Origin of the sequence: Erythrobacter sp. BLCC-B19 (assembly GCF_028621955.1) — a bacterium.
Lineage (GTDB): Bacteria > Pseudomonadota > Alphaproteobacteria > Sphingomonadales > Sphingomonadaceae > Erythrobacter.
This window is the reverse complement of the sequence record NZ_CP117516.1, coordinates 57114-114784: the sequence shown is the minus strand read 5'-3', so window position 1 is coordinate 114784 and position 57671 is coordinate 57114. Positions and strand designations below refer to the sequence as shown.

Sequence of the window (57671 nt, the reverse complement as noted above, 5' to 3'; positions counted from 1 at the left end):
GCTGGCGCGCGATCCGGCCTGCGCGGCGTGGGGCGAGGGGCTGCAACCGGCGCTCGAAATCTGGGCGCCGGTGCAGTCTGTGCCCGAACCGGGGCGGATCATCGCCGCCTTCGGCAAGCGTGACGCGGGCCATGATGCGGGTCTGCCGGTGGCGCGGTTCCACTACCGGGCGGGCGTGCATCCGGCTCCCGTGCCGATCGAAGGCGCGCTGGTGACAGCCGGCCTGTTCGATCAGCACGCGATCCTCGAAGGCGCGCTGGAGGTTGAAGTGGGCGACATCCTCGGCTTCGGCGTGTCGCACCCCTGCACCACCTTTGATCGCTGGCGTGCGATTGTCCTCGTCGATGAAGCGCGGCAGGTCACCGGCCATGTCACCACGCTTTTCTAGCCTGACGCGGATCCTGCGCCGGGCAGGCTCGACCGTGCTCGTCCTGCTGGGCGTGTCGATCGTCACCTTCGTCATCGCCCAGATGGTGCCCAATGACACCGCGCGCCTGATCGCGGGCGATCTCGCGTCCGATGCCCGGGTTGCAGAGGTTCGCGCAGAGCTCGGTCTCGATCGCCCGCTGCCGGTGCAGTACCTGTCTTACATGGCCCGGCTCGCGAACGGCGACCTGGGGCTTTCGATCCGCTCGGGCCGACCGGTGGCCGAGGAACTGGCCGAGGCACTGCCGGCGACCGTGGAGCTGGCGGCAGTCGCCTTCGCGATGATCCTCGTGGCGGGCCTGGTGCTGGGGTCGCTTTCCGCGCTCACGGCAGGACGCTGGCTGGATTACCTCATCCGCCTCTTGTCGACCCTCGCGATCTCGGCACCGACCTTCTGGATCGGGCTCGTGCTGCTGGCGGTCTTCTTTGGCAGCCTCGATTGGCTGCCATCTGGCGGCAGGCTTGGGCCGGAACTGATGCCGCCGCCTGCGGTCACCGGTCTCTACCTCGTCGACGGCGCGCTAGCGGGTGAGTGGCAGGTGGTGGGCGACGCTTTGGCGCATCTGTTGCTGCCGGCCATCACGCTTGCGCTTGCGGCCAGCGGGGCAGCCGCGCGCCTTGTGCGGGCATCGTTGCTCGAGGTCTTGCAGGAAGACTATGTCCGCCGCGCGCGGGCCTCGGGCCTGTCGGAATGGACGATCCTGACCCGCTATGCCCTGCCCAACGCGCTGGTGCCGTTTCTGACGACCTCCGCGATCCTGCTCGCCGATCTTCTGGGAGGCGCGGTGGTGACCGAGGCGATCTTCAGCTGGCCGGGGCTGGGGAGCTATACGCTCGAGGCGGTGGCCGGGCTCGACTTCCCCGCGATCATGGGTTTCACGCTGCTGGCCGCCGTGTTCTATTCGGCCGCGAACCTTGCGGTCGACCTGCTTTACGGCGTGCTCGATCCGAGGCTGCGACCGGCATGATCGCACTGTGGCGAAAGGCATCGCGCGATGTCGCGGGTGTCATCGGTTTGGCGCTGGTGGGGCTGCTGGTCGTCTTCGCGCTTCTTGGCCCGCTCGCGGCGAGCCATGCGCCCGACGCGATCGATCTGGCGCGCAGGCTCCAGCCGCCCTCCGCCGGGCACTGGATGGGCACGGACGAGCTTGGGCGCGACCTGTTTTCCCGACTGGCCTACGGCGCCTGGCCCTCGCTGATGGCGGCGCTGCTGGTGGTGGGCACGACAGTGACGCTCGGCACGCTGGCGGGGACGCTTTCTGCCTTGGCGGGCGGCTGGATCGATGCGGCGCTGATGCGGCTGATCGACGTGCTGCTGGCTGTGCCCGCACTGGTGCTTGCCATGGCGCTGGCGGCGGCGCTCGGGCCCAGCCTGGTCAATGCCCTGATCGCGCTGGTGATCGTGCGCTTGCCGGTGTTCGTGCGGCTCGCCCGCGCCCAGGCGCTGCTGCTGCGCGACCGCGGCTTTACAGAAGCCGCGCGGCTTGCCGGGGCAGGGCGCTGGCATATCATGCGCCATCACCTGCTCCCCAATCTGGCCGGGATCATGGTGGTGCAGGGATTGATGGATGTCGCCGCCGTGATCCTTGGCGCTGCGGCCCTCGGCTTCATCGGCCTCGGCGCCCAGCCGCCAAGCCCCGAATGGGGCGGGCTTGTCGCCTCGGGGCGGCATTTCATGGCGGACGCATGGTGGCTCGGCCTGTTTCCCGGCCTTGCGCTGGTGCTGGCTGCGGCGGGCTTCAACCTGCTGGGCGATGCGGTGCGCGATATCCTCGATCCGCGGCAGGAGCGTACGCCGTGACCCCCTTGGCGATCACCGGCCTGTCGATCCTGCGACGCTCCGACCGCCGCGTGCTGATCGAGAGCCTCGACTGCACCGTCAATCCTGGCGAGATCGTGGGACTGGTCGGACAGTCAGGCAGCGGCAAATCGCTGACTGCGCTGGCGGCGACCGGGTTGCTTCCCGATGGGCTCGAGCAGGTCGCGGGCACGATCGAAGTGATGGGCACCGCGATTGCCGGGCTGGGGGTGAAGGCTCTGCGCGATTTGCGTCGTCACAACATATCGCTGATCTTTCAGGACCCGATGACCGCGCTCAGCCCGACCCGCAGCATCGGGGCGCAGATGCGCGATGTGCTGGCGGTTGCCGGCGTGCCGCGCTCCGAGCGCTTGGCACGCGCGGCCGCCCTGCTTGGCGACATGGATCTGCCCGATCCGCCCGCGCTGATGCGCCGTTTCCCCCACCAGCTGTCGGGCGGGCAGCGCCAGCGCGTGCTGATCGCGATGGCATTTGCCGGATCGCCTGCCGTCGTGCTCGCGGACGAGGTGACGACGGCGCTCGATGTCTCGGTCAGGGCGCAGGTGCTGAGCCTGCTGGTGGACCGTGCGCGCCGGACCGGATCGGGGCTGCTGTTGATCACCCACGATCTGGGCGCAGCGCGCAGTTGCTGCGACCGGGTGCTGGTCATGTCCGCGGGCCGGGTCGTGGAGAGCGGGCCGACCGACGCGGTCTTCGCACGGCCAGCTTCGGCGGAAGCGCGCCAGCTTCTCGCCTCGCTACCCGAGCGCGCCTTGCCGCGTCAGCTGCTGCCGGTCGCGGGGGACGAACCATGAGCGCGCTGGTTGCCGCCCATGACCTGCGCTGGCGACCGCGCGGCGCAGCGCGTCCCGTGCTCGACGGCGTATCGCTTGCCATCGCGCCGGGCGAGTTCGTCGGCATTCTCGGCGGATCGGGCTGCGGCAAGACGTCCGCCTCGCGCGTGATCGCGGGGTTGCAGCGTGCGGACAGCGGTCAGATCCTGTGGCGCGGTGCAAACGCCGCGCCCCCAAGGGGCGCAATTGCCTTTGTATTTCAGGACCCCTTCGCCTCGCTCAATCCGCGCAAGCCCCTGTGGTGGACTCTCACCGAGACCGCCGCGCTTGCCGCGCCGCTGTCCGCGACCGAACGGCGCGCGCTGGCGGAGCGGCTCCTGGGGCAGGTCGGCCTTTCCCCCGATTTCGCCGCCCGCTTCCCGCACCAATTGTCTGGCGGCCAGCGCCAGCGCATCGCCATCGGCCGCGCTCTGGCGACCGAGCCTGATCTGCTGATCCTCGACGAGCCGACCTCGGCGCTCGATCTCGCGGTGCAGGCGCGCATCCTCAACCTGCTGCTCGAACTTCAGGCGAGCCGGCCAATCGCGATGCTGATGGTGTCGCACGATATCGCCGTCATCCGGCACATGGCGCACCGGGTGCTGGTGATGGATGCGGGCCGGATCGTCGAGGAAGGGCCGCCTGCCGATGTGCTTGCCGCCCCGCAGTCGGGCGCAGCGCGGCGGCTGGTCGCCAATTCTCTCTTCGTCGACAACTGAGACCCTGCCATGCACATCTTTACCGCCGCGATCGCGACCGAGACCAACTCCTTTTCGCCGATCCCCACCAACGAGGCAAACTTCGCTGACGATTTCTACCCGGCCGGCACTCTGCCCGAACGGCCGATGATGTTTGCGGCGCCGATGCAGGTGGTGCGCCGCCATGCGGCCGAGAGGGGCTGGACCGTTATCGAAGGCCTGGCCACCAGCGCGCAGCCGTCCGGCCTGATCCGGCGTGCGACGTGGGAGAGCTACCGCGACCGGATCCTGGCCGATCTTGAAGCGGCGGGGCCGGTCGACATGGTGCTTCTGGGCCTCCACGGCGCGATGATGGCCGATGGCTACCCCGATTGCGAAGGCGATCTGCTGGGCCGCTTGCGCGCGATCGTTGGCGCAAAGACGGTGATCGGCGGGCTGCTCGACCCGCATTGCCACCTGACCCCCGCGATGATCGCGGCGGCCGATGTGCTGATCGCCTACAAGCACTACCCGCATCTCGACGCCTTCGATCGCGCCGAAGAGCTGTGGACCCTATGCGAGGGCGCTGCGACAGGGCGGCATCGACCTGTGATGGCCGTGGCGGATTGCCGGATGATCAGTCTCTATTACACCCCTGTGGAGCCAGTCAGCGGTTTCGTGGCGGCCATGTCAGCGGCCGAGCAGGAGCCGGGGGTGCTCTCGGTCTCGCTCATTCATGGTTTCCCATGGGGCGATCTGCCCGAGATGGGGACGAAGATGCTGGTGATCGCCGATGGCGAGGCCGCATTGGCCCAATCGCTGGCGGATCGCCTTGCGGCGGATGTTCAGGCGATGAAGGGACGGACGATGACGCCGCTCATCCCGATCGACGAGGCCGTCGCGCTGGCTGGTGCGCATCAAGTCGCGCCGCTGGTGCTCGCGGACTTTGCGGACAATTGCGGAGCGGGCGCGCCCAGCGATGCGACATGGCTGCTGGGCGCGCTGATCCGCGCCGATGTGCCCGATGTCGGGATTGCCTTCCTCCACGATCCCCAGGCGATCGACCTGTGCAAGGCAGCCGGCGTGGGGGCGCGGATGCCGCTCCGTCTTGGCGGCAAGACCAGTCGCTTCTCCGGCCCGCCGCTCGATCTCGACATCGAGGTGATGCACATCGCAGAGAATGCCCGCCACGATTTCGGCATCGGACATTTTGACGCAGGCACCGTGGTGGTGGTGCGGACCGGGCGCAATGTCGACATCGTCATGTCATCGAACCGCATCCAGTGCATCACGCCCGGCGCGTTCTCCGACTTCGGCATCGACCCGCGCGCCAAGCGCGTTCTGGTGCCCAAGTCGATGCAGCACTTCTACATCATGTTCTCGCAGCTTGGCGGGCCGGTGCGCTATGTGGAGTCGCCCGGCGTGGCGAGTATGGATCTGGTGAACCTCCCCTATACCCGCGTCGACCGGACGATCTGGCCCTTCACTGCTGCGGCCAGCCTTTGAGATAGGCCTCGCGCAGCACATCGAAGGCCTGCTTGCGGCGTCCGGTCTCGTCGATCACGCCCTTGCGGTTGTAGCCATCCTGAATGCCGGGATAGGGCCGCAGGGGCGAGCGGAAATCCTGCAGCACCCAGGGCGAGACGCCGTCGATGCCCTCGTGACCGGCGAGCATTTCCAGCTGCCTGCGATAGACCTCGGCCTGATATTCCTCGGTGAACATCCGGCCTGCGCCGCCGTCCAGACCCGCCCTGGCGTCGGCACCGAACTCGCTGACGACGAAGGGCTTGCCGGCGGGCGGCACGAAGCGGACTTCGGGCATCAGCGCAAGGATCGCCTCGGCGAGGCGCTGCTCGTCCGCGGGCACCATGCGGGCGAGGAAGCTGGCGTAGTACCACCCGAAATACTCGTTGAGCGCGGCGACATCGAGCACCTCGGCCAGCGGATCGTCGATCCTGAACACGGGTGCTTTCGCCGCTGCGGCGAGGGCATCGGGGGTGACCGGCGCGCCGCTTGCCTTCTCGAACCACGCAGCGAGCTTCTGGCGCTGGTCGGTGGGCAGGGCAGGGTCCTGAAGCAGCCGGGCGACCAGCGTGCGCGCCAGCATCGGGGCTGACTTGGCGCTGTCGACCAGCAGCGCGGCGGTGATCAGGCGCGACGGATCGCGCCCGCGCACTTCGCCCGCAATTTCGCGCAAGAAGGCAAGGCGGGCGGGGGTGTTGGGGGTTTCGTTGGCGATCGACCACAGGATGATCGAGGCACGGTTGCGATCACGCTCGACCAACGCGCGGGCCTGCCGGCGGACATTTTCGAGCACCTGAGGGTTGTCGAAGGCCACCGCCCAGTAGACCGGCAATTCGCTCCAGACGAGCAGGCCCTGTCGGTCCGCCTCGCGGGCAACGGCTTCGTCGTGCGGGTAGTGCGCGAGGCGCACGAAATTGGCCCCCAGCGCCTTGACCTCGCCGATCAGCTGGCGCGCGTCGTCCTCGCCCACCGCACGGCCCGGGTGGCGGGTGGTGACAGCGTGGGTGCTGATACCGCGCAGCACGATCCGCTCGCCATTGAGGACAATGTCGCCGCCGCGCGCCTCGATGGTGCGCAGGCCGATCATGTCCTCGGCCGCTTCGCCTCCTGCGATCGCGATCCGCAGGCGGTGGAGCGCCGGCTGCTGCGGTGACCACAATCCGGCGCGGGTGCGCCATACCAGTCGCGCCTTGCCGTCGGCGCCGATCGTCGCCGTCGCCGTCTCCCCCCGATCCGGCAGGCTGACGGTGACCGTCCGACCCGCCGCCTCGGGCGCGGCTTCGATCTCGGCCACCACCTCGCGCCGCTTCAGATCGGCGAGGCGCACCGACCAGGTCACCAGCCGCGGTTCGGGCAATTCCAGCAGTCGGACAGCACCGGTGATCCCGCCGTAATTGTGCCAGTCCGAAAAGCGGGTCGGCACCGTGAGCGCGTCGAGCCGGTTGTCGACCTTGAGCACCAGCGCGTTGCTGCCCGGTTTCAGATGCTGCGTCAGATCGACCGCGAAGGGTGTGAAGCCGCCTTCATGCCGGGCGACGAGGGTGCCGTTGATGTAGACATCGGTGCGGTAATTGGCCGCGCCTACGTGGAGGATCCGCCGCAGCCCGTCGCTCGTCGTCGGCAGATCGAACCGCTTCAGATACCACACCGCGCCCTCGTAGAGATCGAGCCTCGGGTTCTGCCGCACCCAATCGGCTGGAACTTGCAGGGTCTGTGCGGGATCAAACACAAATTCGGCGAAGGCGAGGCCGCCGGGTGCGGGGCGCGCGCGGAAAACCTCGACACCGCCGAGGCCCGTGAACGACGGACGGTCGCCTGCCGACAGCGGATCGACAATAACCTCCCAAGGTCCCGACAGGTCGATATGTCTGCGCCCGGCAGGGTTCTGGTAGAGCGGTTCCGGTTCGCTCGCCTGCCATTGCGGCACTGCCGATTGTCCGGGGGATTGCGCCGCGGCGGGGGCGGCCGACAGGGCGAGGGCCAGAACGGCCAGGGCGCGAAAGATCATGATGCTCAACCGTGCAAGGGGAAGGGGAGGTGCCAGAAGGTGAGAAGACCGCCCAGCAGCAGCGCGGCGCCTCCGGTCAGCGCGACGTGCACGCGGGCCAGCATGCGACCCGGCTTGCGGATGGCCAGCACAAAGAGGGCAAGGCCGAGCACCAGCAGCGCCGCGGTGATCACGCCGCCGATGGTGAAGGCGGTGGTGTCGCCCTGCTGCATGGCGGCGGCGATGGCGTCGGGGCCGCCAAGGGCGAAGACCGTCGCCGGAAGCCCGCCGGCAACCAGCGCGGTCAGCGGCGCCAGCCAGCGCGCTGCCCCGCGCGCCCAGATCGCGGCGAGCAACCCGGATAGCGCGACCAGCAGGGAGGCTGCGGCGATCTTCATCTGGACCGCCGGGTCCGACAATCCCGAGACCTTGCGGGCAACCGCGACACGTTCGGCCAGGGTATCGCCGCGGAAAAGCCAGCGTGTCGGCGCGCGGCCGGGCGCGGCCTGTTCCTCGTAGAGACCGGGCGCGATGCGGGTGACCGGCTTGCCGTTGATCGCGATACCGTCCGCCGTGCGCGTCACTTCGGTGACGGCGCCGAGGAAGAACAGCACTTCGGCGGTGCTGTGCGGGCGGCGTTCGGTCCAATAGCGCCCCTCGATCCCGGGGTCGCTGCCGCCGATGCCGGAGGCGCGCTGCGGCGGGCCGGCAAATGCGGCGAGAAAGCTGTCGCGGATTTCGCCATAGCCGAGGGGCGGGGCAGATGCCGTCCAGGCGACGAACAGCCCGAGCCGCTGCTCCGGCACGATCACCAGCGTCGATGCGACGCCCGACAGGCCCCCTGCATGTTCCCACGTGGGCTGGCTGCCCCATTGGCTGAGGAACCAGAAGGCGCCGATGCTGTCGAGACCCGGCCCGTTCCCGGCGAGCGGGGCGGTCGCCAAGCGCCGCAGCTCGGGCGGGAGCGGGGTGCCGCCCTCTCCCAGCATTGCGAGCATGTAGCGCGCCATGTCGGGCGCGGTCGTCTCGATCGATCCGGTCGGCGCGAAGAAAGGCGCGTTGAAGTTGCGCGGGATCTCGCTCCCGCCCGGGGCGAAGGGCACGACCAGCCCGGGTGTCGGCTTGCCGCTGAGGTTGAGGCGGGTCGCGCCCATCCCCAGCGGACGCAGCAGGCGTTCGGAGAGCAGGTCGTCATAGCGCCTGCCCGTGGCATCCTCGATCGCCATTGCCACCAATGGCGCGCTGATATTGGCATAAACCGACGCGGTCCCGGCGGGGCGCACCTGTGCGGGCAGGATCGCGCGGATATCCGCGCCGGTGGCGGGCACGGACATGCGGCCAAGATCGAAATAGCCGAAGCCGCGCTCCTCGAAACCGGCGGAATGGGTCAGCAGGTGACGCAGCAGGATCGGCTTGCCCCCCATCGCGGGCAGCTTCACCCGCTTGAGCACGGCATTGGCCGGGGTGTCGAGCGACGGCATCGCGCCGGTGCGCACCAGATCGAGCAGCAGCAGTCCGGCGAAGGTCTTGGAAACCGAAGCGATCTGGAAATGATCGCGCGCCGGATCGATCCCGCGGGCCGCGCCGGGCGCGGGCTTGCCGTAACCGCGGATCGCGACCACCTGTCCATCCTTGACGATCGCGACCGTCGCGGCAGAGGCGCCGCCCGCCTCGACACCCTTGCCGACAAGGGCGTCTGCCCAATCTTCATAGGAATTCGCCGCGGCAGGTGCCGATGCCAGCAGCGCGGCGAGGGCGAGCAGCAACCTAACCACGGGCGGGCACCGGCAGATAGGCATCGAGCAAGGTATCGGCCGGGTCGATCGTAGTCCCGGTCTCCGCCGAGCGGTAGAGCGCCATGATCAGGCGCACCACATCGAGCCCGTCATGGAAATTCTCCGAAGGCATGATCCCGTGCCGGAAGGTGTGCACCATGTGGCGGTTCTCCAATGTGTAGCCGTAGATCCCGGCCTCGTCCGGCACGATCGGCATCTCGCCCTGTTCGGCGTTCTGCTTCTCGACCAGATCCTCACCCTGCGCCCCGGCGATATTGCGCGACAGGAAGAGCTTGAGCCCGGTTTCGAGCGATGACCAGCGCATCGCATATTCGGGCCCCATCAGCTCGATATCGAGCCTGAGACCAGCGCCGACATAGGCCCAGCTGGTGGTCGCCTCGACGATCAGTTCATGCCCCGCCTCGTCTTCGAGCCGCAGCAGCCCGCGGGCGAAATCCTCGGCAATCGGGCGGGAGGGATCGAAGCCTGCCATCTGCCGCGCCAGTCCTTCCGCCGCGCCGGGCCTGCCGAACTTGAGGTGTCCGATGCTCCCGCTGACCGACGTCACCCGCAGGCTGTCGCGGGGCGCGCCCGGAGCGGTGAGGAGATGGCGGCCGACCTCGACCGAGTGGCACATCATGTCCGACATCACGCCCCCGCCCTGGCGCTTGCCGTCCCAGAACCACGGCTCGTGCGGGCCGGAATGCTCCTCGGCCGCGCGGGCGAGGTAGGGGCGGCCCGAACCGGGAACGGCGCGGCCCCAGATGATCGCCTTGCCCCGCTCGACAGCCGTGGAGAACAGCTGGTTTTCGAGATAGCCGTGGAGCAGCCCTGCGCTCTCGGTCAGGCGCAGCACCTCGCGTGCCTCGGCGAGCGTGCGGGCAAGCGGCTTTTCGCAGGCCACGGCGGCGAGGCGGCTGCGGGGATGCAGCGCTGCGTGGGCGAGGGCGGTGAATGTGGCGATGCGCGTGTCGTTGGGATTGAGCACCCAGACCGCATCGACCTCGCCCTCGATCACCATGCTTTCGATATCGGGATAGGCGCGGCACGGCCCGAGGCCCATCGCATTGGCGCGCTCGGCAAAGGCTTCCCGCCGGGCGGGCGTCGGGCTGGTGACGCCGACGATCACCGCATCGCGCACCCCTTCAAAGGAGGTCAGGTGGAAATGGGCGATAAAGCCCGATCCGATGAAGCCGATCCGCAATGGGCGGCCAGCGGCGGCGGGGGTGGTCATGCAGGTTTCTCCGGAAGAAGCGCGAACTGCCGTTCGAGGTGCGCGGTTACATCGGCGGGCAGCGGATCGAAGCGTTCGCGCGGTTCGTTGCCGACAAAGCCGATGGCCGTGATGCCGGCGGGTGTGGTGTAGTAGGCGGCCAGCGCCAGCACGCGCAGGCGGTCCTCGGCAGCAGCATCCGCCTTGCCATCCGCCAGCGGCAGGATCAGGGCGCGGTCCGCTTGCTGGTCGGGGTAGGGGGCCGAAAGCCATTCGTCGAAGAATTCGTCGAGGCCAGCCTCGCCCGCGGAGGGCAGCGACCCGCTGCGTGGCAGCAGGGTGTCGAGCCGCTGCGCCAGCCATGCCTTCTGCCGGTCGGTCAGCAAACGAGGCCAGGGGCCTGGCGCGGGCTCGAGCAAGGCAGGATCCTTGCCGTAACCCGCAGCCGCCTTGGCTGGCGGAGACGAAAGGCCGGCCCCCAGATAGGCGCGCAGGCCCGCCCCGCCGCCGATCGCGCCAGCCACCACCGCGGTCCAGCCCAGCACGCTGCGACGATCGAGGTTCATGCCTCACCCCGCTTCAGGCTCTCGGCCAGATGAGCCGCACCGCGCCAGGCGAGCGCCATGATCGTCAGCGTCGGGTTCTTGCACGGCATTGAGGGGAACAGCCCGGCATCGGCGACATAGAGGTTGGGGGTGGTGTGCAACCGCCCCCAGCGGTCGACCGGGCCGTCACCCGCTCGCTCGGCCATGCGCAAGGTGCCGGCTTCGTGGATCACATGGCCGCCCGGACGCATCACCTCGGCAATCGGGCGGTCGAGATCGGTAAGGATGTTCGCGCCCATGTCCTTGAACACATCCGCGAGCGTCCCGCGCATGAAGGCCATCTGCGCCAGCTCCTCCGCGCCCCACTGCCAGTGGAAGCGCAGCACCGGCAGGCCGAAGCGGTCCTTGACCTCGGGATCGAGCTCGCAGCGGCTGTTGGCGTTGGGGATCATCTCGCCGCGGCCCGATAGATAGACGATCGAACCATAGAGCCGCCGCATCTCGGCGTGGAGCGCATCGCCCGTGCCCGGCTTGGCGAGCGCGGCGATGGCGGTCATGTCGTCGAATTCGGGCAGGCGGCGGCCGCCCCAGAATTCGATATGGCACCCCCGCGCGAAGCCCAGCGCGCCGGCGCGCTGCTCGTCGGTCAGCCACCATGGCGAATAGACGTGGAACAGGGTCACGCCCTCGTCATGGAAGGCGGGCAGGTTTTCGAGCTGCGGTACCTGCGCTGCCACCGAGACGCTCGGCGTATCCATCAGGTTGCGCCCGACCTGTCCCTGCTCGTTGCCGAGCCCATCGGGAAAGGCGGAAGAGCGCGACTGGAGCAGGATTCGCGCGCTTTCGCAGGAGCTGGCGGCGATGATGACTGCGCGCGCCTTTATCTCGTGAACGGAACCGTCGGCCCGGTCGATGAAGTGCACGCCGGTCGCCTTGCCGCTGCTGTCGACCGGAACCTCGAAGACATGCGCGCCGGTGCGAATGGCGAGGTGCCCGGTGTCACGCGCGGGCGGGATGAGAACGGTGGTCGACTGGAAGTTGGCGCCGATCGCGCAGCCGCGCATACAGTCGGTGGCATAGAGGCATTGCGGGCGGTCGCCGTGCGGCTGCGTCAGGATCGCCATGTGCGCAGGCACCACCGGGATGCCGTGGCGGCGGCCCATCACCATGCCCATCCATTGCTCGAAGGCGCGCGGACGGGGCGGCGGGAGGAGGATGCCGTCCGGGCTGTCGGGCGAATTGGCAATGCCCTCGGCCGCGCCGAACACGCCGATCAGCCGCTCGACCTTGTCGTACCAGGGGGCAAGCTCGTCATAGCCGAAGGGCCAGTCGGCGCCGAGCCCGTCGAGGCTCTTTCCGCGGAAATCGTCCGGGCCGAAACGCAGGCTCATGCGGCCCCAGTGATTGGTTCGCCCGCCCAGCATCCGCGCGCGCCACCAGCGGAAGGCGCTGCCATCGGCGACGGTATAGGGCTCGCCCGGCACCTCCCAGCCGCCGCCAGCGGTGGCATCGTAATAGCCGAATTCCTTGTCAGGCGTCGCAGCGCCATGGAGCGGCGCTTCGCCCGGCATCTGGAACATCGGGGTCTCGGTCATCGGGTCGTAGTCACGCCCGCTCTCCAGCATGAGGACATCGAGACCCTCCTGCGCCAGCGCATAGGCGGCCATGCCGCCGCCCGCGCCCGAGCCGACGACGATCACATCGGGATGGGTCGCGGCCTTGCTCATTGTGCCGGCAACTCGCGCACGCGAATGTTGCGAAAGCGGATGCGTCCGCCGGCATCGCCATGGTCCTGCAGCACGATCGGCAGTCTTACGGCATGGGGCTGCCACGGGCCGACCGCAGCAAAGGCCGTCGGGCCGAGGAAAGCCTGATCGTCCTGCAGCATGACGCCGTTGAGGGCCACGCTCGCGCGCGGGGGTGCGATCAGCGCGCCGTCATCGGCAAAGCGCGCGGCGCGGTAACGGATCGTCAGGCACTGCCATTCACCCGGCGGGCGCGAGGCATTGGCACGCGGCGGCACCTGCCCGTAGAGCGCGCCCATCTGCCCGTCGGGGTAGGTCGGGTTGCGATGGCTGTCGAGGATCTGCACCTCGTAGCGCTGCTGGAAAAAGATCCCGCTGTTGCCGCGCCGCTGGAACACGCCGACCGGCGGGGCGGGCATCTGGAATTCGAGCGAAAGCTCGACATCGCCGAAGCTTTCGCGGGTGGCGATGCGGTTGGCGGTATGGCCCGAGGGGACAAGTTCGCCGCCGTCGCGCGACCAGAGGGCGAGCTTTTCACCCGTCCAGTCCGATGCCTTGAGCTTGCGGCCCCTTGCCTTCTGGCACTCCGAGGGTGCGACCAAGGGCGGCTGCGGCCGGGCAAGGTCGTGGATCCGCCACGGGCTTCCCGGCAGGCGCGGCGCATCGAGCAGGGCTTCGCGCCAGAAGGGCTCCTGCCAGCCTTCCTCGATCCCGGGATTCTCGTCGATCAATTGCCGGATCGCCGGGTCGCGCGCGCGCAGTTCATCGGTGAGCGAGCGCCCTGCATCACCGCTTCCCGATGCAGCCGTTGCGGCCAAACCGGCACAAGCCGTCAAGAATATGGCTCGGAGCGAGCTTGCCAATGCCATTCCAATCTGAAAGATATATGCCAATCGGAAATATCTTTGGCTTATTGGGCCGAGTCTAGCAAGGACGGAAAATGCACGCGATCCGCAAACCCTATCTCCTGTTCCTGGGCGACGTCGGCTCCGACATCTTCGCCAAGACGGCGCACGGGCTGAAGGATTGGTGCCCGGATGATTGCGTCGCCCAGTGGCGTCTGCCCGACTGTTCGGTCGATCTCGGGCTTCAGGAGCTTGCACCCCAGGCTGCGGCTGCTGCCGGTGCGCGTTCGCTCGTTATCGCTGTGGCACCGATCGGGGGCGCCCTGCCTCCGCACTGGATTCCGGCCATCCTTGCCGGAATCGAGGCTGGGCTCGACATTGTCTCCGGCATGCACGGCACGCTCGCCGCAGTTCCCGCCATTGCCGAGGCCGCGCGGCGCAAGGGCGTGGCGCTGCATGACGTGCGCCAGGCGCCCGCCGGTATTCCCATCGGCACCGGGCGCAAACGCACGGGCCGCCGGTTGCTCACGATCGGCACGGATTGCGCGCTCGGCAAGAAGTACACTGCGCTTGCCATAGCTCGGGAAATGCAGCGGCAAGGGATCAGCGCGACGTTCCGCGCCACCGGTCAAACCGGCATCCTGATCGCGGGTGGCGGCATTCCGATCGATGCCGTGATCTCCGATTTCGTGGCCGGCGCGGCAGAGATCCTGAGCCCCGATGCTCCGACCGATCACTGGGACGTGATCGAGGGGCAGGGATCGCTGTTTCACCCTGCCTATGCTGCTGTCACGCTCGGGCTGATCCACGGCAGCCAGCCCGATGCGATGATCCTGTGCCACGAGCCGGGCCGCGAACGGATCAACGGCTATCCCGATTTCCCCGTCCCTGCGCTGACCGCCGCCATCCGGCATTTCGAGAATTGTGCGCAGTTGACCAACCCGGCCGCACGCGTGGTCGGCGTCAGCCTCAACACGTCGCGCCTTTCGCCGGAACAGCGCGCCGAAGCGATTCGGGCGGCGATGGACGAGACCGGCCTTCCGGCCTTCGACCCCGTCGCGACGTCGATCGCCGATCTGGTCCGCAGCTTTGCCGGAACGCTCGATCATGCAGCTTGAGATCGCCCGCCGGGACTGGCTGCTGAAAGAGCCTTTCACGATTTCCCGGGGCACGATGACCACCGCCGACGCGGTGATCGTGACCTTGCGCGAAGGCGATGTTGTCGGACGGGGTGAGGCCTATGGCATCATCTATGAGGGCGAGACGCCTGACAGTATCGTCGCGCAAATCGAAAGCGTGCGCCCGGCGATCGAAGCCGGTGTGGATCGCATCGCGCTGCTCGATCTGCTGCCGATCGGCGGCGCGCGCTGCGCGGTGGATTGCGCGTTGTGGGATCTGGAAGCCAAGCGCAGCGCTCAGCCCGCCTGGCAAATGGCCGGGATCGGCGCTCTGCGCGATGTCGAAACCGCCTTTACCATCGGGATGCGATCCATCGAAGATGTCCGCGCGACCGCGGCGCGCTTTGCCGACTTCCCGCTGCTGAAGCTCAAGGTAGGGCGCGAAAATCCGCTCGCCACAATTGCGGCGGCGCGAGCGGGAGCGCCATCGAGCCGCTTCATCGTCGATCCCAATCAGAGCTGGTCTGCGGCCGATGTCATCGCAATGGCCGACCAGCTAGCGGAGCTTGGGGTGGTTCTGCTCGAACAACCGGTTCCGGTCGACGATGACGGCGGGCTGCGCGGGTTTCGGGGGCCAGTCGCCATCTGCGCGGACGAGCTGGTGCATGACCGCAGCGATCTGGCGAAGGCCGAAGGCAAGTATAGCCACATCAACATCAAGCTCGACAAGGCCGGCGGCCTGACCGAGGCTCTGGCACTCGCCAGCGCGGCTTTGGCCCAAGGATACGGGTTGATGGTCGGCTGCATGGCGGGGTCGTCGCTGGCGATGGCACCGGCGCATCTGGTTGCCCAGCTATGCGACTATGTCGATCTCGACGGACCCTTGCTGCAGGCCGAGGACTGGTCGCCCGCGATGATCTACCGCGCCGGCCGCCTCACCCCGCCGGAGCCTGCCCTGTGGGGGTGAGATCACGCTTTTGGACCGGGCTGGGCGCGGCTTTGCTCGTGCTTGGCGCGGGACAGGGGCATGCCGCCGGGGGGGCGGCATCGCTTCTGGATTGGATCGGTGCGAACATCGAGGCCGAGGATGCCGTGCTGGCGCCTGCGCGGATCGAACCGGTGTGGGTCGACAAGGACAAGGTGCTGATCCCTGCGGCGCGTGGCAGTCTCGCTATTGATCTCGTTGACGCGCGCAACGGCGAGCGGAAGTCGCTGACCGATCCGGCGGCGCTTGCCGAAGCCATGCGGGCGCGCGGGTTTGATCCGGCGCCGATCCGTGCGCGGGGATTTGATGCAAAGGGGCTTCAGCTCAGCGATGGTGATCGCTGGTGGCGGGTGATCGACGGCATCCCCGTTGCCGCCCCCGACCTCGAACTGCGCGCCAAGCGCGATGTGCCGCAGCTGATCGCATCCCAGTTCCCGACTACCTTTGACGATCTGATCGAACTGCCCGAACCCGGGGGTAGCCGTTTCCTGACGCTGCAAGGCCATGATCTTGCGTTGCGGGCGCGCGACGGCACAGTCACACCGCTTACGCAGGGCGCAACTGCTGACCTGACCTGGCGATCAAGCGAGGAGTCCGAGCAGGATTTTCCGGCAGTCTGGTCGCCCGATGGCAAGCTGATTGCCGCCGTCCGGCTGGATCTGCGGGGCGTGCCGCATGAGCCCGTGATGCGCTGGCTGGAAACGCCGCCGCGCGTGGACCGCATTCCCTTTCCGCGCGCAGGCGAGCCGATGCCGCGCTTTACGGTTGCGCTGTTCAGCCCAGATGGCGGCGCTCCCCGTTTCCTCGATCTCGGTGACACCGCCGACCACTACGTGAACATCATCGATTTCAGCCGCGACAGCCGTACGCTGCTGGTGCAGGTGACCGATCGCGCCCATCATCATTGGCGTCTGCTCGGGGTCGATATCGCCAGCGGTGCGGTGACGACCCTGCTGGAAGAGCGGCGGGCGACCTATATCGACACGCCCATGACGCTTGCGCCGAGGCTGGTCCACGTCGTCGACGGCGGTTTTGTGCACCTCAGCGAGGCGAGCGGCTACCGCCACATTGTGGTCCACGCAGCCGATGGCCGCAAGCTGCGCCAGCTGACCAGCGGCCCCTTCGTGGTCGAGGACATCGTGGCGATCGACCATCGCCAGGGCTGGGTCTATTTCCTTGCCGACACCACGCCCTCCACCGTCCTCACACCGAGCCTGCACCGCGTGCGGCTGTCCGGGGGTGCGAGTGAGACCATCGGCGGGGAAGGGGTGGAGAAGGTCTGGTTCGCGCCCGATCTGGGCCATGTGGTGATCCGCCGTTCCTCCACGACGTCCGTGCCCGTAACCGAGCTGCTCTCGACAAAGGGGGGAGGGGCGAAAGTCCTTTCCAGCCCGCCTACGGTGCAACTGGCCGCGCTTCCCCAAGGTATCCCGATCTCGACAGCTTCTGCCGATGGCAAGCGCGAAGTCCACGGGGTGCTTTACCTGCCGCCGGGAGCCCAAGGGCCCGTGCCGGTTGTCGAGATCATCTATGGCGGGATGCAGCTCGATTTCATGCCGCGCCACTGGTTCGGTTTCGGGCGGCTCGAGGGCGGCTACAATGGCATGATCGCCCGCCTGCTGTTGGCCCGCGGCTATGCGGTGGGCTACATCAATGCCCCGGGCACACCGAACCGCGGGCGCAGCTATCAGGACGCGACTTACGGGAACTGGCCGCAATCGGTCATCCCCGATCATGTCGCGTGGTGGCGCGCGGCGGCACAGCGGCATCCCGGTATCGATCTCGCGCGTCTGGGCGTCTACGGGAACAGCTGGGGCGGGTACCTTGCCCAGCGCGCGATGATCGACGCGCCCGGGTTCTACCGGGCCGCGATGGCGATGGCACCGCCTTCCGATCTGGTCGATCACCCCAATTACATCGAGCCCTTCATGGGCCGACCGGACGAAAACCCCGACGGTTACGCCAAGGCGTCCAACCTAGATCGGATCGCAAATATCCAAGGGCCAGTGCTGGTTATGCCCATGCCGCTTGATGTGAACGCGAGCTTTTCTCCGGCGATGAAGTTCGTCGATGCCATGATCACTGCCGGCAAGTCGGTCGAGATTTTCACGATCCCAGAGGTTAATCATAGGGTTAACTGCTGTGGCCCGGCGCGGGAGCGTTACGCTTACGCCACAGTCATCAATTTCCTCGACCGAAATTTGAACGATTGATTTGACACATCCGTGTCGAATTGGAAAATATATCTCGAAATATGGCGACTCTTTCGCTGCCATCAGGGGAGGTTGGTTTGAAGTCTGCACTCAATGTCGGTTTGTCCGCATTCGCCCTCGTCGTCGGTCTTGCCGCAGCACCAGCCGCCGCTCAGTCGCAATCGACCGAGACAGACGATGCCGCCGCTGCCAGTGATTCTGGCGAGATCGTGGTCACAGCGCTGCGGCGCGAGACCACGCTTCAAGACGCGCCGATTTCGATCGCGGTGGTAAGCTCCGAAACCATCCAGCAGCAGGCGATCGACGACTTCTTCGACCTCGCCCTGCGCGTTCCGAACGTTGCAATCTTCGAGAACAACAACCTCTCGGGCCGCACCCAGGTTACCATCCGCGGCATCCCCGGACGCGCCGGGATCTTCGTTGACGACGTGTTTGTCGGCGACAACTCGGCCATCAACACGCTGTTGGTCGACGTCGACCGGGTCGAGGTGCTGCGTGGGCCCCAGGCGACCCTGTTCGGTCGCAACGCGATCTCGGGCGCGATCAACACCATCACCCGCAAGCCCGGCAATGAGTTCTTCGCACAGGGGCGCGCCCGCTACGGCAGCTACAACGAGACCTATCTCGCAGGGGCTGTCGGTGCGCCGATCGTTGAAGACCTTCTCGCCGCCAAGGTGTCCGCTGCATACCGCAAGAACGACGGCTTCGACCGCGAACGCGGTGGCGGCCGTGTCAACGGTGACGATGGCTGGGCGGTGCAGGGGCAGCTTCGCTTCACGCCCTCATCCAACGTCGATATCCTGATTTCGGCGGACTATGCCAAGGACAGCAACCAAACCGGCTATTCGGATGCATTCGCCGACTATTCGATCAACGGTGCGCCCGGGCAGACTTTCCGAATCGCCGAGCGCGATGGCAATGCCTTTGATCGTATCGTTCCGGCGCGCAGCACGCCCAATGATCAAGATCGCGAGATCTGGGGCGTTTCCGGCACGATCGACATCGACCTCGGCTTTGCCGATCTCAAGTCGATCACCGCGCACCGCGAGGTGAAGTTCCTGTTCCAGCGCGATGGTGATGGTTCCGAATTCGACATCATCCGGGGTACACAGCCAGTCGACTACCAGCAGTTCAGCCAGGAAGTCCGGCTCGTCTCCAAGCCGTCGGATAGCTTCGACTGGCTCGTCGGGGCATACTACTTCAAGGACAAGCGGACGTCCCGCGACAGCAACCTGCTGGGATCGGACTGGATCATCGCCACGGTGCCGCCCTTGGCGCCGCTCGCACCGCCGCTGGTTCCTGGCGGTACCCCGGGGGTGGTGACGATCGGGCGCCTGTTCGCCAGCCCGACCCTCCAGAACATCATCGGCATCCGGCCGCCGTCGAACATTCTCGGGACCCAGGAGACCTTCGATCAGAACGAGATCGAAAGTCTGGCCTTCTTCGGATCGGCGACTTGGAAGATCTCGTCCCAGCTCGAGCTGACCGGCGGTCTGCGCTACACCCGCGAGCGAGTCGAGGGAGCCTATGGCCGCAACGTGGTCGGCTTCCTCAACGCTTTTGTTCCGCCAATTGCGCGTCAGGAACTCGACAGCGGTTGGGATGGCGAATGGTCGCCCATGGCCAACCTTGTCTATCAGCCGTCGGACGATGTCACGCTTTACGCGACCTATAGCACGGGCTTCCGCAGCGGCGGGTTCAATCTGGCGCCTGCGGCCGTCAATCCGCCTGCGGATGACGCAGCCCGCCGCCGTTTCCGGCCTGAGACCGTGGACAACTACGAAATCGGGCTCAAGTCGACCCTGCTGGACGGCAAGCTCTACGCCAATGCTGCCGTGTTCTATATGCAGTATCAGGACTTCCAGCGCAGCTTCTTCCGGATTGATCCTGTCGTCGGCGGTCAGACGGCAACCTTCAACGCCGAAGCCAGCATGCGTGGCTTCGAGCTTGAATTCACCGCGATCCCGGCCGACTGGCTAACGATCACCGCGGGTTACGGTTATCAGGACAGCAAGTACGGCGATTACCCAGATGCGCCTGTCCAGTCCTATCTCGTGCCGAACCCCGCCGGGCGGCTGCTGACCACCGACCTTTCCGGCGATCAACTGCCCTTTGCCCCGAAGCACAGCCTCAATCTGTCTGCCGTGACGACAATTCCTCTGAGTGATGGGCTGCAGATCACGGCCGGCCCGGACATGCAGCTGCGCTCGTCCTATCCGGTTAGCGACGGGATCGATTTGATCCGGGTGGTGGACGACACGGTGATCCTCAACGGTTTCATCTCGCTGGGTGCGCCCGATGGCACTTGGCAGCTGACAGGCCGCGTGCGCAACCTCACCAAGGAAATCTACCTCACCGGTCTCGATTACAACAACTTCACCGGGACCGTGAACCAGGGCCTTTCCGCCCCGAGAACCTTCGCGATCGAAGCTTCGTTCCGTTTCTAGGCGGAAACGAGGCTTGACCTTGCCTGTCGCCATGCCAATGCTGGTCCCCCAAAGGACCAGTTGAGACATGGCGACAAAAAAGCGTTCCCAAACCGCCCTGACTAGCGCGATCGAAGACCGGGCGCCGGAAAACCTCGGCCTGCATATCCGCGAGCTGCGGTCCGAGCGGCGCTGGTCGCTCAGCGAGCTATCCTCACGCTCAGGGATCGCTGCTTCGACCTTGTCCAAGGTCGAGAACGATACGCTTTCCCTGACCTATGATCGCCTGATGATGGTTGCCCGGGGGTTTGGCCTGTCGCTTTCAGAATTCCTTGCGCCGCGCGGCGATGCCGGCGCCTCAAGCCAAGGGATGGCAAGGATCAGCTGGGCCCGGCGCGGCTCGGGCGAGCGCGTCGTGACCGGCGCTTACAAGTCCGATTATCTGTGCGGGAATCTGCGTCAGAAGCGGATGATCCCGCTGCTGACGGAAGTGCGTGCGCGCACGCTCGAGGAGTTCGGCCCGCTGCTCCGCCACGAGGGCGAGGAATTCGTCTTCGTGCTCGAAGGGCGGGTCGAGGTGAATACCGAGTTCTATGCGCCCGAGGTGCTCGAGAAGGGCGAGGGCGTCTATATCGACAGCCGTCAGGGCCATGCCTATCTCAATGCCTCGGACGATGTGTCGATAATCCTCTCGGTCAATTCCGAGACGCCCAAGGATCACCTCATCACGGATTGACGGCGGGCGGCGATGCTGCGGACGTCGATGCGAGGAATTTGCGGATCTCGCCGAGCGTGAAGGCGGGCTCGTTCAGCACGAAATAGTGCCCCGATCCGGCCGGCGCCTTCACCAGCGTGCCGCGGCTCGTGAAGGTGACATAGTCGCTGGTCCATTGCGCGCGCAGCAGCTTCCAGTTCTTCTGCTGGCGCGGCGTCAGGTCCTTGGGCATCTGCTCGGCGATCTCATCGGCAGACTGGTCCTGCACGATCATCAGCAGGGGCAGATCGCCCAGCGCGCCGGGGCTGCGCACGAGCGACAGGCCGTTGCGGCAGCCGTTGGAAAGCGCCTCGCGCTGCGCGGCCAGCGAGCGCGGGCGGGATTCGAGGTTCACGAGCGTCGGATAGAGCGCTCCCAGCGCCTTGTTGGGGCTGCCCGGCGTCTCGGCGTTCATCGGGTTGAGCGAGGGCACGAGGCCAAGTCCGAACATCGAGGCCCAGAACGCCAGGCCGCCCGGCTCCGTAGGCCCGCAGCCATAAAGGCTCTGTTGTTCGGTAAACCAGCTCGGCGGCGTAGGATCGAGCAGCACCGCGGCACTGACCCGGTCGGGGTAGGCTTGGGCGAGGTTGGCCGCAAACAGCCCGCCGACCGAGTGGCCGACCGGGATGATCTTACCCGTTTCACCCGCAGCCGTCACGGCGCCCATCAATTCGGCGACGACCGTCTCGACCGTGCGCGGACTTTGGGCCGGATCGGCCCAGCCGGTGCCGGGCCGATCTATCAGGCAGGAGCGGTTGGTGCCGCGTAGCGCCTCATGGAGCGGGGCAAGGAACCAGCCCGAGGAATAGGCGCCCGAGATCAGCAACAGGGTAGGGCCACCCTTGGGCCCTTCGCACTTCACGAAAAGCCGCTCGCCGCCAACGGCAACCAGCTTGCCCCCTGCCGGACGCGCGGCCTCAAGCTCGCGCGCGGCATTGCTCATCGCGGTCGCACCGACCCCCAGCGCAAGGCCGAACAGGGTGAACAGCCCGCCAAAGGCGAAACCCAGCCCCCGCCGCCAGCCGCGCCCCCTCTTGCCCCGCCATAGCAAGAGCAGCCCCGCAAGCAGGACCAGACCGGCCGCAAGAAAGGGGAATACCGGGCCGACGAGAAACGGGGTCATGGCGGGGCGGTCTCCAAGAAATGGCGTCAGACGAAATTCGATATAGACACAGACTTTCTAAAATGAAACGATGCTTTCCATGATTTGCACTTGCCAGCCGCGCTTTTCCGGGTCGGCCCTCCAAACGGTCGCGGCGTGACGGCGCTCTCCGCCTCATACGAACTGGCGGCCTGCGGGTTGATGCTGGGCGCGGTGATTGCCGGGCTGTGGATCGCGCGCCTGCCGAAACTGGCGTGGCTCAGTCCGCCGATGACGGCGCTGCTGCTGGTGGTGGTCTTCGCCAATATCGGCATCATGCCCGCAAGCGCGGACATCGCGATTGACGGACTGCTGTCGGGCCCGCTGCTCGCAGCCGCGATCTTCCTGTTGCTGCTGCAAGCCGATCTGCGGGGCATATTGTCGGTCGGGCCCGGGCTGCTGCTCGCCTTTCTGGCTGGCTGTCTTGCGGTCACGATTGGCGCGGCTGGAGCGGCCCTTACGCCTTTCATCGCACAGGCCATCGGTCCGCTCGGCGCCGAGGTCGCGGGAATGTATGCCGGAACCTACACGGGCGGCGCGGTCAACTTCAACACGCTTGCAGCCAGTTACGGCGTCGACCGCAGCGGTCTGGTGTTTCTGGGGGCAACAGCGGTCGACAATGTCTTCACCACGCTGTGGATCCTCGCCTGCGGTCTGGCGGCCTCACGGATCAGCCATCCGCATCCCGTCCCCGAGCCGGACGCGGCCCCGGCGCCCGCTCCGCAGATCGTGGCGCTTACGGCCGAGAACCTCGCGGTCGGCATCGCCTTGACCCTTGCCGCCGTGTGGGGCGGGGAGTGGCTGGGCGCGCGCCTGCCGCTGGTGCATCCCTTGCTATGGACCACCGTGCTGGCGCTTGCCGCCGCGCAGACCCCGCTTTCGGGGCTGGGCCGACGGCTCGAGCCTCTAGCGATCCTGCTGCTCTATCTGTTCATCGCCTCGCTCGGGATCGATGTGCGCTTTGCCGAATTCTCGGGAGCGGCGGTGCTGCTGGGCGGATTGGCGGCGATGGTGACGATCATTCTCGTGGTCCATGGCGCGACGATGCTCGCCATCGCGCGCTGGACCCGGCTTGACCCCGCAGGGCTGATCATTGCCTCGCAAGCGGCCATCGGCGGACCACCCACCGCGATTGCCTTTGCCGAGGCGATGGACCGACACGATCTGCGACTTCCCGCAGTGTTGCTGGGCCTGCTGGGCTATGCGATCGGGACCTGGCTCGGGCTGGGGGTGACGGCGATCGCTGCGGGCTAGCGGGTTTTCCAGCAAGTCTCGGCGATCCGCTGCCAGTTGCCACCGAGAATGGCGGCAACATCGTCGGCCGCAAGCCCGGCGTCCGCGAGCCCCGCCCGGATCGCAGGGATCGCTTCGGGCGGCGTGCACTCGGTCGGCAATTCGTATCCGCATCCGGGAGGAAAGGTACCGGTCATCGCGGCCTTTTCGGCCTCCAGCCCCTCGAGATCGAAGACGAAGTCGAGCCCGAGTCCGACATGGCGCGGCCCGACCAGCTTCACCAGATAGAGCAGATGCTCCAGCACCTTAGTCTCGACCGGACCGCCGCTGCCCAGAAACAGGCGCAGGCCGTTGACCCCTATCACCCCGCCGCGCGCCGCGCAGGCGAGTGCCAGTTCGTCGGTGATGTTGCGCGGGTGATCGCACAGGGCGCGCGGGTTGGAGTGGGAGAGGATCATCGGTTTGCGCGCAATCGCCAGCGCCTGCATGGCGGCGGCATGGGCGGTATGGCTGAGGCAGACGACAATGCCCGCATCCTCCATCGCCCGGATCAGCTGCACGCCTTCGGGTGTCAGCCCTGCCGCATCATGCACACCGCCCGCGGCCCAGTTGCGGCGGTTGTAGGCCAGCAGCATCCAGCGCACCCCGAGCCGCGCGAGGGTCTCGACCCGGGCAATATCGCCCTCGAGCGGCGCTGCCCCTTCGACATCGAACACCACCGCAAGCCGTCCCGAACGCCGTGCGGCGGCAATATCCGCGAGCGAGCGGGCGAGGACATAGTGTTCGGCGTGGGATTCAAGCCAAGCGGTGATCGCCTCGGCCATCGCCAGATGCTCGGACCATGTCATCTCGCCGTAACCGATGTTGAGGCTGACCACATCGACCCCGGCAGCGCGGTAGCGGCCCAGCGCCGGCAGGTGCGCCGCCAGATCGACAAGCGCCATCGGCGGGCAGGCGTGGTTGTCCCATACGGGCGGAGGCAGGGGGGCGTTCATGCGGCCTCCACGGTGGCTGCGCCACGCGCGCTGGTGAGCACGGCGTAGAGAGCTGCGACAAGGCCTGCGACGATCGCGGGCACCAGCCACAGCGTGAACCAGTCGGGCGAACCGTCAGCCTGTGCGGTGGCGGCTGCGACGAAATTGGCGAAGTTCGCGCCGATGATCGTGCCCACCCCCAACGTCATGAACGCGAGGAAAGCCTGCGCCCGCCCGCGTGTTTCCGGCGGGAACAGGCGATCGACATGGACCTGGCCTGCCACGAAGAAGAAATCGTAGCAGATGCCGTGCAGCAAGATACCCGCCAGCAGCATCCAGGTGACGGGCCCGCCGGTGTCGAAGCCGAAAGCGAACAGCGCATAGCGCAGCGTCCATGCCATCATGCCGACCAACAGCACCCAGCGGATTCCGAGCCGCGCGAAGGCGGCCGGCAGCAGCAGCATGAAGACGATCTCCGACACCTGCCCGAGCGACTGCACGGCGGCTGCGCGCGGCATCCCGGCGTCGATCAGGAAGCTGTTGGCATAGGCATAGTAGAAGCTCAGCGGCACCACGATCAAAGTCGAGCAGGCAATGAAGACCCAGAAGCCCCGGTCCCGCACGGAGAGGGCGAAATCGAACCCGGCAAGCGCCATCAGTCCGGGGCGGGTCGCGGTCCGGGACGGGGCGGGCGAGGGCAGGGTGAAGCAATAGAGCCCCAACAGGGCCGATGCGCCAGCCGCGAGCAGGATCGGGGTCGTCGTCGGCTCCAGAGGGCCGGTCGGCGCGAAGCCGGCCATCACCATCAGGTCCGGCCCGAAACCGATCAGCAGGCCCGCTACGATCCAGCCAATCGTGCCCATGGCCCGGATCGGCGGAAACTGGCGCGTGCTGTCACGCAATGCGGCCATCACCACCGTGTTCGAGAGCGGGATGGTGGGCATGTAGAGCAGCATCACCAGCAGAACCGAGCCGAACAGCCGGGCATGGCCGCTTTCGATCGTGGCCAGCTGCGCCAGCGCCGCCGCGCCGCACAGGTGCAGCACGCCCAGCAGCCGCGCGGCGGGCACGCGCCGGTCGGCCAGCGCGCCGAAGATCATCGGGCTGATCACCGCCGCATAGCCCTGCGTCGCATAGGTCGCGCCGATGATGTCCTCGAAGGGGCCGGCCGCCAGCCACGCGCCGAGCGTCACCCACCATGCGCCCCAGACGAAATACTGGGCGAACATCAGGAACCCCAAGCGTGCTGCGAGCATCCGCTGCCTCTCCAATTCGGCGACTTGATGCGCTTTGGATAAATGGCTATCGGATTGGAAACAAGTGCCGAGCCACGATGGCGCGCCAAGTGGGATCAATCCGTGACATCTGCCCCGCACAAGCCGGCTCGCTATGGCGCCTTCTCCCTCCTGCGCGGGGGGCTGAACCGCCAGTCGCACTGGACGCCGATCCTCAACGAGCCCGATGCGCCCGAGCGCCATTACGATGTCGTCATCATCGGCGGCGGGGGGCACGGGCTGGCGACAGCGCATTATCTGGCCGCCAATCACGGCATCACCCGGGTCTGCGTGATCGAGCGCGGCTGGATCGGCGGCGGCAACACCGGGCGCAACACCACGGTGATCCGCTCCAACTACTTCTTCCCGCAATCGGCCGCGCTCTACGACCTGTCGCTCGGGCTTTACGAAGGGCTGTCGAAGGCGCTCGATTACAACATCATGTTCTCGCAGCGCGGCATGTGGATGCTGGCGCATGACCGGCACGGGATGGAGATGTTGCACCGTTCGGCCAATGCGATGCTGCTGAACGGGGTGGATGCCGAACTTCACGATGGCGCAGGCGTGCGCGCCCGCATCCCCGGCCTCAATCCGAACCCCCGCTTCCCCATCCTTGGCGGGCTGCTTCAGCCGCGCGGCGGCACGGCGCGGCACGATGCGGTGGCCTGGGCCTATGCCCGCGCGGCCTCGCGCGCAGGGGTGCATATTCTCCAGAAGACCGCTGTGACGGGCCTCAGGCAGCAGGGCGGGCGGATCACGGCGGTGGAAACCTCACGCGGAACCATCAGCTGCGACCGCGTGGTGGTGGCGGTGGCAGGCCATAGCAGCGAGGTCGCCGCGATGGCCGGACTAAGCCTGCCGATCCAGTCCTTCGCGTTGCAGGCCTTCGTCTCCGAACCGGTCAAGCCGTGCCTCGATACGGTGCTGCTCTCGCCCGCGACCGGGGTCTATCTGTCGCAATCCGACAAGGGCGAGCTGGTGATCGGCGCGGGGCTCGATCTGTTCATCTCCTACGCGCAGCGCGGCAGCCTGCCAGTGATGGAGCAGGCCGCAGCCGGCGTAATCGAGCTGTTCCCGCAGTTCTCGCGCCTGCGGTTTCTGCGCCAGTGGGCGGGGATCTGCGACGTGGTGCACGATAGCTCCCCGATCCTCGACGAGAGCGCGATTGCAGGCCTCCATTTCAACTGCGGCTGGGGCACCGGCGGGTTCAAGGCGATCCCGGCGGGCGGCTGGCTGACCGCGCACCATGTTGCGACCGGGAGAGCGCACCCGATCGCGCAGCCCTTCGGCTTTGGCCGCTTCACCTCGGGCGCCATGATCGACGAGGCTGCCGCCTCGGGGATTGCCCACTGATGCTGGAAATCGCCTGCCCCTGGTGCGGCCCCCGGCCCGAGGCCGAGTTCCGCTGCGGCGGAGAAAATCCGATCATCCGCCCGCCGCTCGATTGCAGCGATGAAGAGTGGGCGGCCTATCTTCATCATCGCACGAACCCCAAGGGGTTGCACCGCGAACGCTGGCACCATGCGCTCGGCTGCGGGATGTGGTTTGCCGTCACTCGCTCGACCATCGATCACACCATCGTCGAGACCGCCCCGCTCGGATCGGCAGCGGAGGAGGAGGCATGACCGGCTTTCGTCTCGGCCACGGCGGCAGCCTGATCGATCGCGACCGGCGTATCGAATTCGTCTGGGGCGGGCGCCGCCTCACAGGGCTGGCGGGGGACAGCCTCGCCTCGGCCCTGCTGGCCAACGGCGTGTCGATCCTCGGACGCAGTTTCAAGTATCACCGCCCGCGCGGGCTGCTGGCGAGCGGGCTGGAAGAGCCCAATGCGATTGTCCAGTGGCAGGAAGGGGCGCTGACGACGCCCAACCTCAAGGCGACAACGCTCGAGCTTTACCAAGGACTCGCCGCCGCGCCGGTCAACGCATGGCCATCGGCCAGCTTTGACCTCATGGCGGTCAACGGGTGGCTCAAGCGCTTCATCCCCGCCGCTTTCTACTACAAGACCTTCATCCGGCCCGACTGGCACTGGTTCGAGCCTGCCATCCGCCGGGCAGCGGGACTGGGGCGGGCTCCGGTCGCGCCCGATCCCGACCGCTACGAGCAGCGCGTTGCCGAGGTCGACTGCCTGATCGTCGGCAGCGGACTTGCGGGTCTGGAGGCAGCACAAGGTCTGGCGCAGCAGGGCCGCAAGGTCATGCTGGTGGAGACTGATCCTCATTTCGGCGGCGCCATTTTCGGTCCCGCGCAGGCCGGGGAGCGTGCCGAGGCGGCGCGGCTTGCCGCGTTGCTCGCCGCGCACCGCGATGTCACGCTGCTGCCCCGAACCACGGTTCTGTCGGTGCAGGATCACGGCTTCGTCACCATGCTCGAGCGGCTGACCGATCACCTGCCCGAGGCGGAGCGGGATGGCCCCCGCCAGCGCCTGTGGAAGGTCCGTGCGCGCGAGATCGTGCTCGCCACGGGAGCACACGAGCGCCCCTTGGTCTTCGCCGGTAACGATCTGCCCGGCGTGGTGCTCGCTTCGGCAGCGGGACTATTGCTCGAGCGGCAGGCGATTGCGCCGGGCCGCCGGATCGTGCTGGCAGCGAATAATGACCGCGCATGGGACACCGCGCTCGCGCTGGCTGCAGCGGGGGTGACCGTCGCCGCGATCCTCGATGCCCGCCCGCACGTCGATGTGGCAAGGTTGAAGGCGGCGCAGGGGCTGGGCATTGCGGTGGCGCTGGAAACCGTGCCCTGGCGCGCGCGGGGACGGCGGCGGGTCACGGCGGTGGAGGTTGCGCGTCTTGGGGCAGACGTTCGGGTGATCCGCTCCGGCGGCGCGATCCCCTGCGATGCGCTGCTGGTATCGGGCGGGTTCAGCCCCGTGGTCCATCTCCACGGGCAGGCCGGCGGGGTATTGCGATGGGATGAAGCAGCGCAAGCCTTCTGCGCTGCCGACGCGGCCGGCCCTGTCCGCCTCATCGCTGCCGCCGCTGGCAAAGGGCTCGGCCATGTCCGCCCTGTCTGGCACGTCTCTGCCGACCCCGAACAGCCCAGCGCCGAGGCCTTCGTCGATTACCAGAACGATGTCACCGCCGCCGACATCGCGCTTGCACGCCGCGAATCCTTCCGCGCGGTCGAGCATCTCAAGCGCTACACCACGCTCGGCATGGCGAGCGATCAGGGCAAGACCTCGAACGTCAACGGCCTTGCCATCATGGGCGCGCTGGAGGGTCTGGCCCCGGACGCGGTCGGCACCACCCGCTTTCGCCCCCCCTACGAACCGGCAACGATCGGGGCCTATGCGGGGCACCGTGTCGGCCCGCACCTGCGCCCGCTGCGCCGCCTGCCCGCTCACGAGGCGCATGCCGCACTTGGCGCAGCATTCGAGGAATACGGCCTGTGGACCCGCCCCGCCTGCTATCCCCGCGGCGGCGAAGACGAGGCGGCCGCCGTGCTGCGCGAGGCCGCCGGTGTGCGAGCAGGGGTCGGCCTGTTCGATGCCTCGCCGCTCGGAAAGATCGAGGTCAAGGGCAGAGATGCGGCAACCTTTCTCGATCGGCTTTATGTCGGGCGGGTCTCGACGCTGAAGCCCGGTGCCTGTCGCTATGGTCTGATGCTCAACGAGCACGGCATCATCATCGACGATGGCATCGTCGCCAGGCGCACCGAGGATCATTTCCTCGTCGGCACCACCAGCTCCAACGCGGGCATGGTGCAGCGTCATATGGAAGAATGGCTGCAGTGCGAATGGCCCGATCTCGAAGTGGCGATCGGGGATGTGACGCAGGGGTGGGCGGTGATGAACCTCGCCGGCCCTGCCGCACGCAGGGTGCTCGCGCAGCTGGAGAGCGACATCGACCTCGCGCCTGACGCCTTCCCGCACCTGGCCCACCGCGAAGGCGTGCTGGAGGGTGTGCCCTGCCGCATCCAGCGGGTCAGCTACTCGGGCGAGCTGAGCTATGAAATAGCCGTCCCGTCTCGTTACGCGGCAGCGCTCCATGCGCGGCTGATGGAAGTGGGCAGGGATTGCGGGATCATGCCTTTCGGGATTGAGGCGCTGATGGTGCTGCGGGCGGAAAAGGGCTTCCTTCACCTCGGCTCCGAAACGGATGGAACGACCTTCCCCGACGACGTCGGCTTTGGCGGGCCGGTGCGCGCGAGGCGCGATCATTTCGTCGGGCGGCGGTCATGCCTCATGCCCGAGGCAACGAGGGTCGGACGCCGGCAGCTGGTGGGGCTGGAGAGCAAGGAGGGCACCTGCCTGCCGGTCGGTGCCCATGTCCTCGAAAGCGACGTCTCAGGACGAAGTGCGGGTTGGGTGACGACCTCGGTGTTCTCGCCTGCGCTCGGCCGTCCGCATGCACTTGCCATGGTGGCCGATGGGCGGAGCCGGTTGGGCGAGGAGGTGGTGGTGTGGAATCTGGGGCGCAGGATGGCGGCCCGGATCATTCCGGCCGCGGCATTCGATCCGGAAGGGGAGCGGATGAATGGCTGAGCTTTCCGCTACCCCAATGCCGGCACCAGAGCTGGACATCGCCCTTGCATCCCGCCCCATGCTTTACCGCGTCGTCTCGCCAGCAAGGCTGGCTCAGCCTGTGGTCATGCCGTTTGCCGGAGCGGCGCAGCTTGCGATCGGCCGTGTCGCCACGATTGCCGGAAGCGATGTCTTCTCGGTCGCACCGGGCGAATGGTTCGTCCGCTTGTCGCCCGGGGCAGTGCTTCCCGAATGGCATGAAGCGATGCTTGTCAGCAGCTGCTGCGACAGCCACATCGAATGGCGGATTTCATCCGACGGGCTCGACGCGATTTTCAGACGATTTGCTTCTCATGCGCCACCCATGCTCGCGCCGGGTCAGGCGATGGTGCTGGGGATTGCCGGAGAACGGATGATGGCCGTGCGTCTCGCGACCGGCGAAGCCCTGCTCTATCACGAAGCCGCTTTGCTCGACTGGTTTGCAGGCTTGCTCCGAACGATCCAGATGTGAGTGTGGGCCCATATGGCTTGGCGCTGCTCGCCGCTAGCTTGCGTGCAGACGCACCTTGAGCGATTTGAAGCCAACCTCGCGGGCGACCGTGCCAAAGTTTTCGCACCCGCGCTCATGCGACAGGATGTCGATCGCGGACGTCAGTTCGCCCAGCTGCCGGATCAGCGCCCGCAGGATCGCGCGCGCCTGTGCCGCGCCAAGGCAATTGTGGTGGCCGCTGCCGAAGCCCAGGTGCGGGTTCGGCATCCGGTCGAGCCGGATTTCGGTTGGCGCGTCGAACACGGTCTCGTCGAAATTGGCCGATGCCCAGCACAGCGAGACCCGTGCGTCGGGTGCCACCCGGTAGCCCCCGACCTCGGTTTCTCGCGGACAGACCCTTCCGATGTGCGTCAAGGGCGAGGTGACGCGGACAAATTCCTCCACCGCAGCCGCGATCCGCTTTGGTTCCGCCCGCAAGAGTTCCAGCGCAGGACGGTTGACCGCGAAGTAGGCGATGATTTCCGCAATCGCGGTGATCACCGTGTCGCGCCCTCCGGCGAAGGTGAGGTTGGCGATTCCGATCATCTCCTCGTCGGTGAGCGGACGGCCATCGAGGCGCATCCGCGTCATCGCGCCGAACAGGTCGTCGCCCGGCTCCGCCCGCGCCGCCGCGATCTGGCGGCGGATGTAACGATCCAGCACCGAGCCCTTTTCGGCGCTGTCAGACCCGTCGCGGAAGACGTGGATGCCCCAACCGATCCATTCCTCGGCCGCGCTTTCGGGCATGCCGAGCAGGTGGGTCAGCGCGAGGGACTGAAGCGGCAGGGCAAAGCCGCGCACAATCTCGACCTCGCCAGCACCCAACAGCGGCGCGAGCACGCGTGCCACCAGCGCCTCGATCCGCGCGGCATAGGCGGGGGAGGCGGGTTGCATGAAGATCGGCTTCAGGAGATCACGCGCTGCCTTGTGGAGCGGAGGGTCGGCCTCGATCGGCAATTGCCGCACGGATCTGACCCCGCGTTCGTCCGGGATCGGCACCCGGCAAGGCGCATCCGAGCTGAAGGTCTGCCAGTCCTTTGCCGCCTGCCGCACGGCCCGGTGGCCGAGGATCATCGGGATCGGCTCGCCTTCGAAATCGGCGAGCAAGACGCCCTCGCCGCGGCGGATGGGCGCGAAGGGATCACGGTCGAGAGGATCAGTCATTGGGGCTCCGCCAGAATTGCACCGAAGGGTCCAAGCACCTGCGGCCCGGCATCGGCGCCGATCCGCAGCACTGGTCGCCAGCCGTCAAGCAGCGGGGCGGGGCAGGGATCGGGAGTGGGGTTGAACATGCAGCGCAGGCGATCAGCGCCAGCCTGCCGGTCGAATGCGATGAGCGGCGGCAGGGCATCGCACCATTCGAGTGAACCGGTCCGGAGAGCTGGACGCCCTTGGCGCAAAGCGACAAGCTGACGGCACACATGAAGGATCGATCCCGAGTGGGCTTCCTGCCGATCAACCGCGTGGGCGCGGTGTTCGGGCGCGAACATCAGCCACGGCTCGGCCTCGGAAAACCCGCCATGCGGAGCATCGTGCCGCCACGGCATCGGCGTGCGCGCACCGTCGCGCCCATGTGTGTGAGGCCAGTTGGCGATCGCTTCGGGATCGCGCAGTGCCGCGAAGGGAATGTCGGCTTGGGGCAGACCGAGTTCCTCGCCCTGATAGAGGAAGATATTGCCGCGCAGCGCGATCAGCAGCGCAAGCGCAAGGCCCGCCGGTAGCGGGGTTCCATCCGGCACGGCCCAGCGCGATACCACGCGGGGCGCATCGTGGTTGGAAAAGGCCCACGACGGCCAGCCTTCATCCGGCTCTCCGTTCCATCCGGCCAGCGTTTCGCGCAAATGGGCCGCGCTGAGCTGCGGGGCGGACAGGAACGCGAAGCTGTAGGCACTGTGGAGCCGGCTTTCGCCCGCAGTGTAGCGCTTCATCTCGTGCTCAGCCCACTCGCCGCCGATCTCGCCTACCAGAAAGGCCGCGCCATATCCGTCAGCAAGGGCGCGCAGACGTTCGAGGAACCCAAGGAGTTCAGGCTGCGACTGGTTGTGAAGATGGCTCTGGAAATCGAACGGGCGGTTGCGCGGGCGATCGGGCGGGGCGGGGGGATTGTCGGGCAGGGCGGGATTGTGCACCGCCATGTTGATCGCGTCGAGCCGAAACCCATCCACCCCGCGCTCCAGCCAGAAGCGCATCACATCCAACAACGCGTCCTGCACTTCGGAGTTGTGATGGTTGAGCTGCGGCTGCTGCGGCAGGAAATTGTGCATGTAATACTGGCGGCGGCGCGGCTCCCAGGTCCAGGCTGGGCCGGTGAAGACTGACTGCCAGTTGTTGGGCGGGCTGCCATCGGGCCGGGGATCGGCCCAGACATACCAGTCTGCATGGGGATCATCAGCGCCTGACCGGCTGGCCATGAACCACGGGTGCAGATGCGAGGTATGGGCAAACACCAGATCGACCAGCACCTTCAGACCCAGTGCGTGGGCCTTTGCCAGTAGCGCATCGAAGTCCTCCAACGTTCCGAACTGCGGATCGACATCGCGATAATCGGCAACGTCATAGCCGTAATCATGCATCGGCGAGACGAAGAAGGGCGAAATCCACACCGCGTCCACGCCGAGCGAGGCGACGTGTTCGAGCCTCGCGGTGATGCCCGGCAGATCGCCGATCCCATCGCCGTTGCTGTCGGCGAAGCTGCGCGGATAGATCTGGTAGATTGTCGCTCCGCGCCACCATGGCGCGCCGTCCTGCGGCCCTGATCCTGCGCTTGTCGTCATCCCGCTGCCCATCACAATTGCGCCGTTCCTGTGGGGCAGCGGGAGCCGGTCTGTCTCCTGCGATCAAGCCGAGTGCAAGATAACGACAGGTTTTCGCAGGTTTCGGCCAAGCAAGCAGCCCATACGCTGGTGGCACGAGCAGCTATGGTGGTGCCGACAAGCACCGATGGCGGTGTGCGCAGGCCAGCAGATGGCCTGACCGGACGAGAGGGGAGAGCGGGTCTGTTCGGGATTCAGGATCGCATCGGCACAGCGACGGCTCAGTGCATCAGCGCGCCGCCGACAGGCACGCGCTCGCCAGCCTTTGCAATTATCCTGAGCCTTCCCGCAACCGCCATGGGGTTGGCCCTGTCGGTGCAGATTTCCGTGCTGAGCTGGATTCTTGCCACGCGCTACGGCTTTGAAATCGAGGAGATCGGGTTAGTCTGGGCCGCAGGGCCCTTGGCGGGGATCGCGGGTCAGTTGTTGATCGGCGCGCTAAGCGACCGCGTGTGGCTGCTTGGCGGTCGGCGGCGGCCTTTCATCCTCATTGGCGGCGTGGCGGCGGCCGTGTCGCTGCTCTTGCTGCCCCGGATCGGCGAGATTTCCGGCGCTCTGGGCCTCGCGAGCATCATGGCCGTGGCGGTGACTGTGGCGCTGACGCTCGACCTGGCCGTCAATGTCGGCTTCAATCCTGCCCGCAGCCTGATCGCCGATGTCACCGAAGAAGGCGCCGAGCGCACCCGCAGTTTCTCGCTCATGCAGGTGGTCTCGGGCAGTTTCGGGGTCGGCGCCTATGCGCTTGCGGCCGCCTTCGGCAATGATGTGCTGATCCATGTCGCGGCAGGTCTGGTGCTGGTGTTCACCCTTCTTCCGGTGATCCTGATTTCCGAGCCGCGCGAACTTGGCGCGCCCCCGGCCGCTGGCGATCCGGCACCCACCCTGACCCCGGCGCGTCTTGCTTTCGCCATATCACCGCTGTGGGCGCTGCTGGTCTACGATCTCTATGGTTTTGCTCTGCACCTTTTGGGCATCGCGCCGCAGGGCTATGCGGCCGAACTGCTGTGCGCTGGCGCAAGTGTGCTGCTGATCCTTCATGCCTTTATCCGGCAGGGCGGACCTGACGGCACCTTCCGCCGGATCATCGCCGCGAGCGCCCTGACGTGGCTGGGCGTGCAGCCGATCTTCGTGTTCATGGTCAGCTTCCTGCAAGGCCGCATGCCGGCGCTTGGTGCCGAGGCTCTCGGGCAGGTCACGAGCCTTGCCTTCCTCGCCATGAACGCAGTTGCCGCGCTTGCGCCATTGGGACTTGGCTGGCTGGCGCGGGCGTATGATCCGGTGCGGGTGCATATCGCCGCGCTCGGCCTGATGGCGCTGGGCTGCGCCGGCGTCTGGCTGGCGGTGGCAGAGCCCTGGCAGCTCTACGGCCTGATGGCGCTTTGCGGGATCGGCTGGGGAGCGATTGTCAGCCTGCCCTTTTCGATCATGTCCAGCCATGTCGATGGCGCGCGGATGGGGCTGTTCATGGGCTTGTTCAACCTGTCCATTGTCCTGCCGCAGCTGCTTTCCAGTCTCGGCATTGCCCGCCTTGTCGCCGCCGCCCCTGACAAGGGGCTGATTTTCGCGCTGTCCGGCGGGTTCCTGCTGCTCTCCGCCCTGGCGTGGTTCCCGCTTCGCTCTCCCCAACCGAAGGTGACCCAATGAACCGATTGGCCTGCGCTCTGGCTGCCCTGACCCTCGCCTTGCCCGCCGCGGCCCAGCCGCCCGTCCCGGCTGATGTTCTGGAGGGAGAGGTGGTCTATCACGTCTTCCAGCGCAGCTTCCGCGACAGCAACGGCGACGGCCATGGCGATCTCGAAGGGGTGCGCCAGTCGCTGCCCTACCTGCGCTCGCTAGGCGTAACAGCGGTGCTGATGACCCCGCTCTACCCGAGCCGTGTTTATCACAATTACTTCGCCACCGATTTCGAAGGGATCGACCCCCGTTATGGCACCCGGGAAGACCTGCAGAAGCTGATCGCCGATGCCCATGCGCGGGGCATGAAGATCTATCTCGACATGGAGTTTCAATACCTCGCCGAGGGTCATCCGTGGTGGACAGCCGCGCTCGCGGACCGCAATTCGCCCTATGCCGACTGGATGCTGTGGGACGACCGCGCAGCCGGGATTGCCGAGGAAGGCCCGTTCGGACTGCGCGAGATCGCGCATTTCGGCCGCGACACCCATGGGGTGACGACCGTTGCCCTGAAGCACCCCGAGGTGCGCGCCTGGTTCGATCGCTACCTCATGGGATGGGTCGATCCCGATGGGGATGGCCGGTTTGATGACGGAGTCGACGGCTTCCGGCTCGATCACATGATGGACGATCTGGATGACAAGGGTCTCCTGACCGACCTGTTCCGCGATTTCTGGAATCCGGCCTTCGCCAAGCTGCGCGCCGCGCGCCCTGATTTGGCTTTCATCGCCGAACAGTCGGATTGGCAATATGGCGAGGATTACCTCGCCCGTTCCGACGTGAGCGCGGTCTTCGCCTTTCCGATCCACGATGCAATCCGCAAGTTCGACAAGGCTGCGTTGGCCCAGGCGATGAGGCGCACCGCCGCAATTACTCCGGCGGGAAAGACCCAGTTGCTCTTCGCTGAGAATCACGATGTCAGTCGCATCGCCTCGGATCCCGGAATTACCCCGGAAAAGCTGCGAACCGCGGCCGCCCTGATGTTCCTGCTGCGCGGCACGCCGATCCTTTATTACGGGCAGGAACTGGGGATGCGCGGGGCAATGGACGCGGGCTATCCGACCGACGAGAACCATATCCCGGTGCGCGAGGCCTTCAAATGGGCCTCCACCGACGCGGCACCCGGTCAGGCGCTATGGTATCGCCGCCCCGGCGAGCGCTACTGGGATCAGCGCTATGCCCGCGATCATGATGGGGTCTCGGTCGAGGAGCAGGACGGCAAGCAGGGCTCCTTGCTCGAGCATTACCGCCGCCTTGCCGCCCTGCGTCAGGCGCATCCGGCGCTTGTCAGCGGTGCGCAGCGGGTCTTGGAAAGCCCCGCTGGCCTGCTCGCCGTCGAACGTAGCGGCGGCGGGGAACGGCTGGTGATCCTCGCCAATCTCACGCCAGCGCGGTTCACGCCGCCTGCCGCGCTGGCGCAAGGAACCGTTCTCCTCGGCGGACCGGGCGGGGCGCTGCGGGCGTGGCAGACTGCTGTCTACCGTTTGCCCTAGGCAGTCATGCGCCGCGCGCGCGGTGCAGCTGGCGGAAGGTGGTGGGGGACACACCGTAGCGTTTCTGGAACGCGGCGGAGAAGTGCGAGGGGTTGAGGAAGCCCCTCGCATAGGCGATTTCTGACACGCGCGCGCCCCCGGTGGTGAGATCGCGGGCCGCCGCGCGAAGGCGGTATTGGCGCGCATATTCCGCAAAGCCGACCCCGAACTGGGCCGAGAATGCACGCGAGAAATAGCTCGGCGACAGGTGGCAGCGCGCAGCCGCTTCCTCGAGCGTCACCAGCCGCCCATCCGTGCCGGCAACCAGATCGAGCGCCGGACGCAGGCGGTGAAGCGCAGCGCTGACTGGCTGCCCACTTGCCGCCGTATCGGCCGGAAACTCGCCCAGCAGCAGACGGGTCAGCGCCAGCACATCGGCGGCGCGCCCGCCTTGCCCTGCCAGCGCTGTCAGCCAGTCAAAGGCTATTGCGATCCGCGTCCGCTCCGCGCCCTCCGGGCAATGGATGCGGGCCTGTTCGAGCGCCTGTCCTTCGCGTGCGGGATCGGCGATCGCGGCCGGATCGCAATGCACGATCACCCAATGCGTCGCCCCCGCTTCGAGGCGGAAGTCATGGGCTGCCATCGGCGGCAGCCACAACAAGGTGCCCGCTTTGATAGGGAGGTCTCCGGCTTCGGTAATGACGTGCCCATTTGCGTGGTGGAACCAGATCAGTTCCGCAGGCTCATGGAAATGCGGAAAAGGGGCTGGGGCGTCCGAACCGGCCGGCCGCTCGACCGCCTCGACCCGCACCGAGGTGGCTGCCGCAAGGGCGATAGGTTCGCATAGGGTGCCGCTGTCCACAGGACAAGAATAGGACAATGTGAAGCCCCGGTCAGCCCCCTGCCGCCATGATGAAGATAAAGAGCTCCTTCGAACAACAAGGATACGACACGAATTCGCAGGCACCAGAAACGTGATCCTCGCCTCAGCGTCTTCCGTGCGGGGTAATCATCGGGTCTGGCAAGAAGAGCGAGAGGCACCCACCGTGATCCTGAGGCGCGATATATGTCTGGGTGGGATGGCGCGGCTTGTGCCCGACTCTGTCGGCCACGGGCTCGGTCTTGCTGACCAGCTCGCCCTGCTGGGTAGCTACGGTTATCGAGGCGTTGTCGCGTGGGACAGCTGGGACATGATCCACGACGCCGGGCTGATCCCCTGCGGCATGGGCCGCATCCTTGCTCCGGAAGAGGCCCTGCCGCTGGCCCGCCGCCATGCCGATGTGGGGCTCGACTTCACCACGCTCCATGTCGGCGCCGGGTTCGAGAGCGATGACGAAATGATCCGCCTCGCCGAGGCAGTGCTGGAAGCAGCCGCCGTGACCGGCCATGCCCTTCACATTGAGACCCACCGCGCGACGATGACGCAGGACGTTCGCCGCACGACCGAACTGGTGGCGCGCTTTCCCGAGCTCTCCTTCACGCTCGATTTCTCGCACTGGTATACCGGCCACGAGATGACCTACGGGGGCGAATTCGCCGAGCGGCTGGCGTGGTGCGATCCGGTTTTTGCCCGTGTCGCAAGCATTCAGCTTCGGATGGGGACAAGCGGTGCGATCCAGCGCCCGCTCGATCCCAGCTCGCAACACTACGCCGACCATGTCGCCGCGCTTGATCGATGTCTGGCTGTACGGGCAGACAGTGCAGATCCGCCGGGGGTTTTGCCAGTCGCGCCCGAACTGCTCCCTGCATGGCTCGGCGAGGGAAGCGAGGCGCGCCCGATCCATTACGCCGACGAGACCGAGACCTCCGACCGTTTCGCCGAGGCGCTGGCGCTCTCGGAGCTTGCTGAAGGGTGCGCGGGACAGGCGCGATCGCGAACTGCTGGGGGGCAACGGAATGGTTGAAGTGATGCGTTGGGGCAGGGTGATGGCTGGGCTGGTGCTGGCCTGCTGGGCGATGCTCGCGGCGGCGCAGGAGCGGGAGGCGCCGCGACCCGGGCCGCTCGTGTCCCACGTCGATCCCTTCATTGGCACCGACGGCACTGGCCACACCTTTCCCGGCCCGGCCGCGCCTTTCGGCATGGTGCAACCCGGCCCCGACAACGGTAACACCGGGTGGGAGTATACATCGGGCTACCAGTACCGCGCGCCGCACATCCTCGGCTTTTCACAGACCCGGGCGAGCGGCACCGGCATTCCCGAACTAGGCGATGTCCTGGTGATGCCGAGCCGCATCCGCCGCCCCGACTTCGCCAGTGCCTATGACAAGGCGAGCGAGACCGCGCGGGTCGGCTACTACGCCGTAACCCTGCGCGAGAATGACGTACGGGTGGAACTGACTGCGAGCGAGATGACCGCCTTCCACCGCTACACCTTTGCGGGTGGCGGCGGGCGGGTTTGGGTGCTGGTCGACTTGCAGCACGGCCTGACCTTCCGCACCGATCGCCAGCCGGTGCTCGAATCGCACGCCGTGGTCACGCGCGACGGGATCGAGGGCTGGCAGCGCCGCGCCAACTGGACCACGCGCACGGTGGCCTTCGCGCTGGCCTTCGATCACCCGGTTGCCGCGCACATCGAACTTCCCCGGCGTGAAGGCGATGCGGCGCAGCGATATCTGCTCGCCTTCGACCTGCCGCCTGCGGGCGTGCTGCAGATGAAGGCGGGGCTCTCCAGCGTCGATGTCGAGGGCGCCCGCGCCAACCGCGAGACCACCCCAGGCTGGGACTTCGACGCCGTCGCCGCTGCCACCGCCGCCGCGTGGGAGAGCCTGCTCTCCCGCGCCACGATCGAAGCCCCCGCACGCCAGCAGCGCATCTTCAATACTGCGCTCTACCACGCCTTCCTCCACCCCAGCCGGATCAGCGATGCCGACGGGCGCTGGCGCGGGCCGGACGGGATGGTGCGCAAGGCGGACAAGGGCATCCGCTATTCCACCCTGTCGCTGTGGGACACCTTCCGAGCCGCCCATTCGCTCTACGCCCTGCTGGTGCCCGAGCGGGTCGACGATTTCGTGCTGACCATGCTCGATCACGCCGATGCGACGGGCCGCCTGCCGATGTGGACGATCTGGGGCGGGGAGACCGGCACGATGATCGGCGAACCCGCCCTGCCGGTGATCGCCGAGGCATGGGCGAAAGGCTTCCGCGGCTTCGACGGCCAGCGCGCGCTCGCCGCGATGGTCCGAACCTCGACCGAGGACAGCCGTATCGGTTCCTCGGTCGAAAGCGGGCTTTCGACCTGGTCGCTCTACGAGAAATTCGGCTATTACCCCTTCGACGTTGCAGGCGGCGAGACCGTGTCGCGTACGCTCGAAGCGGGGATCGGCGACGATGCCACTGCGCGCATGGCGGCGATGCTGGGCGAGACGGCGCTGGCGGAGCGATTCCGGGCGCGGGCGGGCAATTGGCGCAACCTCATCGATCCCGAATCCGGCCTTGCGCGCGGGCGCGACAGCAAGGGCCAATGGCGCACGCCCTTCGATCCACTGATGCCGACCTCGCCGCTCAACAATCCGGGCGACTATACCGAGGCCAATGCCTGGCAATATAGTTGGACGCCGGGCCTGTTCGATCCCGAGGGGTTGATCGAGGCGATGGGCGGGCGCGAGGCGTTCCGCCGCAAGCTCGACACCTTCTTCTTCGATCTCAAGCCCCTCGAGGGCTGGGCCTATCTCGGGCAGGAGGCGATGATCGGCCAATATGCCCACGGCAACGAGCCGAGCCACCATATCGCCTGGCTCTATGCCTATACGGATCGCCCCCAGACCGGGCAGGCCTTGGTTCGCAGGATCGCGCAGGACTTCTATACCGACACTCCGCAAGGGCTGATCGGCAACGAAGACGCGGGGCAGATGAGCGCCTGGTATGTATTTGCCACGCTGGGGTTTTATCCCGTCGTTCCGGCCAGCGGTGACTATGTATTCGGCCGCCCGCTGGTCGAGCGCGCGCAACTCAAGCTCGCCAATGGCAAGGTGCTGACCATCACCGCGCCTGCGCCTGGGCAGGAGATAGCCCGATCATCCCATGCTGTCTTGCGCGGAGGGCCGCTGTCCAAACGGGTCAATCATTCAGATCTGCTCGACGGCGGCGCGCTTGTCTTCGTCGATGAATAGAAACGGGTCGCTTGGTCTTGGCTTACTGTGCCGATACCCTGCACTGTGATACTCCCCGCTGCTCTGCGCTGTCAGCTGGAATCGCCGCGGAAAATGATCGCTAAACTACTGGAACCCTCTTGCGCTTTGTTCTTGTTAAACACGATGCGGCTATAGCGATTGCGTTCCTCCGCGGATTGAGCAGACGTGCGAGCGACGGCTTGACGCTCCTCGCTGTTTTGCCGCTCCTTGTCCTGTTCGCGCGCGCCTGGATTGCCACTTTGCCCGGTGATCTTCGCCAGCTTGTCGCGGTTAGCGGCTTTTGGCTGCTTGCCACTATTGTGGCGAACGCGCTGGTCGAGCGCTTGTGGTTCCACCGAACGGAGGGCATTCTTGCGCGTGATGCCCAGCGCTGCCAGGACGGGATCGCATATGTTCTGCCGCTGCTGCTCGGCGGTATTGCAGCAGCGTTCGGCATACTTGCCCTGCTCGGCCTGTTCGCCGCGGACAGCGTGGTGTGGGCCGGCTGCACGGGGGTGTCGGCAGGCCTGCTGCTTCCCTTTGTCCGTGTCCACATGCGCAACGGGTGGAGCCGCTTTGCCCCTTTGCGCCTGCGCCTTCTCACCCATCAGCAACTTTCCCTTACCGCAGCGGCGGCGCTTTCGGCGGGGGTCGGCATCGTCAGTCTGGCTATCCCTTCCGCGCACCACCTTGATGCTGTTGCCGTCGCGCTCTACGCCGTCGGCGTCGTCCTGCTAACGGGGGCGGTCGATGCGCGGGTCGTGCGCTACATGACGCTGGTGGGACACGGGAGCGCATCGCTGCTGGGCCATTGGCTGCCGCGTCAGATCGCCTTGCTCGGCCCTCTCGTCGCCGTGCTGCTGGCGGCGCAGGAGCCGGTTTCAGCGACAGTCGCGGCGACCATCGCTGCGGCGCTTCCGATGGTGACCGCCTTGCGTATCTTCGCCTATCGTGCCGTAAGCCGCCTCATGGCAGATTGGACGGTGGCCATCATCACCCTTGTGGCAGTCTATGCCGGCTTCACTGCGCTTCCGCTCGGACCGACAGTGATGGTCGGGGCCACCATTTGGCTTTCCCGGCGCGGCGCGGACGCCAAGTGGCTGCTGGCATGACGGCGGCGCTCGCCATGACCGCTGTCCACGTCAAGCGCGGCGGACAGCCAATTGTGCAGGACGTCAGCGCGGTGATCTCGCCTGCCAGCTGGTTTGGAGTGATCGGCGCTAACGGGTCGGGCAAGACGACGCTGTTGCGGGCGATCGCCGGACGCTTGCCGATTTCGCAGGGGAGTTGCAGGGTTTTAGGCGAGGAGTGCGCGCAGGATCGCGGTGCGCGCGCACAGGCCATCGGCTTTGCGCCTCCGATCGAACACTTTCCGGCATCGCTTCGCCTAAGCCAACTCATCGAGCTGGCAGGCGATCCTGTCGACACTCAGCGTCAGCGGAACGAGGACTTGTGGAATGCGCTGGGGCTCACGGCGCTGCTCGATATTCCCGCAGGCGAATGCTCGTCCGGGATGCGCCAGCGCGCTGCCATCGCACTCGCCTTTGCCAGGCCGTGCCCGATCGTCATTCTGGATGAGCCGTTCAACTGGCTTGATCCCGTTGCGGCCTTCGATATCCGCGCTGTTTTGGCCCGGTTGGTGGCAGATGGGCTGACGCTGATCACCGCGCTGCACGATCTGACGACGCTCTGCGGGTTCTGCGATAGCGGCATCGTGATGGCCAAAGGGCAGGTCAGCCTCACGCTCGATACCGATACGCTGCGCGCCGGGCGCAATGACTCGGCCCGGTTCGAAAGCAATCTCGTGCAGGCGCTGCGATGACTGTCCTTATGCCCGAACCGTCGGCATTGGGCGGCCATACTGTTGGTCCGTTTGTTCACATCCATCCGGATTAAGCCAGGAATTCTGGGGTATAATAGGGGGCACAATCCGACAAGCCTGAAGGTTATGACTTTGTAAAATAATCGGATCATGCGGTTTTTCGAACCCCACCGTCCCGCCAGCATTCTTCAAAGCATGACCGGCAGAGCAGCGATCCCTGTCATATTGGGTCAACCCTTGTCCCGCTGCGATTGGGGGCGGCGGTGACCCGGCAGGCGCAAGCGGGGATGCGCGTCGGGGTGGCGCGCGGGCCGGGGCTTGAATTGACAGGCAGTGTGCTATTTCATAGCGTCGGCGGCCCAAGGGCGCGCGGCCCTGCACAAGGCATCGGCCATGAATCCATCGGATAGCCAAGACATTCCTGTTGCCACCACCTCGGCTGATGACGGGCGGCGGGCGCGCAGCCGGTCTAGCCGGGCGCGGATCGTTGCAGCGATGCTCGAACTGGTCGCACAGGGCAATGTCGCGCCCGGCGCAGCCCAGGTGGCGGAGGTCGCCGGGGTCGGCCTGCGGTCGGTGTTCCGGCACTTCAAGGATATGGACGCGCTCTATCGCGAGATGGCCGAAGCGATCGAAGTGCAGGTTTTGCCGATCCTGATGCGCCCGCCCGAGGGTGCCTCGTGGCAGCAGCGCCTGTTCGACATCGCCGCGCGCCGGGTGCGGATTTTCGAGACGATCATGCCGTACCGGATTTCGGCCAATGTCCGGCGGTTCGAATCGGCCTATCTCATGGAAGGCTATCGCCGCCAGCTGCGGCTTGAGGCCGAGGCGCTGGCGGCGCATCTGCCCGACGAAGTGCGGGCCGATGCCGAGGGCGCGCGGGGTCTCAATGTGATCCTCAGCTTCAATACCTGGCGGTTGCTGCGCCACGATCAAGGCCTCGCGCCCGAGCAAGCCGCCGGGGTGGTGCGCCGGATGCTGGGAGATGCGCTGGCGCGCTGGCCGGAGGATTGACCTTCAGCCAATAAAGTGGCACGTTCAATGCCAATTTAATGGGGGAGATCACCGTGAAAGTCCTGCGAACGCCGGAGACCGCCTTTGCGGCCATCGCGGATTTTCCATTCGCGCCGCATTATCTCGAGGTGGCCAGTGAACCGGGCGGCACGCCGCTGCGCATCCATTACATCGACGAAGGGCCGCGCGATGCCCCGGTGGTGCTGATGATGCATGGCGAGCCGACCTGGTGCTATCTCTACCGCCACATGATCGGCCCCGTGGTCGCGGCAGGATACCGGGTGGTTGCGCCCGACCTCGTGGGTTTCGGCAAGTCCGACAAGCCCGCCGCTAAGGCCGACTATTCCTATGCCCGCCATGTCGGCTGGATGCGGCAATGGCTGGAGGCGCTCGATCTGACGGATATCACGCTTGCCTGCCAGGATTGGGGATCGCTGATCGGTCTCAGGCTGGTGGCGGCCATGCCCGAGCGCTTCCGTGCGGTCGCGCTCTCCAACGGCGGCTTGCCCGAAGGCGGCCCCGCGCCGCGCGCCTTTGCGATCTGGCGGGCGTTTTCGCAGTGGAGCCCGGTCTTCCCGATCGGCAAGATCATCGCCAAGGGCACCAAGCGGCCGCTTTCTCCGGCCGAGATCGCTGCCTATGACGCGCCGTTCCCCGATGCCGGTTACAAGGCAGGGGCGCGGATCTTCCCGAGCTTTGTGCCTTTTGAAGGCAACCCCGCTGTGCCTGACCAGAAGGCGGCCTGGGCGGTGCTGGACGGGTGGCACAAGCCCTTCCTTTGCGCCTTTTCCGACGGTGACCCCATCACCCGCACGGGTGAGACGCGCTTCATCGGCCGCGTGCCCGGCACCGCCGGACAGGCGCATCGCACCTTGAGAGGCGGACACTTCATTCAGGAGGACGACCCCGAGGGTTTCGTCGCCGCCATTCTCGATGTCGCCAAGGCAGGAGCGCAAGCATGATCGTCACAAACGCCCTTCACCCCAAGCCCGAACAGGCAATGGCGTTTTTTGGCGCGGATGATGGGGCGCCGATGTGCATGGTGAACCTCCTCAGGTTCCGCGAGAAGGCCGCCTATGCCGATGGCTCCGAGCCTGAGCTTTCAGGGCGTGAGGCCTATGCGCGCTATGCTGCGGGCGTGCAGGCGTGTCTTGCGGCTGTGGGTGGGCAGGTGCGGTTCAGCGGGGCGGTGACAGGGCTGCTGCTCGGCGAGGTCGAGGAGCTGTGGGACATGGTGGCGATTGCCGAATATCCCTCTCGCAAGGCGATGCTGACGATGGTGCAATCGCCCGAATATCAGGCGATCACCCGGCACCGCGATGCCGGGCTGGCGGGGCAGCTCAATATCTGCACCCGCGCCGGGGCGGCTGCGGCGTGAAGCGGTGGCAGACGGCGGGGCTGGGCACGCTGGCGGTGCTCGCGCTGGCTGCCGGGGGCGCTTACGCGTTTCGCACCGATCTCACGCTCGCGCTGGTGCGCTGGCAGAGTGCGCAGGACATTGCTCCCAACCGCCCGGTGCCGTGGCAACAGGGGCCGCAAGCCGCCGCGCAAAGCCCCGCCGAACGTCCGCCCAACATCATCGTCATCCTGTTCGACGATCTCGGCATGAACGACCTGTCGACCTTTGGTGGCGGCGTGGCAGACGGGCGCATCAAGACCCCGAATATCGACAAGCTCGCCGCCGAGGGCGCGATCTTCACGCAGGCCTATGCCGGCAATGCGACCTGCTCGCCGAGCCGCGCGCAGCTGATGACCGGGCGCTACGCCACGCGCACCGGCTTTGAATTCACGCCCACGCCGGGCGGGTTCCCGCGCATCGTGCCGATGGTGTGGAACGACATTCATCCCGACCGCCCGCCGATCCTCACCCATTCGGCGGCCGAGGCTGCCGCCCCGCCGTTCGAGGAGCAGGGCTTGCCGCCTGAGGAAGTCACCGTCGCCGAGGTGCTGCGCACGCGCGGCTATCACACGGTGCACATCGGCAAGTGGCACCTTGGCAACGCGCCCAAGTTCCTGCCCAACGCGCAAGGCTTCGACGAGAGCCTCAACATGGACGGGATGCTCCATCTGCCCGAGGATCACCCCGATGTGGTCAACGCCCATGTCGATTTCGACCCGATCGACCGGTTCCTGTGGGCCTCGGCGCATTCCGTGACGAGCTACAATGGCGGCGAGAAATTCGCCCCCGGCGGCTACCTTGCCGATTACTGGACGGACGAAAGCCTCAAGGTGATCGAGGCCAACCGCAACCGCCCGTTCTTCCTCTACCTTGCGCATTGGGGGGTGCACTCGCCGCTCCAGGCGACCCGCGCGGATTACGAGGCTGTGGGCGATCTCGGGTCGGAGCGGCTGAGGGTCTATGCGGCGATGATCCGCGCGCTCGATCGCAGCGTGGGACGGATCATGGCCAAGCTTGAGGCCGAGGGGCTGGCGGACAACACGCTGGTGATGATCTCGTCGGACAATGGCGCGCCGGGCTATGTCGGGTTGCAAGGCCTCAATGCGCCTTATCGCGGGGGGAAGGGGACGTTCTTTGAAGGCGGGATTCGCGTTCCGCTGTTCGCCCGCTGGCCTGCGCAGGTGGCCGCAGGATCGCGCATTGCACTCCCGGTCGGGCAGGTCGACGTCATGCCCACGCTCGCCGCCGCAGCGGGCGCGCCCCTGCCGCAAGGTGTTGCCATCGACGGGCGCAATCTCGTGCCGGCGCTCACTGGCAAAGGCGCGGCGCTGCGGCCCGATGCCCCGCTGTTCTGGTCGAGCGGCTATTACAAGGCCGTGCGGGCCGGCGACTGGAAGCTCCAGATCAACGGCAAGCAGGGCAAGGCGTGGCTCTACAATCTCGCCGCCGATCCAACCGAGCAGCGCAATCTCGCCGCATCCCAGCCCGCCAAGCGCGCTGAACTGGAAGCGCTGATAAAGGCGCACGAGGCGGGGCGGCGTGCGCCGCTCTATGCCAGCACCTTCGATACCCCGGTCTCGATCGACCGCACGCTGGCCGAGCCATACCGGGCGGGGGACGAATACATCTACTGGCCCAACTGACGCGCCGTCCGATTCGGCGCAGGCCTGCGCCAAGGCGATCCCATCCCATCCACTGACGACCCCTTGCGACATGGCGGCAAGGGGCGACTTGTGACGTTTCAGACACGCTTTGCGCTGAATCGCAATCGATTGCATTTTTCTATTGCAATCGATTGCGCAACATTTAGACGGACGATCAACGGAGCTTTGCAGAGCTGAAACCAGCCATCCGTGTGTCAAGGAGGGGAAGAAATGCGCAAATCCATTTACCACACCTGTGTCTCCGTGCTGGCCCTCGGGGTCGCGCTGCCGTGCGCAGGTGCGGCGCAAGCGCAGGACATGGCGGATGACGCCGCCGAAGCGGTTGCCGATGAAGGCGAGGATCAGGGCCTCAACACCATCGTCGTCACCGCCGCTGCGGGCAACCGAACCCAGATCGAAAGCTCGATCTCGGTCACCGCGATCGACGATTCGATCATCCAGAATTTCCAGCCGGCCTCCGAAGCGGAAATCTTCCGCCTGCTGCCGGGCATCCAGACCCCGGGCACTTCCGGCCCGGGCGGCAACTCGAACATCGCGGTGCGCGGTCTGCCCGTGGCGACCGGCGGCTCGCCCTTCGTGCAATTGCAGGAAGATGGCCTGCCGATGGTGCTGTTCGGCGACATCCAGTTCGGCAACAACGACTACTGGACCCGCTTTGACGCGACCACGGCCACGGTCGAAGCCGTGCGCGGCGGTTCTGCCACCACGCTTGCCAGCCAGGCGCCCGGCGCGGTCATCAACTACATCAGCCACACCGGCGCGCGCGAAGGCGGCTACGTGCAGGTCAACAAGGGCGTCGACTACAACGACACCCGCGTCGATTTCCGCTATGGCGGGCCGCTCGCCGAAGGGCTGAATTTCCACATCGGCGGCTTCTTCCAGCGCGGGCGCGATATGCTCGGTGTGGATTACACCATCAATGACGCGATCCAGGTGAAGGGCAACATCACCAAGGAGTTCGAGGATGGCGCCTCGTTCCTGCGATTGTTCTTCAAGGTCGCCGACACGCAGGGCATCAACTACACCGGTGCACCGGCGCTCGCCGATTTTTCGAACGGCAAGATCACCAATATCCGCGCCTTCCCCGGCTTCGACGGACGCAGCCAGTCCAACTATTCGATCTACAACCAGGAACAGCTGATCCTCAACCGCGAAGGCAATTTCGAGCGGGTCGGGTTGAACGGCATCTCCACCGAACAGCAATATCTCGGCGCGCATCTGCACTGGGAATTCGGCGACAACATCACGGTCGATAACCGCGCGCGCTATTCGGACGTGTCGGGCGGCTTCTCCTCGCCCTTCCTCAACATCGCCCCGACTTCGAGCGTGCTGGGATCGACCGTTAATGGCGCGACCGTGGCCAGCATCCGCTATGCCAATGGCCCGCGGGCCGGCCAGCTGTTCACCGGCGCGCTGCTCGACAACAACGTCAACGTCACCACCAACATCCGTGACCTTGGCGCGCTGGTGAACGATCTGGTCGTGGCGGGCGAGTTCGACATCGGCACCATGCAGCTGACCGCGCGCGGCGGCTTCTTCTACATGGACCAGACCATCGCGATGGACTGGCACGTCAACCGTTCGACCCGCGAGCTGAGCGGCAACAATCCGGCCCAGCTCGACCTGTTCGACGCGGCGGGCAATCAGCTGACCTTCCAGGGTATTTCGGGCTATAACAACAACTGGGGTTCGTGCTGTGCGCGCGACTATGACCTCGGCTACACCAACACCGCGCCCTATGCCCAGCTGGTGCTGGATCATGAACGCTTCAACCTCGATGCCTCGATCCGGTTCGAACGCATCGCGGCGAGCGGCTTTACCATCGCGGGCGGCAACACCTTCCTGGTCTCGCCCGATCCCAGCCGCCCGAACCTGCGGATCGAGGCGATCACCGCGAACGGCGCGCGCGAAACGCTCGATTACGCCCGCAGCTACACCAGCTGGTCGCTGGGTGCGCTGTTCAAGGCGTCGAGCGATCTGTCGGTCTTCGCCCGGGCCTCGCGCGGCGGGCGGTTCAATGCCGACCGTCAGACCGTGGGCGGCAAGATCGCCAACAATGGCGCGCTGTGCACCGGCGCGCAGGCGCTCGCCGGGGCCAATGGCTGTTCGGCCGACGGCGTCACCCCCTCGGTCGATTTCGTCAACCAGTACGAGCTGGGCGTGAAGGCGCGCGGCGAGCTGGGCGGCGGCGACTGGACGGCGGAATTCACGCTGCTCAAGGGCGATTTCAGCCAGTCGACCTTCGAACTTTCGGCCACCCGCTGCCCCAACGGCACCGGCGGCTGCGTGATCGACAGCAACTTCCGGTCGAAGGGCTTCGAATTCTTCGGCACCTATCGCAACGGCGGGTTGTCGCTGGTCAGCAACGTGACCTTCTCGGACTCCGAACGCCAGCTGTCGGGCGCGGCCAATTACACCCGTGCGCCGTTCATCCCTGACTTCAGCTACTCGCTGTCGGCGTCCTACGACTTCGGCGATCTGGCCACGCTGGGCCTGTCAGCCACCGGCCAGTCGAGCGTGGTGGATGATGCCCTGCGCGAGTTTGAAGGCGACACCACCGTCAACGCCTCGCTGCGGGTCAATGCGCTGGAGAACCTCCAGGTCGGGCTCAACGTCTACAACCTGTTCGACGTCTATGACCTGCGCGGCAACGGCGCGACCCTGATCAACGGCGCGGCCAACCCGGCGGTGATCAGCGGCACCCCGGTTCCGGGGCGCACGGTGATGGCGAACGTCCGGCTGTCGTTCTGATGCAGGCAGGGCGGGGGCTGACAATTCTCCCTGCATTCCCGCCCGGTCCAATGAGGGCGGCGTCTGACCACGCCGCCCTCTCTTTTCCCACGCTTCGAAGGCTGCTGCCGATGTGCGCCCCCTGCTTCACGGCGCGGCAAATCGCTGTAGGATAAGCGGATGACACAAGCATCAGAGGGGGCGGCACAAGGAGCAGCCGGAGATCGCGCCGTCCGTTCGATCCTGATTGTCGGCGGCGGTTCGGCGGGATGGATGACGGCGGCGGCACTCGCCAATGCCCTGCCGCGCGGCTGTGCAATCACGCTGGTCGAAAGCGAGGCGATCGGCACGGTCGGCGTGGGCGAGGCGACGATCCCGCCGATCCGCACCTTCAACGCGATGCTGGGCATCGACGAGCGCGAGTTCATCCGCGCAACCCAAGGCAGCTTCAAGCTCGGCATCGAATTCGTCGGTTGGGGGGCGCTGGGCACCCGCTACTTCCACCCCTTCGGCCCCCACGGCAAGCCGATGGACATCCGCGATGTCCACCAGCTGTGGCTGCAACAGAAGCTCGGCGGCGAGGACGCGGGCGAATTCGATGATTTGTCGATGGCATGGCAGTTGGCCAGGCAAGGCCGCTTCACCATCCCCAGCCCCGATGGCCGCAATGTGCTGTCGACCTTCGACTACGCCTTCCATTTCGACGCGGGCCGCTATGCCCGGTTCCTGCGCACCTATTCCGAAGCGCGCGGCGTCACCCGCGTCGAGGGCAAGATCGCGGCCGTCCAGCAGGACGGCGCGACCGGCTTCGTCACCGGGGTCACGTTGGAGGACGGCCGCGCGCTTGAGGCCGAATTGTTCATCGACTGCTCGGGCTTCCGGGGGCTGCTGATCGAGGGCGCCCTGCAAGCGGGGTATGAGGATTGGAGCCACTGGCTCCCCTGCGACCGCGCGGTGGCGATCCCCTGCTCTCACGGGGGCGAATTCACGCCCTACACCCGCTCGACCGCGCGCGAGGCGGGCTGGCAGTGGCGCATCCCGCTCCAGCACCGGATCGGCAATGGCTATGTCTATTGCAGCCAGTTCATCAGCGATGACGAGGCCGAGGCCACCTTGCTCGCCAACCTCGACGGCGAGCCGCTGGCCGCGCCCAACCGGCTGCGCTTTGTGACGGGGATGCGGCGCAAATTCTGGGACAGGAACGTGGTCGCCATCGGGCTTTCGTCGGGCTTCCTCGAACCGCTGGAATCGACCAGCCTGCATCTCATTCAGGCGGGGATTTCCAAGCTCTTGGCGCTGTTCCCGGATCGCAGTTTCGATCCGCTGGTGCGCGATGAATACAACCACATCGCTCGCACCGAATATGAACGCATCCGCGATTTCCTGATCCTGCACTATAAGCTCACCACGCGCGATGATGCGCCGCTGTGGCGCTATTGCCGCGACATGGCAGTGCCCGAAACGCTCGCCTTCAAGATGGCGCATTTCCGCCGCTATGGCCGCCACATCGCGCGCGACATGGACCTGTTCGGCCCGCCCAGCTGGCACGCGGTGCATATCGGGCAGGGGCACATCCCCGAGGCCTGCGATCCGGTGGCGGGATACCGCGAGGCGGCTCCGGGCGAATGGCTCGGCAGGCTGCGCGCGGCAATGGCGCATGAGGCAGGCAAGCAGCCGACGCACCAGCAGTTCATCGACCAGCATTGCAAGGCTCCGCAGGTGTGAGCCAAGCGGCGGCGGCGGCGGGCGATCCGGCGGCACTGGTCAGCGCAGCGCAGCGCGCGCGCGCGGAGCAGGACATGGTCGCCGCCTGCGCCGCCATCAATGCAGCGGCCAAGGCCGCACCCGATCATCCGGCCATCGCCTTCATGCAGGCGCAGTTCGCGTTTGAGGGCTGGTATCCTGCCGCCGGCCTGTTCGAGCGCGCGGCGCTGCTCAACCCCGGCAACGCGGCTGTGGTGCGCAATCTCGCGCTGGCGCTGGCAGCGGAGGGTGATCGCGCGCGGGCCGAGCGGCTGCTTGAGGGAGTGCTGGCGCGGATGCCGGGCTGGGCCGACGGGCACGGCGCGCTCTCGACCCTCAGGGTCACGGCGGGGAAATGCGATCCGTGGCGATCCTACCGCGAGGCGGCGGCGCGCGAGCCGGGCAATGGCGCGATCTACCAGGCGTGGTTCCAGAAGCTGGCGGCGGCCAAGGACTGGGACGGCGCAGGCGCGGTGCTGGCTCTGGCTGAGGCGCGAGGGGTGACGAGCGGGCTTGCGCCCTTGCGGCTCTATCTCGCCTGCGAGGGCGGCACTGCGCCCGCCGATCCGGTGATCTTCGCGCCCTTTGCCGGTTCCAGCGACCCGGGCCTCACCCTCCTCCAAGTGCGCCACGCCCTGCGCCACGGCGACCTGCAGCGCGCGCTGGCGCTGGCCGAGGCGCAGCTGGCAACCCCTCAGGCAGGCCAGTTCTGGCCCTATGCCAGCCTTTGCTGGCGGCTGCTGGATGATCCGCGCGCTGCATGGCTCGAGGGGGGCGAAACAGGCTTTGCCCAGAGTTTCGATCTCGGCCTTGCGCCCGCGCGGCTCGCCGCGCTGGCAGATTTTGTGCGCGGGCTTCATCGCATGGCTGCGCCCTATACCGAACAATCGGTGCGCGGCGGGGTGCAGACCGATCGCGACATGTTGCTTCACCACGACCCGCTGATCGGCGATCTGCGCGTGCGGCTGGCGCGCGCTGTGGCGGATTGGCGCGACGGCTTGCCTGATCGCGAAGGCGACGAAGGGGCGCACCATCCGCTGCTCGGCCGCAAGCCGCAGAACATCCGCTTTTCCGGCAGCTGGTCGGTGCGGCTTTCCGCAGGCGGATACCACAGCGCGCACACCCATCCGCTCGGCTGGGCCAGCACCGCATTCTATCTCGCCGTGCCGGGCGATCCGGGGCCAGACCATGCCGGCGACCTCGCCCTCGGCGCGCCCCCGCCCGAGCTGAAGCTCGACCTAGCACCCTTGCGCCATATCACGCCGCAGGCGGGGCGGCTCGCGATCTTCCCGTCAACCACCTGGCACGGCACCGTCCCCTTCGCGGGAGCCGAGCGCCTGACTATCGCCTTCGACATCGCACCGCCACCCGGAGAACAGGACAAGCCATGACAGACCAGCCTATCGGCGCCGTGGAGGCAGGCGGCACGAAATTCGTGCTCGCTGTGGCAGACGCGGCAGGGCGGATCATCGACCGCACGCGGATCGACACCCGCACGCCCGATGTCACCTTCCCCGAAATGGCGGCCTTCTTTGCCGCGCACGGCCCGCTCGCCGGGATCGGCATTGCCTCCTTCGGGCCAATCGACATCAACCCGGCCTCGCCCGCCTATGGCACCTTCACCACCACCCCCAAGCCCGGCTGGAGCGGGGCGCGGTTCCACGATGCGCTCGCCCACCTCGGCGCGCCGCTATTGATCGAGACCGACGTTAACGGCGCGGCGCTGGGCGAGTGGCTGTCGGGCGCGGGGCAGGGGTGCGAGACCCTTGCCTATACCACCATCGGCACCGGGATCGGCGCCGGCGTGCTGCATCGCGGCGCAGCGCGCGGCGGCATCAGCCACCTTGAGGCGGGGCATATCCGGCCCGTGCGCGATCCGGTGCGTGATCCCTTTGCAGGGCGATGCCCGTATCATGGCGATTGCCTTGAAGGCCTCGCCAGCGGTCCGGCGATCATCGACCGCTGGGGCGCGCCACTGGATGAGGCGGCCAGGACTGATCCGGACGCGATCCCGCTGATTGCGTCCTATCTCGCCGATCTGGCGGTGAGTTTGGTGCTGCTGCACATGCCCGACCGGCTGATCTTCGGCGGCGGAGTGATGAAGACACCGGGGCTGCTGGAGAGCTTGCGCCACCAGACCGAGCTGCGGCTGGCGGGCTATGTCAGCCACCCCCGGCTCGATCCGGGGCTTGCCACCTATATCGCCGCGCCTGCGCTGGGCGATGATGCGGGGATCACCGGCGCCATTGCGCTGGGCCAGCAAGCCTCACGCCAGCGCGGCGACTGACACGGCGCGGGGCTGATCGGTCTCAAGGCCGAGCTGCGCGCGCGCCGGGCGGTGCTGGAAGCTCGCACTGCCCGTGCCATCGGCGGTCAGCGCCTCGATTGTCTCGCTGTCGATCCACAGGTCGAGCCCTTCGTCCATGCGCCGCTCGATCACGGCGGTGGCGGCAAGGAAGGGCAGGGCACCGTCATGGCGCGCAAGCTGCCACTGCTCGCCGGCAGCGATCACGCTGAACTGGCTGCCAGTGCCATCGTCCAGTGTCAGACTGCCGGTAAAGTCGGCCGCGAGCGTGATGCGGCTCGCAACCGGGACGATTGCGCCGGACAGCGGGGCAGGGGCCGCGAACAGAGCTGCGACCGATGGCTCGATGGCCTGGGCAAGGCGCAGCCCGCCACCACTGGCTTCGGCCAATCCCATCCGTCGCGGCAGGCTCATCACCCCGCGCCAGCCGCGCCTCGGAAATTCGTGCTGATAGGCGTGGTTGCCCATCCACCCGATCCATGCCGGCCGCCCGGCGGCATCGCGCGGGCCGTTCCAGACGATCGCGGCGTAGAAGTCGCGGCCCTGATCGACCACCTGCCAGCCGGCCCCGTCGGGCGTGAAGTGGTGGCCGTCAAAATCGCCAAGGCAACACAGCGCGCCCGCGCCGGGCGCATCGTGCAGCGCATCGACCTTGAACAGCCAGCGGGTCGCCCCGTCCTGGCCCGTGACCGGCAGTTCGACCAGCGTCGGGCACTCCCACACCCGCCCCGGCGCCGATCCGGCGACAATTTCCGAAGCGAGCTGCCACTCAGTGAGGTTGGCCGAGCGCCAGATCTGCGCGGTCTGCTCCATCGATTTGACCACCACCATGATCCAGCTGTCGCTGGCCGCGTGCCAGAACACGCAAGGGTCGCGAAAATCGGCCATCTTCAGGTCGAGCACCGGATTGCCCGTAAACCGCTCCCAGCTTTCGCCCGCGTCGCGGCTGTAGGCCAGCGACTGCGCCTGCACAGCGGGCGGCCCGGTCAGTGCGGCGGTATAGGCCGCGATCATCGTGCCCTTTCCCAAGCCGGCGCTGCCCGCGTGGTCAATCACCGCGCTGCCCGAAAACACCATCTCCTCCGGGCTGTCGATCAGGGCAGGCGCACGCTCTTCCCACCGTGCCAGATCGGGGCTGACGGCATGGCCCCATGACATATGCCCCCAGTCCTCGCCTTGCGGGTTGTACTGGTAGAACAGGTGCCACAGCCGCCCGTCATGGACGAGGCCATTGGGGTCGCTCAGCCAGTTGCGGCGCGGGGTGTAGTGATAGGCGGGGCGCACCGCGTCCTCCTCGCTGGTCGGGCCGGATGGCCAGAGCACCGCGATAGCTTATCTGCAATCGATTGCAAGATTGCGCGTGATCTTTCCCCGCCGATGGGTTAGTCCGGGGACGGACGGGACAGGCATGGACGATACTCGCGAGAACGACACGGCGCCCAAACGGGTGCGCAACATCGCTGAACTGGCGCGCATGGCGGGCGTATCGCCCGGCACGGTATCGCGCGCGCTGGCGAACAAGTCGCTGGTCAATCCTCAGACGCGCGAGCGGATACAGGCGCTGGCCCGTGCCCACGGGTTCCAGATCAACCAGATGGCGAGCAAGCTGCGACGCCAGAAGACCGGGGTGATCGCGCTGCTGATCCCGCTGGGCCATGACCGCCGCCAGCATATCTCCGACCCGTTCTTCCTGACCTTGCTGGGCGCGCTGGCGGATCAGCTGACGGAGAGCGGTTATCACCTCATGCTCAGCCGCGCGATCCCGCAGGAAGACCCTGCGTGGCTCGACCGGGTGGTCAATTCGGGGATGGTCGACGGGGTGCTGATGATCGGCCAGTCCGATCAGTTCGGCGAGATCGAGCGGATTGCGCAGGCCTATGCGCCGCTGGTGGTGTGGGGCACGCATCGTCCCGGTCAGAGCCACTGTGCGGTTGGATCGGACAACCACGAAGGCGGGCGGCTTGCTGCGCAATATCTGCTGGATCGCGGGCACCGCGCGCTGGCCTTTCTGGGGGATACGACCGGGATCGAGATTGCCGAACGCTTTGCCGGGGCGAGCGCGGCGGTGGCGGGTTTTGGTCACGAGGCGCGGTTGACGCATCTGCCCATCCACCTCTCAGTCGACGAGATGACCGACGAAATCGCCGCCGCGCTCGCGGGGGTCGGGCACCGGGTCGATGGGATTGTGGCGGCATCGGACGCGATTGCGATGGCGACCATCCGCCAGCTCGACAGCACCGGTATCAAGGTGCCCGATGATGTCGCGGTGATCGGCTTCGATGATCTTCCGCTCGCGCGTCTTACCGTGCCGCAACTGACGACGATCCGGCAGGACATTGCCTGGGGAGCGCGCGAGATGGTGGCCCGGCTGATGGCGCGGCTTGGGGGTGAGCCGGCCCATTCGCTGGTCATGCCCCCTGAGCTGGTGATCCGCGCCAGCGCCTGATCGCCCGCTGGCGCCGTTCAGGGCGCGAGCGAGACCGTGTCGCCATCGAAGGTCAGGCGAAAGCGCGGCGCGGGGGTTCCGCCGAATTGGCTGCGCAGCAGAGCGGGATGATCGGCAAGGCTGCGGCCCGCCATCCCCCAATAGTCGACAAAGCTCCACGCCTCGCCTTCGCCGGTGACCCACCAGCTGTAGGACTGGGTTGGTTCGCTGAGCGGGTTGTAGGCGACCAGGCCGCTGCCATTGGCCATGCGCCACGGGCCTGTCAGCCGGTCGGCGACCGCGCAATAGAGCCCGTTCGGCCCGGCCTCGACCTTGGGCGAGAAGGTGTGCCGCTGGGTCGACCAGAACAGGTAGTAACGCCCGTCGCGGCAGAGGATGTGTGGCCGCTCCATCTCGTTGTTGGTGCCCACCGCATGGACAAGCGGCGCGCCCAGCTGCCAGCGCGTGCCGGTCCACACGGCATAGCCGACCAGACCGTTGTGCGGATCATCGCTCCAGGCGGCGCTGCCGGTGAACAGGAGGTAGCAGGTGCCGTCCGCCGGATCGCGGAACCATGCCGGGTCGCGGAAGGCCTTGATCGTGCCGGGGGCGCCTTCGACTTGATTGGCAGGCTGGAACAGCGCGCCGTCGGCGGCGAACAGCTCTCTGGGGTCATGCCACCGGCCCGGCCCGGCCAGACCCGGCTGCAATTCGCCGGTGATCGCGAAGATCCGCTGCTCGAAGCTTGGCCCCTCGCCCTTGCGGCCGCTGGTGGTGAAGAACAGGCTGACCGCGCGGCCATCGTCATGCAGCACGCAGGAGCCTGCCCATTCGGCATGGCCGGGCGAAAGCGCGGGCAGCAGGGCCGGGCCGAGGTCGGTCCACGCGGCGCCGTCCGCCTCCAGCCGCAGCAGCCGGATCTGCGCATGGACATGGCGCTGCGCGGGATCGGGAAACTTGGGCGATGAGAGGAAGAACCAGAACTGCGCGCCCGCAATCACCGCGGTCGCGCCGTTCTCGTGCTGCAAGGGCCAGCAGTCCCACAGATCGAGATCGGGCAGGATCGGTTGGACGTGCTCGGCCCGGATCAGCGGCAGCTCGCTCCCCCGCCAGGGCGCCCCGCCGCGCCAGTGCGAGGCCCGCGTGATAATGTCGGACAGGTCGGGGATCGTCATGGTGTCACTCAATTGAAAACCCTCATAGCCTCGGCGTATCCCTGCGCCGTCAGTTCCCGGGCAAGGCTGTCGGCGCGCGGGGCGGGGAGGATCGCCACGATGGCCCCGCCAAACCCGCCGCCGGTCATGCGCGCGCCGCCCTCGGCACCGATCCAGTCATTGATCATCGCCACCTGCCGATCGACCTCCGGGTGGCTGGCTTCGAACAGGTCGCGCATCGAGGCATGGGCCTCGCGCAGCAGGGTGCCGAGCAGCGCGATGTCGCCCGCGGCAATGGCGGCGGCGGCGCGGCGGGTGCGGTCGATCTCGAACACCACATGGCGCGCACGCCGGGCCTCGGCCGGGCCGAGCGGCGCGGGGTCGAAACCGGCCGGATTGACATCGCGCAAAGAGGCCACGCCCAGCTTGCGCGCCGCGCTCTCGCACTCCTGCCGGCGGGTGTTGTAGGCGCCGTCGACCAACTCGCGCTCGACCCCGGATTGCAGCACCAGCACGCTCCATTCAGGCGGGAGCGTGACCTCCTGCCAAGCAAGGCTGCGGCAATCGAGCAGCATCGCCGCGCCCGGCGTTCCGGCGGCAATCGCCATCTGATCCATGATCCCGCAAGCAACCCCGGCAAAGCGGTGCTCGACCGCCTGCGCCACCTGCGCGAGCGGCTGGGCTGCGAGCGGCGCGGTCTGGCTTGCGGCAAGGATCGCGCGGCCCACCGCGATGCACAGCGAGGCCGAGGAGGAGAGCCCGGCCCCGCGCGGCAGATTGCCGGCGATCAGCAGATCGAGCCCGCCATCGAGCGCCGCAACCTCCCGCATCAGCGCCGCCATGCCATGCACCAGCGAATGCCAGCCATC

The 57671-nt window shown here is 66.9% G+C and carries 46 protein-coding genes (2 of these 46 cut by a window edge); 31 read left to right on the top strand and 15 right to left on the bottom strand.

Features of this window, described 5'->3' with window-relative positions:
- The 6 genes in view from PS060_RS00475 to PS060_RS00450 are tightly spaced (at most 9 nt apart) and all read left to right on the top strand, a layout consistent with a single transcriptional unit that may run on beyond the window.
- On the top strand, positions 1-388 hold the final stretch of the coding sequence (locus PS060_RS00475) for an amino acid deaminase (protein ID WP_273984781.1). Its footprint begins 857 nt before the window's first position; the window shows 388 of its 1245 coding nt (coding positions 858-1245); its start codon lies off the left edge, out of view; its stop codon occupies positions 386-388.
- On the top strand, positions 369-1394 hold the full coding sequence (locus tag PS060_RS00470) for an ABC transporter permease (RefSeq protein WP_273984780.1): 1026 nt from the start codon (positions 369-371) through the stop codon (positions 1392-1394). The genes PS060_RS00475 and PS060_RS00470 overlap by 20 nt, the downstream gene beginning before the upstream one ends.
- Entirely contained in the window at positions 1391-2227 is an 837-nt protein-coding gene (locus tag PS060_RS00465) for an ABC transporter permease (protein ID WP_273984779.1), read from the top strand. The genes PS060_RS00470 and PS060_RS00465 overlap by 4 nt, the downstream gene beginning before the upstream one ends.
- Positions 2224-3039, top strand: a complete 816-nt coding sequence (locus PS060_RS00460) for an ABC transporter ATP-binding protein (protein WP_273984778.1) — start codon at positions 2224-2226, stop codon at positions 3037-3039. The genes PS060_RS00465 and PS060_RS00460 overlap by 4 nt, the downstream gene beginning before the upstream one ends.
- Positions 3036-3776 (top strand): ABC transporter ATP-binding protein, encoded by a 741-nt coding sequence (locus PS060_RS00455; RefSeq protein WP_273984777.1) that lies wholly within the window; start codon positions 3036-3038, stop codon positions 3774-3776. Before PS060_RS00460 ends, PS060_RS00455 begins: the two co-directional genes overlap by 4 nt.
- A gap of 9 nt (positions 3777-3785) precedes the next feature.
- Entirely contained in the window at positions 3786-5240 is a 1455-nt protein-coding gene (locus tag PS060_RS00450; protein WP_273984776.1) for a M81 family metallopeptidase, read from the top strand.
- On the opposite strand, the gene PS060_RS00445 is transcribed toward PS060_RS00450, so the two are convergent.
- Genes PS060_RS00445 through PS060_RS00420 form a run of 6 tightly spaced genes read right to left on the bottom strand, consistent with a single transcriptional unit; the run spans position 5218 to position 13341 of the window.
- Entirely contained in the window at positions 5218-7266 is a 2049-nt protein-coding gene (locus PS060_RS00445) for a glycoside hydrolase family 2 TIM barrel-domain containing protein (protein WP_273984775.1), read from the bottom strand. The two genes, PS060_RS00450 and PS060_RS00445, sit on opposite strands and share 23 nt — an antisense overlap.
- A 5-nt stretch (positions 7267-7271) precedes the next feature.
- A complete protein-coding gene (locus PS060_RS00440; protein ID WP_273984774.1) occupies positions 7272-9020 on the bottom strand; it encodes a serine hydrolase domain-containing protein in 1749 nt (582 codons plus the stop codon).
- Positions 9013-10254 (bottom strand): Gfo/Idh/MocA family protein, encoded by a 1242-nt coding sequence (locus PS060_RS00435; protein ID WP_273984773.1) that lies wholly within the window; start codon positions 10252-10254, stop codon positions 9013-9015. Before PS060_RS00435 ends, PS060_RS00440 begins: the two co-directional genes overlap by 8 nt.
- The gene (locus PS060_RS00430) at positions 10251-10799 is read right to left on the bottom strand and encodes a hypothetical protein (protein ID WP_273984772.1); all 549 of its coding nucleotides are present in this window, start codon (positions 10797-10799) and stop codon (positions 10251-10253) included. The genes PS060_RS00435 and PS060_RS00430 overlap by 4 nt, the downstream gene beginning before the upstream one ends.
- Positions 10796-12505 (bottom strand): GMC family oxidoreductase, encoded by a 1710-nt coding sequence (locus PS060_RS00425; RefSeq protein WP_273984771.1) that lies wholly within the window; start codon positions 12503-12505, stop codon positions 10796-10798. Before PS060_RS00425 ends, PS060_RS00430 begins: the two co-directional genes overlap by 4 nt.
- The gene (locus PS060_RS00420) at positions 12502-13341 is read right to left on the bottom strand and encodes a 3-keto-disaccharide hydrolase (RefSeq protein ID WP_273984770.1); all 840 of its coding nucleotides are present in this window, start codon (positions 13339-13341) and stop codon (positions 12502-12504) included. The genes PS060_RS00425 and PS060_RS00420 overlap by 4 nt, the downstream gene beginning before the upstream one ends.
- Positions 13342-13463: 122 nt before the next feature.
- Between PS060_RS00420 and PS060_RS00415 the strand changes: the two genes are divergently transcribed.
- The 5 genes from PS060_RS00415 to PS060_RS00395 all read left to right on the top strand — a co-directional run bounded on the left by PS060_RS00415 (position 13464) and on the right by PS060_RS00395 (position 20846).
- Positions 13464-14486 carry a DUF1611 domain-containing protein gene (locus PS060_RS00415; RefSeq protein ID WP_273984769.1) on the top strand — a complete coding sequence of 341 codons (1023 nt, stop codon included), beginning with the start codon at positions 13464-13466 and terminating at the stop codon, positions 14484-14486.
- Positions 14476-15453: an N-acetyl-D-Glu racemase DgcA gene (dgcA, locus tag PS060_RS00410; protein WP_273984768.1), complete on the top strand. Its 978-nt coding sequence runs from the start codon at positions 14476-14478 to the stop codon at positions 15451-15453. The genes PS060_RS00415 and dgcA overlap by 11 nt, the downstream gene beginning before the upstream one ends.
- Positions 15450-17684, top strand: coding sequence for a S9 family peptidase (locus tag PS060_RS00405; protein ID WP_273984767.1), 2235 nt, complete (start codon positions 15450-15452; stop codon positions 17682-17684). Before dgcA ends, PS060_RS00405 begins: the two co-directional genes overlap by 4 nt.
- Positions 17685-17761: 77 nt before the next feature.
- A complete protein-coding gene (locus tag PS060_RS00400) occupies positions 17762-20131 on the top strand; it encodes a TonB-dependent receptor (RefSeq protein ID WP_273984766.1) in 2370 nt (789 codons plus the stop codon).
- A gap of 67 nt (positions 20132-20198) precedes the next feature.
- Positions 20199-20846: a helix-turn-helix domain-containing protein gene (locus PS060_RS00395; protein WP_273984765.1), complete on the top strand. Its 648-nt coding sequence runs from the start codon at positions 20199-20201 to the stop codon at positions 20844-20846.
- Here PS060_RS00395 and PS060_RS00390 read toward each other — a convergent pair.
- Positions 20836-21987: an alpha/beta fold hydrolase gene (locus PS060_RS00390; protein WP_273984764.1), complete on the bottom strand. Its 1152-nt coding sequence runs from the start codon at positions 21985-21987 to the stop codon at positions 20836-20838. The genes PS060_RS00395 and PS060_RS00390 overlap by 11 nt on opposite strands.
- Positions 21988-22122: 135 nt before the next feature.
- On the opposite strand from PS060_RS00390, the gene PS060_RS00385 reads away from it, so the two are divergent.
- Positions 22123-23259, top strand: coding sequence for a DUF819 family protein (locus tag PS060_RS00385; RefSeq protein ID WP_273984763.1), 1137 nt, complete (start codon positions 22123-22125; stop codon positions 23257-23259).
- Here the strand turns inward: PS060_RS00385 and PS060_RS00380 are convergent.
- A complete protein-coding gene (locus PS060_RS00380; RefSeq protein WP_273984762.1) occupies positions 23256-24233 on the bottom strand; it encodes a dipeptidase in 978 nt (325 codons plus the stop codon). The two genes, PS060_RS00385 and PS060_RS00380, sit on opposite strands and share 4 nt — an antisense overlap.
- Positions 24230-25468 carry an MFS transporter gene (locus tag PS060_RS00375; protein WP_273984761.1) on the bottom strand — a complete coding sequence of 413 codons (1239 nt, stop codon included), beginning with the start codon at positions 25466-25468 and terminating at the stop codon, positions 24230-24232. The genes PS060_RS00380 and PS060_RS00375 overlap by 4 nt, the downstream gene beginning before the upstream one ends.
- Before the next feature lie 102 nt (positions 25469-25570).
- On the opposite strand from PS060_RS00375, the gene PS060_RS00370 reads away from it, so the two are divergent.
- Genes PS060_RS00370 through PS060_RS00355 form a run of 4 tightly spaced genes read left to right on the top strand, consistent with a single transcriptional unit; the run spans position 25571 to position 30459 of the window.
- Positions 25571-26839, top strand: coding sequence for a sarcosine oxidase subunit beta family protein (locus tag PS060_RS00370; protein ID WP_273984760.1), 1269 nt, complete (start codon positions 25571-25573; stop codon positions 26837-26839).
- Positions 26839-27111 carry a sarcosine oxidase subunit delta gene (locus tag PS060_RS00365; protein WP_273984759.1) on the top strand — a complete coding sequence of 91 codons (273 nt, stop codon included), beginning with the start codon at positions 26839-26841 and terminating at the stop codon, positions 27109-27111. The genes PS060_RS00370 and PS060_RS00365 overlap by 1 nt, the downstream gene beginning before the upstream one ends.
- A complete protein-coding gene (locus PS060_RS00360) occupies positions 27108-29969 on the top strand; it encodes a 2Fe-2S iron-sulfur cluster-binding protein (RefSeq protein WP_273984758.1) in 2862 nt (953 codons plus the stop codon). The genes PS060_RS00365 and PS060_RS00360 overlap by 4 nt, the downstream gene beginning before the upstream one ends.
- Positions 29970-30027: 58 nt before the next feature.
- Entirely contained in the window at positions 30028-30459 is a 432-nt protein-coding gene (locus PS060_RS00355; RefSeq protein WP_273984757.1) for a hypothetical protein, read from the top strand.
- A gap of 33 nt (positions 30460-30492) precedes the next feature.
- On the opposite strand, the gene PS060_RS00350 is transcribed toward PS060_RS00355, so the two are convergent.
- Together PS060_RS00350 and PS060_RS00345 are read right to left on the bottom strand one after the other, a co-directional pair.
- Complete coding sequence (locus PS060_RS00350; RefSeq protein ID WP_273984756.1) at positions 30493-31641, bottom strand: cytochrome P450; 1149 nt, start codon at positions 31639-31641, stop codon at positions 30493-30495.
- Positions 31638-33251 carry an alpha-amylase family glycosyl hydrolase gene (locus tag PS060_RS00345; RefSeq protein WP_273984755.1) on the bottom strand — a complete coding sequence of 538 codons (1614 nt, stop codon included), beginning with the start codon at positions 33249-33251 and terminating at the stop codon, positions 31638-31640. The genes PS060_RS00350 and PS060_RS00345 overlap by 4 nt, the downstream gene beginning before the upstream one ends.
- Positions 33252-33395: 144 nt before the next feature.
- On the opposite strand from PS060_RS00345, the gene PS060_RS00340 reads away from it, so the two are divergent.
- Both PS060_RS00340 and PS060_RS00335 read left to right on the top strand, forming a co-directional pair.
- Complete coding sequence (locus PS060_RS00340; protein WP_443112427.1) at positions 33396-34934, top strand: MFS transporter; 1539 nt, start codon at positions 33396-33398, stop codon at positions 34932-34934.
- Positions 34931-36457: an alpha-amylase family glycosyl hydrolase gene (locus PS060_RS00335; RefSeq protein ID WP_273984753.1), complete on the top strand. Its 1527-nt coding sequence runs from the start codon at positions 34931-34933 to the stop codon at positions 36455-36457. The genes PS060_RS00340 and PS060_RS00335 overlap by 4 nt, the downstream gene beginning before the upstream one ends.
- Positions 36458-36461: 4 nt before the next feature.
- Here the strand turns inward: PS060_RS00335 and PS060_RS00330 are convergent, their stop codons facing one another.
- Positions 36462-37298 carry a helix-turn-helix transcriptional regulator gene (locus PS060_RS00330; RefSeq protein WP_273984752.1) on the bottom strand — a complete coding sequence of 279 codons (837 nt, stop codon included), beginning with the start codon at positions 37296-37298 and terminating at the stop codon, positions 36462-36464.
- A 229-nt stretch (positions 37299-37527) separates the two neighbouring features.
- Here PS060_RS00330 and PS060_RS00325 point away from each other — a divergent pair, with 229 nt between their 5' ends.
- The 12 genes from PS060_RS00325 to PS060_RS00270 all read left to right on the top strand — a co-directional run bounded on the left by PS060_RS00325 (position 37528) and on the right by PS060_RS00270 (position 53205).
- Positions 37528-38340: a hypothetical protein gene (locus PS060_RS00325; RefSeq protein WP_273984751.1), complete on the top strand. Its 813-nt coding sequence runs from the start codon at positions 37528-37530 to the stop codon at positions 38338-38340.
- A 4-nt stretch (positions 38341-38344) separates the two neighbouring features.
- A complete protein-coding gene (locus PS060_RS00320; RefSeq protein ID WP_273984750.1) occupies positions 38345-40546 on the top strand; it encodes a GH92 family glycosyl hydrolase in 2202 nt (733 codons plus the stop codon).
- Between the two features lie 200 nt (positions 40547-40746).
- On the top strand, positions 40747-41658 hold the full coding sequence (locus tag PS060_RS00315) for a hypothetical protein (protein WP_273984749.1): 912 nt from the start codon (positions 40747-40749) through the stop codon (positions 41656-41658).
- The gene (locus PS060_RS00310; RefSeq protein ID WP_273984748.1) at positions 41655-42368 is read left to right on the top strand and encodes an ATP-binding cassette domain-containing protein; all 714 of its coding nucleotides are present in this window, start codon (positions 41655-41657) and stop codon (positions 42366-42368) included. The genes PS060_RS00315 and PS060_RS00310 overlap by 4 nt, the downstream gene beginning before the upstream one ends.
- Before the next feature lie 393 nt (positions 42369-42761).
- A complete protein-coding gene (locus tag PS060_RS00305) occupies positions 42762-43382 on the top strand; it encodes a TetR/AcrR family transcriptional regulator (protein ID WP_273984747.1) in 621 nt (206 codons plus the stop codon).
- A gap of 53 nt (positions 43383-43435) precedes the next feature.
- Positions 43436-44344: a haloalkane dehalogenase gene (locus PS060_RS00300; RefSeq protein ID WP_273984746.1), complete on the top strand. Its 909-nt coding sequence runs from the start codon at positions 43436-43438 to the stop codon at positions 44342-44344.
- Positions 44341-44760, top strand: a complete 420-nt coding sequence (locus PS060_RS00295) for a DUF1330 domain-containing protein (RefSeq protein ID WP_273984745.1) — start codon at positions 44341-44343, stop codon at positions 44758-44760. Before PS060_RS00300 ends, PS060_RS00295 begins: the two co-directional genes overlap by 4 nt.
- Positions 44757-46424, top strand: a complete 1668-nt coding sequence (locus PS060_RS00290) for a sulfatase-like hydrolase/transferase (RefSeq protein WP_273984744.1) — start codon at positions 44757-44759, stop codon at positions 46422-46424. Before PS060_RS00295 ends, PS060_RS00290 begins: the two co-directional genes overlap by 4 nt.
- Before the next feature lie 231 nt (positions 46425-46655).
- Positions 46656-49196: a TonB-dependent receptor domain-containing protein gene (locus PS060_RS00285; protein WP_273984743.1), complete on the top strand. Its 2541-nt coding sequence runs from the start codon at positions 46656-46658 to the stop codon at positions 49194-49196.
- A gap of 159 nt (positions 49197-49355) precedes the next feature.
- The gene (locus PS060_RS00280; protein ID WP_273984742.1) at positions 49356-50900 is read left to right on the top strand and encodes a tryptophan halogenase family protein; all 1545 of its coding nucleotides are present in this window, start codon (positions 49356-49358) and stop codon (positions 50898-50900) included.
- Positions 50897-52309: a putative 2OG-Fe(II) oxygenase gene (locus tag PS060_RS00275; RefSeq protein ID WP_273984741.1), complete on the top strand. Its 1413-nt coding sequence runs from the start codon at positions 50897-50899 to the stop codon at positions 52307-52309. The genes PS060_RS00280 and PS060_RS00275 overlap by 4 nt, the downstream gene beginning before the upstream one ends.
- A complete protein-coding gene (locus tag PS060_RS00270) occupies positions 52306-53205 on the top strand; it encodes an ROK family protein (RefSeq protein WP_273984740.1) in 900 nt (299 codons plus the stop codon). The genes PS060_RS00275 and PS060_RS00270 overlap by 4 nt, the downstream gene beginning before the upstream one ends.
- Here the strand turns inward: PS060_RS00270 and PS060_RS00265 are convergent.
- A complete protein-coding gene (locus PS060_RS00265) occupies positions 53185-54546 on the bottom strand; it encodes a glycoside hydrolase family 32 protein (protein WP_273984739.1) in 1362 nt (453 codons plus the stop codon). The genes PS060_RS00270 and PS060_RS00265 overlap by 21 nt on opposite strands.
- An 85-nt stretch (positions 54547-54631) precedes the next feature.
- On the opposite strand from PS060_RS00265, the gene PS060_RS00260 reads away from it, so the two are divergent.
- Complete coding sequence (locus PS060_RS00260; RefSeq protein ID WP_273984738.1) at positions 54632-55669, top strand: LacI family DNA-binding transcriptional regulator; 1038 nt, start codon at positions 54632-54634, stop codon at positions 55667-55669.
- Positions 55670-55686: 17 nt separating this feature from the next.
- On the opposite strand, the gene PS060_RS00255 is transcribed toward PS060_RS00260, so the two are convergent.
- Positions 55687-56823: a glycoside hydrolase family 68 protein gene (locus tag PS060_RS00255; RefSeq protein ID WP_273984737.1), complete on the bottom strand. Its 1137-nt coding sequence runs from the start codon at positions 56821-56823 to the stop codon at positions 55687-55689.
- Between the two features lie 8 nt (positions 56824-56831).
- On the bottom strand, positions 56832-57671 hold the 3' portion of the coding sequence (gene galK / locus PS060_RS00250) for a galactokinase (RefSeq protein WP_273984736.1). Its footprint extends 276 nt past the window's final position; the window shows 840 of its 1116 coding nt (coding positions 277-1116); its start codon lies beyond the right edge, outside the window — the gene reads right to left on this strand; its stop codon occupies positions 56832-56834.

What these genes read in the sequence shown, in the direction of transcription:
- PS060_RS00470 (WP_273984780.1), top strand. Translation starts at nt 369, where the DNA reads ATGTCACCACGCTTTTCTAGCCTGACGCGGATCCTGCGCCGGGCAGGC.
- PS060_RS00465 (WP_273984779.1), top strand. Translation starts at nt 1,391, where the DNA reads ATGATCGCACTGTGGCGAAAGGCATCGCGCGATGTCGCGGGTGTCATC.
- PS060_RS00455 (WP_273984777.1), top strand. Translation starts at nt 3,036, where the DNA reads ATGAGCGCGCTGGTTGCCGCCCATGACCTGCGCTGGCGACCGCGCGGC.
- PS060_RS00450 (WP_273984776.1), top strand. Translation starts at nt 3,786, where the DNA reads ATGCACATCTTTACCGCCGCGATCGCGACCGAGACCAACTCCTTTTCG.
- PS060_RS00445 (WP_273984775.1), bottom strand. Translation starts at nt 7,266, where the DNA reads ATGATCTTTCGCGCCCTGGCCGTTCTGGCCCTCGCCCTGTCGGCCGCC.
- PS060_RS00435 (WP_273984773.1), bottom strand. Translation starts at nt 10,254, where the DNA reads ATGACCACCCCCGCCGCCGCTGGCCGCCCATTGCGGATCGGCTTCATC.
- PS060_RS00430 (WP_273984772.1), bottom strand. Translation starts at nt 10,799, where the DNA reads ATGAACCTCGATCGTCGCAGCGTGCTGGGCTGGACCGCGGTGGTGGCT.
- PS060_RS00425 (WP_273984771.1), bottom strand. Translation starts at nt 12,505, where the DNA reads ATGAGCAAGGCCGCGACCCATCCCGATGTGATCGTCGTCGGCTCGGGC.
- PS060_RS00415 (WP_273984769.1), top strand. Translation starts at nt 13,464, where the DNA reads ATGCACGCGATCCGCAAACCCTATCTCCTGTTCCTGGGCGACGTCGGC.
- dgcA (WP_273984768.1), top strand. Translation starts at nt 14,476, where the DNA reads ATGCAGCTTGAGATCGCCCGCCGGGACTGGCTGCTGAAAGAGCCTTTC.
- PS060_RS00395 (WP_273984765.1), top strand. Translation starts at nt 20,199, where the DNA reads ATGGCGACAAAAAAGCGTTCCCAAACCGCCCTGACTAGCGCGATCGAA.
- PS060_RS00390 (WP_273984764.1), bottom strand. Translation starts at nt 21,987, where the DNA reads ATGACCCCGTTTCTCGTCGGCCCGGTATTCCCCTTTCTTGCGGCCGGT.
- PS060_RS00380 (WP_273984762.1), bottom strand. Translation starts at nt 24,233, where the DNA reads ATGAACGCCCCCCTGCCTCCGCCCGTATGGGACAACCACGCCTGCCCG.
- PS060_RS00375 (WP_273984761.1), bottom strand. Translation starts at nt 25,468, where the DNA reads ATGCTCGCAGCACGCTTGGGGTTCCTGATGTTCGCCCAGTATTTCGTC.
- PS060_RS00365 (WP_273984759.1), top strand. Translation starts at nt 26,839, where the DNA reads ATGCTGGAAATCGCCTGCCCCTGGTGCGGCCCCCGGCCCGAGGCCGAG.
- PS060_RS00360 (WP_273984758.1), top strand. Translation starts at nt 27,108, where the DNA reads ATGACCGGCTTTCGTCTCGGCCACGGCGGCAGCCTGATCGATCGCGAC.
- PS060_RS00355 (WP_273984757.1), top strand. Translation starts at nt 30,028, where the DNA reads ATGCTTTACCGCGTCGTCTCGCCAGCAAGGCTGGCTCAGCCTGTGGTC.
- PS060_RS00350 (WP_273984756.1), bottom strand. Translation starts at nt 31,641, where the DNA reads ATGACTGATCCTCTCGACCGTGATCCCTTCGCGCCCATCCGCCGCGGC.
- PS060_RS00345 (WP_273984755.1), bottom strand. Translation starts at nt 33,251, where the DNA reads ATGACGACAAGCGCAGGATCAGGGCCGCAGGACGGCGCGCCATGGTGG.
- PS060_RS00340 (WP_443112427.1), top strand. Translation starts at nt 33,396, where the DNA reads ATGGTGGTGCCGACAAGCACCGATGGCGGTGTGCGCAGGCCAGCAGAT.
- PS060_RS00335 (WP_273984753.1), top strand. Translation starts at nt 34,931, where the DNA reads ATGAACCGATTGGCCTGCGCTCTGGCTGCCCTGACCCTCGCCTTGCCC.
- PS060_RS00320 (WP_273984750.1), top strand. Translation starts at nt 38,345, where the DNA reads ATGCGTTGGGGCAGGGTGATGGCTGGGCTGGTGCTGGCCTGCTGGGCG.
- PS060_RS00310 (WP_273984748.1), top strand. Translation starts at nt 41,655, where the DNA reads ATGACGGCGGCGCTCGCCATGACCGCTGTCCACGTCAAGCGCGGCGGA.
- PS060_RS00305 (WP_273984747.1), top strand. Translation starts at nt 42,762, where the DNA reads ATGAATCCATCGGATAGCCAAGACATTCCTGTTGCCACCACCTCGGCT.
- PS060_RS00295 (WP_273984745.1), top strand. Translation starts at nt 44,341, where the DNA reads ATGATCGTCACAAACGCCCTTCACCCCAAGCCCGAACAGGCAATGGCG.
- PS060_RS00285 (WP_273984743.1), top strand. Translation starts at nt 46,656, where the DNA reads ATGCGCAAATCCATTTACCACACCTGTGTCTCCGTGCTGGCCCTCGGG.
- PS060_RS00280 (WP_273984742.1), top strand. Translation starts at nt 49,356, where the DNA reads ATGACACAAGCATCAGAGGGGGCGGCACAAGGAGCAGCCGGAGATCGC.
- PS060_RS00270 (WP_273984740.1), top strand. Translation starts at nt 52,306, where the DNA reads ATGACAGACCAGCCTATCGGCGCCGTGGAGGCAGGCGGCACGAAATTC.
- PS060_RS00260 (WP_273984738.1), top strand. Translation starts at nt 54,632, where the DNA reads ATGGACGATACTCGCGAGAACGACACGGCGCCCAAACGGGTGCGCAAC.
- PS060_RS00255 (WP_273984737.1), bottom strand. Translation starts at nt 56,823, where the DNA reads ATGACGATCCCCGACCTGTCCGACATTATCACGCGGGCCTCGCACTGG.